Source organism: Paenibacillus sp. SAFN-117 (genome assembly GCF_051966115.1).
Lineage (GTDB): Bacteria > Bacillota > Bacilli > Paenibacillales > NBRC-103111 > Paenibacillus_L > Paenibacillus_L residui.
Map to the genome: position 1 here is coordinate 57672 of NZ_JBQCLK010000024.1, position 40927 is coordinate 98598.

Annotated in this window: 43 protein-coding genes (1 of these 43 running past the window's edge); 2 read left to right on the forward strand and 41 right to left on the reverse strand. The window is 51.0% G+C overall.

What is annotated here, in order from left to right; translation table 11 throughout:
* The 40 genes from ACTHRH_RS16275 to ACTHRH_RS16470 form a co-directional block, all read right to left on the reverse strand.
* Positions 1–341, reverse strand: the 5' portion of a protein-coding gene (locus ACTHRH_RS16275; RefSeq protein ID WP_440416556.1) for a chemotaxis protein CheC. The gene continues 280 nt to the left of window position 1, outside the view; the window shows 341 of its 621 coding nt (coding positions 1–341); its start codon is at positions 339–341; its stop codon lies off the left edge, out of view.
* A gap of 4 nt (positions 342–345) precedes the next feature.
* Positions 346–807, reverse strand: a complete 462-nt coding sequence (locus ACTHRH_RS16280; RefSeq protein WP_144933120.1) for a chemotaxis protein CheW — start codon at positions 805–807, stop codon at positions 346–348.
* Between the two features lie 32 nt (positions 808–839).
* Positions 840–2882: a chemotaxis protein CheW gene (locus ACTHRH_RS16285; RefSeq protein ID WP_379287395.1), complete on the reverse strand. Its 2043-nt coding sequence runs from the start codon at positions 2880–2882 to the stop codon at positions 840–842.
* A gap of 92 nt (positions 2883–2974) precedes the next feature.
* Complete coding sequence (locus ACTHRH_RS16290) at positions 2975–3559, reverse strand: chemotaxis protein CheB (RefSeq protein WP_440416559.1); 585 nt, start codon at positions 3557–3559, stop codon at positions 2975–2977.
* Positions 3560–3602: 43 nt separating this feature from the next.
* The gene (locus ACTHRH_RS16295) at positions 3603–4484 is read right to left on the reverse strand and encodes a MinD/ParA family protein (RefSeq protein ID WP_144933126.1); all 882 of its coding nucleotides are present in this window, start codon (positions 4482–4484) and stop codon (positions 3603–3605) included.
* Positions 4477–5757, reverse strand: coding sequence for a flagellar biosynthesis protein FlhF (gene flhF, locus ACTHRH_RS16300; protein ID WP_440416561.1), 1281 nt, complete (start codon positions 5755–5757; stop codon positions 4477–4479). The genes ACTHRH_RS16295 and flhF overlap by 8 nt, the downstream gene beginning before the upstream one ends.
* On the reverse strand, positions 5754–7787 hold the full coding sequence (gene flhA, locus ACTHRH_RS16305) for a flagellar biosynthesis protein FlhA (RefSeq protein ID WP_144933130.1): 2034 nt from the start codon (positions 7785–7787) through the stop codon (positions 5754–5756). Before flhA ends, flhF begins: the two co-directional genes overlap by 4 nt.
* Before the next feature lie 24 nt (positions 7788–7811).
* Positions 7812–8903, reverse strand: a complete 1092-nt coding sequence (gene flhB, locus ACTHRH_RS16310) for a flagellar biosynthesis protein FlhB (protein WP_144933132.1) — start codon at positions 8901–8903, stop codon at positions 7812–7814.
* A 29-nt stretch (positions 8904–8932) separates the two neighbouring features.
* Positions 8933–9721 carry a flagellar biosynthetic protein FliR gene (fliR, locus tag ACTHRH_RS16315; protein ID WP_144933134.1) on the reverse strand — a complete coding sequence of 263 codons (789 nt, stop codon included), beginning with the start codon at positions 9719–9721 and terminating at the stop codon, positions 8933–8935.
* Between the two features lie 15 nt (positions 9722–9736).
* Positions 9737–10006, reverse strand: a complete 270-nt coding sequence (fliQ, locus tag ACTHRH_RS16320) for a flagellar biosynthesis protein FliQ (protein ID WP_144933136.1) — start codon at positions 10004–10006, stop codon at positions 9737–9739.
* A 29-nt stretch (positions 10007–10035) separates the two neighbouring features.
* The gene (fliP, locus tag ACTHRH_RS16325) at positions 10036–10812 is read right to left on the reverse strand and encodes a flagellar type III secretion system pore protein FliP (RefSeq protein WP_144933138.1); all 777 of its coding nucleotides are present in this window, start codon (positions 10810–10812) and stop codon (positions 10036–10038) included.
* Positions 10809–11411, reverse strand: coding sequence for a flagellar biosynthetic protein FliO (locus tag ACTHRH_RS16330; protein WP_379287402.1), 603 nt, complete (start codon positions 11409–11411; stop codon positions 10809–10811). Before ACTHRH_RS16330 ends, fliP begins: the two co-directional genes overlap by 4 nt.
* Positions 11412–11427: 16 nt before the next feature.
* Positions 11428–11790, reverse strand: a complete 363-nt coding sequence (locus ACTHRH_RS16335; protein WP_144933142.1) for a response regulator — start codon at positions 11788–11790, stop codon at positions 11428–11430.
* Between the two features lie 48 nt (positions 11791–11838).
* On the reverse strand, positions 11839–13047 hold the full coding sequence (fliY, locus tag ACTHRH_RS16340) for a flagellar motor switch phosphatase FliY (protein ID WP_440416565.1): 1209 nt from the start codon (positions 13045–13047) through the stop codon (positions 11839–11841).
* Positions 13037–14035, reverse strand: a complete 999-nt coding sequence (gene fliM / locus ACTHRH_RS16345) for a flagellar motor switch protein FliM (protein ID WP_144933146.1) — start codon at positions 14033–14035, stop codon at positions 13037–13039. The genes fliY and fliM overlap by 11 nt, the downstream gene beginning before the upstream one ends.
* A gap of 33 nt (positions 14036–14068) precedes the next feature.
* Complete coding sequence (locus ACTHRH_RS16350; protein ID WP_144933148.1) at positions 14069–14524, reverse strand: flagellar basal body-associated FliL family protein; 456 nt, start codon at positions 14522–14524, stop codon at positions 14069–14071.
* Positions 14525–14746 (reverse strand): flagellar FlbD family protein, encoded by a 222-nt coding sequence (locus tag ACTHRH_RS16355; protein WP_144933150.1) that lies wholly within the window; start codon positions 14744–14746, stop codon positions 14525–14527. It abuts the gene before it with no gap.
* Positions 14747–14807: 61 nt separating this feature from the next.
* Positions 14808–15623: a flagellar basal body rod protein FlgG gene (gene flgG / locus ACTHRH_RS16360; protein WP_379287411.1), complete on the reverse strand. Its 816-nt coding sequence runs from the start codon at positions 15621–15623 to the stop codon at positions 14808–14810.
* A gap of 102 nt (positions 15624–15725) precedes the next feature.
* On the reverse strand, positions 15726–16115 hold the full coding sequence (locus tag ACTHRH_RS16365; RefSeq protein WP_379287413.1) for a TIGR02530 family flagellar biosynthesis protein: 390 nt from the start codon (positions 16113–16115) through the stop codon (positions 15726–15728).
* Positions 16112–16693, reverse strand: coding sequence for a flagellar hook capping FlgD N-terminal domain-containing protein (locus ACTHRH_RS16370; RefSeq protein WP_379287415.1), 582 nt, complete (start codon positions 16691–16693; stop codon positions 16112–16114). Before ACTHRH_RS16370 ends, ACTHRH_RS16365 begins: the two co-directional genes overlap by 4 nt.
* 31 nt (positions 16694–16724) lie before the next feature.
* Positions 16725–18176, reverse strand: a complete 1452-nt coding sequence (locus ACTHRH_RS16375; protein WP_440416569.1) for a flagellar hook-length control protein FliK — start codon at positions 18174–18176, stop codon at positions 16725–16727.
* A gap of 58 nt (positions 18177–18234) precedes the next feature.
* Positions 18235–19128: a MotE family protein gene (locus ACTHRH_RS16380; RefSeq protein WP_144933160.1), complete on the reverse strand. Its 894-nt coding sequence runs from the start codon at positions 19126–19128 to the stop codon at positions 18235–18237.
* 43 nt (positions 19129–19171) lie between these two features.
* On the reverse strand, positions 19172–19612 hold the full coding sequence (gene fliJ / locus ACTHRH_RS16385; protein WP_144933162.1) for a flagellar export protein FliJ: 441 nt from the start codon (positions 19610–19612) through the stop codon (positions 19172–19174).
* Between the two features lie 7 nt (positions 19613–19619).
* Positions 19620–20945, reverse strand: coding sequence for a flagellar protein export ATPase FliI (fliI, locus tag ACTHRH_RS16390; protein WP_379287420.1), 1326 nt, complete (start codon positions 20943–20945; stop codon positions 19620–19622).
* Complete coding sequence (locus tag ACTHRH_RS16395; RefSeq protein WP_440416572.1) at positions 20935–21786, reverse strand: FliH/SctL family protein; 852 nt, start codon at positions 21784–21786, stop codon at positions 20935–20937. Before ACTHRH_RS16395 ends, fliI begins: the two co-directional genes overlap by 11 nt.
* On the reverse strand, positions 21770–22789 hold the full coding sequence (gene fliG / locus ACTHRH_RS16400) for a flagellar motor switch protein FliG (protein WP_379287424.1): 1020 nt from the start codon (positions 22787–22789) through the stop codon (positions 21770–21772). The genes ACTHRH_RS16395 and fliG overlap by 17 nt, the downstream gene beginning before the upstream one ends.
* A 12-nt stretch (positions 22790–22801) precedes the next feature.
* Positions 22802–24388, reverse strand: coding sequence for a flagellar basal-body MS-ring/collar protein FliF (fliF, locus tag ACTHRH_RS16405; protein ID WP_379287426.1), 1587 nt, complete (start codon positions 24386–24388; stop codon positions 22802–22804).
* A gap of 37 nt (positions 24389–24425) precedes the next feature.
* On the reverse strand, positions 24426–24731 hold the full coding sequence (gene fliE / locus ACTHRH_RS16410) for a flagellar hook-basal body complex protein FliE (RefSeq protein ID WP_150959634.1): 306 nt from the start codon (positions 24729–24731) through the stop codon (positions 24426–24428).
* Between the two features lie 30 nt (positions 24732–24761).
* Positions 24762–25211, reverse strand: a complete 450-nt coding sequence (flgC, locus tag ACTHRH_RS16415; protein ID WP_379287428.1) for a flagellar basal body rod protein FlgC — start codon at positions 25209–25211, stop codon at positions 24762–24764.
* Positions 25208–25615, reverse strand: coding sequence for a flagellar basal body rod protein FlgB (gene flgB / locus ACTHRH_RS16420; RefSeq protein WP_440416575.1), 408 nt, complete (start codon positions 25613–25615; stop codon positions 25208–25210). Before flgB ends, flgC begins: the two co-directional genes overlap by 4 nt.
* Positions 25616–25873: 258 nt before the next feature.
* Positions 25874–26653: a GTP-sensing pleiotropic transcriptional regulator CodY gene (codY, locus tag ACTHRH_RS16425; protein WP_144933178.1), complete on the reverse strand. Its 780-nt coding sequence runs from the start codon at positions 26651–26653 to the stop codon at positions 25874–25876.
* 30 nt (positions 26654–26683) lie between these two features.
* A complete protein-coding gene (gene hslU / locus ACTHRH_RS16430) occupies positions 26684–28078 on the reverse strand; it encodes an ATP-dependent protease ATPase subunit HslU (protein WP_379287431.1) in 1395 nt (464 codons plus the stop codon).
* 38 nt (positions 28079–28116) lie between these two features.
* Positions 28117–28659 carry an ATP-dependent protease subunit HslV gene (gene hslV / locus ACTHRH_RS16435; RefSeq protein WP_144933181.1) on the reverse strand — a complete coding sequence of 181 codons (543 nt, stop codon included), beginning with the start codon at positions 28657–28659 and terminating at the stop codon, positions 28117–28119.
* Positions 28660–28697: 38 nt separating this feature from the next.
* Positions 28698–29591: a tyrosine recombinase XerC gene (xerC, locus tag ACTHRH_RS16440; protein WP_379287433.1), complete on the reverse strand. Its 894-nt coding sequence runs from the start codon at positions 29589–29591 to the stop codon at positions 28698–28700.
* Between the two features lie 68 nt (positions 29592–29659).
* Positions 29660–30988 (reverse strand): FADH(2)-oxidizing methylenetetrahydrofolate--tRNA-(uracil(54)-C(5))-methyltransferase TrmFO, encoded by a 1329-nt coding sequence (gene trmFO, locus ACTHRH_RS16445; RefSeq protein WP_379287435.1) that lies wholly within the window; start codon positions 30986–30988, stop codon positions 29660–29662.
* A 93-nt stretch (positions 30989–31081) separates the two neighbouring features.
* Positions 31082–33160 (reverse strand): type I DNA topoisomerase, encoded by a 2079-nt coding sequence (gene topA / locus ACTHRH_RS16450; RefSeq protein WP_440416579.1) that lies wholly within the window; start codon positions 33158–33160, stop codon positions 31082–31084.
* A 76-nt stretch (positions 33161–33236) separates the two neighbouring features.
* Positions 33237–34334, reverse strand: a complete 1098-nt coding sequence (gene dprA, locus ACTHRH_RS16455; RefSeq protein ID WP_440416581.1) for a DNA-processing protein DprA — start codon at positions 34332–34334, stop codon at positions 33237–33239.
* 103 nt (positions 34335–34437) lie between these two features.
* Positions 34438–35370, reverse strand: a complete 933-nt coding sequence (gene sucD, locus ACTHRH_RS16460; RefSeq protein ID WP_150959631.1) for a succinate--CoA ligase subunit alpha — start codon at positions 35368–35370, stop codon at positions 34438–34440.
* A gap of 52 nt (positions 35371–35422) precedes the next feature.
* Positions 35423–36589 carry an ADP-forming succinate--CoA ligase subunit beta gene (gene sucC / locus ACTHRH_RS16465; protein WP_144933193.1) on the reverse strand — a complete coding sequence of 389 codons (1167 nt, stop codon included), beginning with the start codon at positions 36587–36589 and terminating at the stop codon, positions 35423–35425.
* Between the two features lie 398 nt (positions 36590–36987).
* On the reverse strand, positions 36988–37248 hold the full coding sequence (locus ACTHRH_RS16470) for a hypothetical protein (RefSeq protein WP_379287442.1): 261 nt from the start codon (positions 37246–37248) through the stop codon (positions 36988–36990).
* A gap of 255 nt (positions 37249–37503) precedes the next feature.
* Here ACTHRH_RS16470 and ACTHRH_RS16475 point away from each other — a divergent pair, with 255 nt between their 5' ends.
* Positions 37504–38145: a magnesium chelatase domain-containing protein gene (locus tag ACTHRH_RS16475; protein ID WP_440416584.1), complete on the forward strand. Its 642-nt coding sequence runs from the start codon at positions 37504–37506 to the stop codon at positions 38143–38145.
* 12 nt (positions 38146–38157) lie between these two features.
* Positions 38158–39072 carry a YifB family Mg chelatase-like AAA ATPase gene (locus tag ACTHRH_RS16480; protein ID WP_440416588.1) on the forward strand — a complete coding sequence of 305 codons (915 nt, stop codon included), beginning with the start codon at positions 38158–38160 and terminating at the stop codon, positions 39070–39072.
* Positions 39073–40014: 942 nt separating this feature from the next.
* Here the strand turns inward: ACTHRH_RS16480 and ACTHRH_RS16485 are convergent.
* Positions 40015–40650 carry a hypothetical protein gene (locus tag ACTHRH_RS16485; protein ID WP_440416586.1) on the reverse strand — a complete coding sequence of 212 codons (636 nt, stop codon included), beginning with the start codon at positions 40648–40650 and terminating at the stop codon, positions 40015–40017.
* Positions 40651–40927 lie beyond the last annotated feature (277 nt).

Sequence of the window (40927 nt, forward strand, 5' to 3'; positions counted from 1 at the left end):
AGCGCGGACAGCTCCATTTCGGAGAATTCCCCCTCGCCTTCCATTCCGCCGGCGACGAGCGAGCCAAGAAGCTGCTTGGCCGATCCCTTGCTGAAAATAAAGAACAAATTGCCCGGAACGTCCCCTTCGACCCGCAGGAAGATAGCTATGACGACCTGCTCAGCTCCGCCCACGCTGTCTGAAATTTGTTCGAAAGGGACCATCTTCACCTGGGGGACGCGCATATCTACCGGCCGGCCCAGAAGCTTGGATAAAGCCGTTGCCGCATGGCCCGCCCCAATGTTACCGACCTCTCTCAATACATCCATCTGGAATTCAGCCATTGGCTTCAACGGATTCATCGAACTAAGCCTCGAACTGTTCCAGTTGAATGATCTCTTCCTTGTTCAGCACCTCCCGCAAATTAAGCAGGACCAGCAGTCGGTCCTCACCGATTTTCGCGATGCCGTGCAAATATTTGGCTTTGATGCCGCCCACCACTTCCGGCGGATCATCAACCGAATCGGCGGGCACATCGAGAACATCATTAGCCGAATCGACGATCAGCCCTACCTCGATATCGTTGATGGCGACGACAATTAGCCGGGTCTGATCCGTATATTCGGTTTCCTCAAGCCCGAAGCGGCCTCTAAGATCGATAACCGGCGTTACGACTCCGCGCAAGTTCACAACTCCTCTGACAAACGACGGAGTCTTGGGAACCCGGGTAATCGGCAGCATGCGCTCGATCGTCTGAACTCTTTCTACATCCACGCCGTATTCCTCGCTGCCGAGAGTAAACACGATCACCTTCAAATCTTCTTCCATTCCCACTCACCCTTTCGACATATAGTTAATGGTTATTTAATCAAAGCATTGGTTTCCAGAATGAGGGCAACCTGACCGTCCCCCAAAATTGTGGCTCCGGAAACGGCGAACGGGTTGTCCAAATATTTGCCCAACGATTTCAGAACAATTTCCTGCTGTCCGATAAACTCGTCGACAACCAGAGCGGCCTGTTTGTCTCCTTTCCGGATCACGATAATCTGCAGGGAAGAGCTGACGGCTACCGATTGAACCGGGATATCCAGAAGCTGATCCAGAAAGATGACCGGAATCACACTGCCGCGGAAATCGATCATCGGATTGCCGTGTACCTGACGAATCTCGCTCTTCTCGACTATCGCCGTCTCCGAGATAGAGGACAGCGGGATAGCATATTTCTCCTCGCCTGCTCTTATCAGCATGGCGGTTATGATAGAGAGGGTTAACGGAAGCTGGACCGAAAATTTCGTCCCTAGTCCGGGATTGGACGACACCGAAACTTGTCCGCCCAGGGATTGAATTTTGGTCTTGACGACGTCCAGACCTACCCCGCGGCCGGAAATATCGGAGATTTGATCTGCCGTGCTGAAGCCGGAAGCGAACAGAAGCTGGTAAACCTCCTCGTCGGACAGTTTATCCGCCTGCTCCTGGGTAACCACATTTTTGCGAATCGCCGTTTGCAGCACTTTATCGCGGTTAATTCCTTTGCCGTCATCCTCAATTTCGATGAAGACATGGTTGCCGCTTTGGAACGCTCTAAGTTGAATCGTTCCGGTCTCGGGTTTGCCCGCGGCCACACGGTCGCTAACCGATTCCAGCCCGTGATCCACCGCATTCCTCAATAAATGAACGAGCGGATCTCCGATTTCATCAATGACGGTCCGGTCCAGTTCCGTCTCAGCTCCGGTAATGACGAGGTCCACCTTCTTATCCAGCGATTTGGCGATATCGCGGATCATCCGGGGGAACCGGTTGAATACCGTATCGATCTGCACCATCCTGAGCTTCAGAACAATGTTCTGCAAATCACCGCTTACACGGGTCATATGCTCGACCGTGTCGATCAAATCGCCATTGCGGATCTCGCTTGCCAGCTGCTCCAGGCGGACCCGGTCAATCAGCAGCTCGCTGAGCAGGTTCATCAGAACATCCAGACGCTCGATATCCACACGGATGGTCCGGCTTGCAACAGGTGCCGCGGCCGGTTTGGGCTTCGCTTTGCCGGACGCCTGCTTACCGTCTGACGCAGGCTGTTCCTTGGCTGCTGCTCCGGGATCAGCCGCCGGTTTCTCCGCAACGGCCGTTGCTGCCGCTTCCTGAACACCGGCACGAATCCGCTGCAGCGACTCTTTATCCAGCGGACGCACATCGACCGATTCGATTTCCGAGACCTTCATGATTTCAGCCTGAAGCTCCGCCGCTTCCTTATCGCTGACCAAATAAACGGAGAAGCCCTTGTCAAACTTTTCCTGCTCGATATCTTCTACGGACGGGATGGTTTGGACAACCTCCCCGCTTGCTTCCAGCACACCGAATACCATAAACGAACGTGCGGCCTTCAGCACACAATCGTCCCGAAAAACGACATCGATATGAAAGACCGAGTGGCCGGCTTCCAGGGTTTGCATAATGATAGAATATTGAAATTCATCCAAATCTGTGGAAGAAGCGGTGGATTGAGCGGTTCCTCCCGGAGCATCCCCGTTCACGATAGCTTTCAGGGAAGCTACCAGCTCGGATACGTCGAGGCTGCCTGTTCCACCATTGATAATATCGTTCACCATCGACTCCAGCGCGTCGTTGCCGCTGAATAAACATTCGAAGATCGGCTCGCTCATCGCCAGCTTGTCATTACGCACCAGATCCAGCACATTTTCCATTTCATGGGTTAACGAAGCGATATCCTCGAACCCCATCGTTGCCGACATGCCTTTAAGCGTATGCGCGGATCGAAAGATCGTCTGCACGATCTCGATATCTTCCGGACTCTGCTCCAGAACAAGCAGTTGGTCGTTCATGGCCTGTAAATGCTCTCTCGCCTCATCGATAAAAACCGACAAATATTGATTAATATCCAAAAAGCTGCACCTCCTGTATTTGCATCATGCGGACAGCCTCCGCTTCCTCTCCGGGCAAGCGGAGTGCAAACGCCCCCGAGTGCTTAACCGGCTTAAGTTTCAATAAGCTGAACCAGCTTCCCGCTAATGTGCTGCTGGGGCAATATATGTATGGCCGCTCCCCGTTCGACCGCAGCCCTGGGCATTCCATAGACTACACACGTCTCTTCCGCTTCAGCTATCGTCGTCACGGCCCCCGCCTGCTTCAGGGCAAGCATACCCGCCGCACCGTCACTGCCCATGCCCGTCATGAGTACGGCATGTCTCTTCAGTTCCTTAAAAGGAAGCAGAGATTCGAACAAGACATCCACAGACGGACGATGCCCGGAGCGGGTGCCTTCGGCGGACAGACGAGTGCGGTATTGATCCGCCCCTTCCTGCGTCAAGCTGCTTAACATGACAACCGGAGTCGGATGCTCGGCCATAATTTTCTGCAGTGCCCTAAGCCCATCCATGACCGGCATTTCCACGTCCATCGTCACCACGTCCGGCTTCAGCTGCTTTACTTTCTCAACGGCTTCCGCCCCGTTGACGGCCGTGTCGACGACTTTTAACCGAGGGTTGCCGGACAACAAATCGCTAATGATTTTTCTCATGAATATGGAATCATCGACTACAAGTACCCTATAAGGGATCATCCGGGCTTCCCTCCTCAACGGTCAATTGTTATTTCCGACTTGTTTATTTCACCCGCTTGAACATTCGGTAGAGAAAGCCTTTGATACCTGCATTTGCAGAAGGCTGAGAGGTGGAACCGGATAGAAAGCGGTCGGCAATGTTGGCAATCGATCTGGAAGCACTGCTATGCGGATAAGCTACCGTGAACGGCTTCTGCATTTTGACAGCCTTCGATACGTTGCTGTCATCCAGCACATAGCCGAGAGCGGGAACGTCCGTCTGCAAAAAACGGTGGGCCGCCATGCGGATTTTGTCAGCGGTTTGCGTTCCTTCCCGCAAATCGGTGGCTCGATTGACAACGAGCCGAAAATTCACCTCATGCCCGAGCCCCTTCACCATCTTCATCACAGCATAGGCATCCGTAATGGAGGGCGGCTCCGGTGTCGTCACAATAATCGTCTCATCCGCCGACAGGATAAACCGGAGTGTTTCGTTCGATAATCCGGCCCCGGTATCGAAAATAATAAAATCGACGACGCCATTCAGCCTTTCTATCTCCCGCTTGAAAATATCCAGTTCCTGTTCGGACAGATGGAGCAGCTCGGTAACCCCGGAACCTCCGGCTATAAACTGCAGGCCGCCGTAGCATTCATGGATAATGGCCTGAATCGATTTGTTCTGCTTAAGAAGATGGTACAGGTTATAGCGTGGGGAAACCCCCATAAGCGTGTCGAGATTGGCCAGCCCCATATCCGCATCGAAGATGAGCACCTTGTGTCCGCGCGCCTGAAGAGCAAGGGCAAAGTTAAGCGTGAAATTGGACTTCCCTACTCCCCCTTTACCGCTCGTCACGGTAATGACACGGGTTTGGCCCGATGACGGGTCCGATTCCGAGGACGCTCTCATGCTCATGAGCCTTCGCAAACTTTGTGCCTGGTCATTCATGCACGGCTTCCCCCAAAATGACATTAATGATATGGTCCTCATCTGCTTCCGCAATATCGTCGGGAACATTCTGTCCATTCGTCACATAGGACAATTGGAGCTTAAGCGCATCGACCAAATTCAGCACAGCGCCGAGCGTGCCCGTTTCATCCATTTTTGTGAAAAGCACTTTATCCAGACGAAATTTCATGAAGTTATCGGCGATGACTTTCATATCCTTGTATTTGGTGGTCAGGCTGAGCACCAGGAACGTTTCGCTTGCCCCATGGGTTTGTATCAGGGAATGCAGCTCGGAGACATACATTTCGTTGCGGTAATTTCGCCCTGCGGTATCCATAAAGATGATATCCATGTCCTCCAACCGCGAGAAAGCCCGCTGCATATCCTGGGGCGAGAACACAACCTCTAACGGTGTGTTTAAAATGGTTGCGTATGTTTTCAGCTGCTCCACGGCCGAGATTCGATATGTATCGGAAGTGATCAGCCCTACTTTGCGCTTATGCTTGAGAACCTGCTCGGCGGCCAGCTTGGCGATGGACGTTGTCTTGCCTACTCCGGTCGGTCCGACGATATGCACAATGCGGGTTTGCGGCGAGATCACCTTCGGCCCCTGCCCCGAGAAAATGTCCCGCATCCTCTCCCTTGCCCGGGCTATGATCCGGGCCTTGTCCCATACTTCCGTAGACTCCTGCATTTCTTCGCGGATCGGCAGAAGAATCCGGTCGGTCAAATCCGGCGAAACATCCTGCTCCAGCAGCCTTTCTCTTACTTCCAGCCACGCGGGAGGAGCCTCCTCCTGAGGCTCGGAAGCGGCAGACAGCTTCTGCATCAGCAACTTCATCTGCCTGATCTCCTCAAGAATCGGCTCGTTTCCCTGTTCCTCCTTGGCGGAACGCCCGTTCGTCAAATCGGACTGCTGCTTGAAGCCGGTTCGGCCCGTCAAGTTGTGAGCATTTCTGTCCAGCGGGATGGGAGCATGAATTCCCGGTTTCCCGGTATCGAATACGGAATCCGAATTGGAGTTCAGGGCCGCGGCCACCTCAGACTGGAAGTCCGACCAGCCGGCTGCAGGCGGCGCCGTCGGCCGCTGCGGAACGGACATGCTCTCGTCCGCTGCCGCAATTACCTCTATCTTCTTCTTGCCGAACCAGCCCCACAGCCCTCCTGAGCGGATTTCTTTCGTATTTAAAATGATTGCGTTCTTGCCCAAGTCACTTCGGATCCGGGCAAGCGCGTCGGGCATTGAATCAACTACGTAACGTTTCACCTTCATAGATTGACTACCCCCATGCTTTGAATTTCAACACTCGGCTCCAGCTCGCTGTAAGACAACACCGGAATATCCTGCATCGTTCTTTCCAGCAGCTGACGCAAGTACATTCGAATCGTTGGGGAGGTCAGAATGACCGGCTGCTGTCCCGCTTGAACAACCTTGCCTACTTGCTCGCTCAATCGGTGAAAGATCGTCTGTGTTGAAGCCGGGTCCAGCGCCAGATACGACCCCTGGTCTGTCTGCTGTACCGATTCCGCAATTTTCTTCTCCAATGCCGGACCCACCGTAATAACTTTAAGCGACTCGTCCCCCTGGGCGAACTGCTGGGTAATCTGGCGGGACAGCGCCTGCCGTACATATTCGGTCAATACATCCGGGTCTTTCGTATAAGTTCCGTAATCGGCCAACGTTTCCAGAATGGTCACCATGTCCCGTACGGAAATTTTCTCACGCAGCAGCTTGACGAGAACTTTCTGAATATCGCCGATCGACAGCACATTCGGAATGAGCTCCTCCACCAGGGCCGGATAGCTCTCTCTTACGTTCTCGATCAACGCTTTCGTCTCTTGGCGTCCAAGCAGCTCGAAGGCATGCTTCTTGATCACTTCGGTCAGATGGGTCGCCACTACGGATGGCGGATCGACCACTGTGTAGCCGGACAGCTCCGCCCGGTCCTTCGTCTCCTCGTCGATCCATAGAGCCGGCAGTCCGAATGCCGGTTCCGTCGTTTCAATTCCGATAACGGAGTCGTCCTCCACTCCCGGACTCATCGCCAAGTAATGATTGAGGAGCAGCTCTCCTCTGGCAATCGTATTTCCTTTGATCTTGATCACATACTCGTTCGGCTTGAGCTGGATGTTATCGCGAATTCGGATAACCGGCACGACAATTCCGAGCTCAAGGGCGCACTGTCTGCGGATCAGAATAATCCGGTCCAGCAGATCTCCTCCTTGCTGAGTATCCGCCAGCGGAATCAAGCCATAACCGAATTCAAATTCAATCGGATCCACCTGCAGCAGGCTGATCACACTCTCCGGACTGCGCACCTCTTCGATTTGCTGCTCCTCTTCAAATTGCTGTTCCTCTTCCTGCCTCCGCTCCATATTCTTCTGCATCTTATAGGCCGCGAAGATCAGCAGGCCGCCGATAGGAAGCGTCGCGCCAAGCCCGATTGGCGTGAACATTCCAAGAACCAATATCGTTCCGGCCACGACATATAGCAGTTTCGGGTAGTTAAGCAGCTGGCCGGCAATATCCGAAGCGAAGTTGCCGTCGGAGCTGGCGCGCGTCACAATCAATCCCGCAGATGTCGAAATAAGGAGGGCAGGAATTTGACTGACCAGACCGTCCCCGATCGTCAATCTGGAGAAGGTGGCCGCAGCCTCCGGCAGCGTCATATCGTGATACATCATTCCAATAATCAATCCGCCAAGAAGATTGATTATTAAAATGATAATTCCCGCGATGGCGTCCCCTTTGACAAACTTGCTGGCACCATCCATCGCTCCGTAGAAATCGGCCTCTCGTTCGATCTTGCTCCGGCGTTCTCTCGCCTGGGTCTCGTTAATCAGCCCGGCGTTCAAATCCGCATCGATACTCATCTGCTTACCGGGCATCGCATCGAGGGTGAAGCGCGCGGCCACCTCCGCAACCCGCTCCGAACCTTTCGTTATAACAATAAATTGAACAATAACCAGAATAAGGAATACAACAAATCCTACAACAATGTTGCCGTTCGCAACGAACCCGCCGAAGGTGTCCACCACCTGGCCTGCTTCCGCTTCCGACAGAATGTTTCTTGTGGTTGAAATATTTAACGCCAGCCGATACAGCGTCGTTACGAGCAGCAGCGAAGGGAAGATCGAAAACTGCAGAGCTTCCTTCGTATTCATCGCCACGAGCAGGATCGTTAGAGCCAGTGTAATATTTATAATGAGGAGAACGTCTAGCAAAGGAATGGGAATCGGAACGACCATCATCAGAACGATCCCGATTATTCCGACCAATATGAATAAATCCCGTACTTTCACTGTTTAGTCTCCTCCATTTGCCCATTAATTGACTTTGCCCTTCAGCTTATACACGTAGGCCAGCACCTCAGCGACGGCTTGAAACAGGTCTCCGGGAATGGTTTCATTCAATTCCACCCGTTCATACAGCGCCCTGGCCAATGGTTTGTTCTCCATTATGGCAATCCCGTTCTGTTTGCCGATTTCCCTGATTTTCAAGGCAACCAAATCGACACCCTTCGCGATTACCTTCGGTGCCTCCATCTTCCCGGACTCATACTTTAGCGCTACCGCGAAATGAGTCGGGTTGGTGATGATAACGTCGGCCTTCGGAACCTCCTGCATCATCCGCTGCATGGCCATTCTTCTCTGTCTTTCCTTGATTTTCGACTTGATCAGCGGATCTCCCTCGGTCTTCTTGTACTCGTCCTTAATGTCCTGCTTGGACATTCGCAAGCCTTTCTCATGCTCATATTTCTGATACATATAGTCGAAGATAGCCAGCACGATCAGAACCAGTCCGATTTTCACGCCTAATTCGACCATAACCTGAGCTACATACGACAGAATGGATTCCAGAGGAAGATGGGCCAGTCCCATTAAACTTTCTTTCTTCCCCCACAAAGTGAAGAAGACGATGACTCCGATGACGATTAATTTGAAGACGGTTTTTAAAAATTCTACTAATGACCGCAGTCCGAACATTTTCTTGGCCCCTTCCACCGGATTCAGCTTGTTCAGCTTCATCTTAAGAGGCTCGCCGGTGAACAAAACACCAATCTGTACATAATTGCCTATGACCGCCATGACGATGGCAAAGAGCAGAATGGGAGAAAGCATAATCATCCCGTCGATCATAAGCTTGTTAAATAATGCGGTCGTATTCGGGATCGTGACGTTCATCAGCATATAGTCGTATAGCGTTAATGTGAAGATTTCGAATAAACGCTCCTTCAGAAAGCCGCCGAACAATAAAAAGGCGACGAAGGTAAAGAACAGAACAAGCGCGCCGGGCAGCTCCATGCTTTTGGCTACCTGCCCTTTCTGTCGGGCCTCGCGCTTTTTCTTCGGTGTAGCGGGCTCTGTCTTTTCCTGTGAGAACAACTGCAGGTCCATCCGCCATCGATAAGCGGTCATCGGTCTCCCTCCAAACGCCATTCCATTGGCTAGGACGATCCCGGGACGGCCAATATCTCCAGCATTCTTTGCATATGCTCGAACATGGTCTTGAACAGGTCGGAAAACAGATTGTACATCCCCGGGATAAAAAAGAAGAGAAGAATCAGGCCGACCAGAATTTTCATCGGGATCCCTAACACGAAAATATTGAATTGCGGAGCGGTCTTTGCCAATACACCCAGCCCCACGTCAACCAGAAACAACGATGCAACCAGCGGAGCAGCCATTTGGAAAGCAAGGGCAAAAGCTGTAATAAACGCTTGAACGAGAAATTCGCTAACGTGCCCCCGAGCAATATGGGCGAAGAAATCATTGGACAACGGAACCCACTCATAGCTGTCCACAATGGCCTGGATAAGCAGATGATGACCGTTGAAGGTCAGAAACAGCAGCAGGGCAATGAAGTATTTAAAATTTCCCAGCAGCGGAGTCTGCACTCCCGTCATCGGGTCCATCACATTCGCCATCGCAAATCCGATTTGCACATCAATGAACGCTCCGGCTATCTGCACCGCGGTAAAGATAAAGTTCGCTATTAATCCAAGCAGCAAGCCGATCAAGATTTCTCTGATAATAGAAAGGAAATATTCCCCGTCCATCGGGATCGGCTCGTCCCCGATTGCAGGAATAGCCATTAGTGTAAGAAAAAACGACAATCCAAGCTTGAACTGGGGAGGAACGTTTCTCGCCGTGAACACTGGCGATGCGAGAAAGAAAGATGTTATTCTGCAAAAAATAAGCAGGACGTTAGGAATGAACTGCAAGAAGAACTCCATCGATTTTCCCCAGCCCTAACCGATATACTTATGTAAGTTATTGAACAAATTAAACGTAAAGTCGACCAGCGTGGTCAATATCCACGGTCCAAACAGAAGCACTGTCAACAAGACCGCAACGATTTTCGGAACGAACGCCAGTGTCTGCTCCTGAATTTGGGTGGTCGCCTGAAAGATGCTGATCGCCAAACCTACGGCCAGTGCGACAATCAGCATGGGAGCACTGGCTTTCAAGACGGTATATACCGCTTCGCCCGCCAGCCGTATGACAAAATCTGAAGCCATCGGTTTCCCTCCTGTAAGCTTGTTGACGGTCAGGAATTAAAACTGACCAACAACGATTTGACAACCAGATACCAACCGTCCACGAGAATAAACAGCAGAACCTTGAACGGAAGCGAGATCATGACCGGGGGAAGCATCATCATCCCCATGGACATCAGCGTGCTGGCAATAATCATATCGATCACGAGAAACGGCACGAAGATCATGAAACCCATCTGAAAAGCCGATTTCAGCTCGCTGATCGCAAAAGCGGGAATAAGAGCGGTCAACGGAGTATCCGCGATCCCGGTCGGTCTGTCGGCACGGGAGTAATCCAGAAACAGCTTCAAATCTTTTTCTCGGGTGTGCTTGCCCATAAATTCCTTCAGCGGGAGAGCCGCCCGGCTCAAGGCTTCGTTCTGTGTGATCTCCCCGGCCATATATGGCTGGAAAGCCACTTTGTTGATCTCCGCAAGTGTCGGAGACATGACGAACAGGGTCAAGAACAAGGCCAGACCAATCAGCACCTGATTAGGAGGCATTTGCTGGGTTGACAAAGAAGTTCGGACAAACCCAAGCACAATGACGATCCGTGTGAAGCTGGTCATAAGAACGAGTATGGCCGGAGCCAGACTTAATATTGTAATGAGCAGAACGATCGTGACCGTACTGGCCGTTCCGGCGGGATCACCCGTTCCGCTGCCGATGTCTATATTGATGTTGGGAATAGGAAGCGTGTCTCCCTCTTCGGCAAAGCTCTGGCCCGGGAACAGGAAGGAGCTCAGCAGAATGACACCCAGAACCGCAAGCCTCTTAATTCTTTTCATCGTTCATCCGACCGATCCGTTTTGTTTTCATTATGAATCCATTGCTCGACCTTATCATTGCGGCCGGATAACTGATTCATCTTTTGCTGGAACATCTGTTGGAAAGAAGTCATTGCTTCGTCCTCATTTTTTTTGGGCTCAAACCATTTTCTGATTTGGGAGATTCCCTTCATTTCAGGCTGTCCGGCCGTACTTTGACTGCGGATAAACTCTATTTCTTCCGGGTCGTCTATTTTGTGCAGCAGCCGGATCTCTTCTCCGACTCCCAGCACATACAATGAATGTCCGATTTCCACAATCTGAACCGATTTGTTCTGGCCGAGAGGTACGCCTCCCCATGTTTTAATGGTGCGTCCGGGAAGAAAACCCCGGTTTTTTTGAGCCATCCACTTAATTATGATAAGAAATAAACCGATAATTAGGACTAGATAGACAATCACTTTGACCGCCATGCCGAATCCGTTGTAGGACAGTCCGTCCTCTTCGCCTTCGGCGAAACAGCGGGAACCCCACATCAAGCCAACCATAAGCAGCCCCAGGGTTCCCGGACAGATCTTGCCGGCTAGACTGCTTCCAACCCGACCGCATGTCCCTTTCATATTTATCACTTCTGCACTAACCTAATGTTTTCTTGATCGCTTCGATCACTCGGTCCGCTTGGAAAGGCTTCACGATAAAGTCCTTGGCCCCTGCCTGGATAGCATCGATAACCATCGCCTGCTGCCCCATAGCCGAACACATAATCACCTTCGCGTTCGGATCGAAGGACTTGATCTCCTTAAGCGCCTGGATACCGTCCATTTCCGGCATCGTAATATCCATCGTAATCAGATCCGGCTTAAGCTCCTTGTACTTCTCCACTGCCTGGAAGCCGTCATTGGCTTCACCGCAAACCTCATATCCGTTCTTGGTCAGAATGTCCCGGATCATCATTCTCATGAAAGCTGCATCATCAACTACTAGAATACGGTTGGCCATAACTAACAATCCTCTCTTCACATGATTTATTGATGTAATGCAATGGTATTATTGCAGTTTCTGTATACGGTCCATCGGATTGACGATATCCGTGACACGGACGCCGAAATTCTCGTCAATGACAACTACTTCGCCTTTGGCGATCAGCTTGTTGTTAACCAGAATATCCACCGGCTCGCCGGCCAGCTTATCCAGCTCGATAATGGAGCCCTGGGATAAATCGAGAATATCTTTGATCGCTTTTTGCGTCCTTCCGAGCTCCACCGTCACTTTCAGCGGAATATCCAGCAGCAGGTTCAAATTCGAGTCTTCCGACTGAACAGAGGACATCTGGTCAAAACTGCTGAACTGTACGGGTTGAACATTAACGTTGCGTACAGGCACATTGCCATAATTTGCAGGACCTGCGGCAGGCGGTACGGCAGACTGATGCGGCGGAGCATAAGCCGGATCCGTACCGGTCGATGCGGCGGCGGCCGGAGTCTGCTCCATACGGGGCTGAGCCGCTGCCGACTGGGACTCTACCATAGCCTGTTCCACTGCCGGCTGCGGCTCCTGAACGGCCGGTTCTTCAGGGGATCCCATCAGCATGGCGACCATTTCCTTAGCGAACGCTACAGGCAGAAGCTGCATGATCGTTGAATCGATTAAATCGCTGATCGTCAATCGGAAGGAAACCTTAATGAATACTTGTTCGTCAGGCAGCTTCTCCGTGCCCTCCGGGTCTCTCAAGTCGAGAATATCGATGCCCGGAGGAGAAATATTGACGAACCGGTTGAAGATCGTAGACATGGAGGTCGCGGAAGACCCCATCATTTGGTTCATGGCTTCCTGTACAGCACTGATATGGAATTCGCTTAGTTCCTCCTCCGGTCCCTTACCGTCTCCCCCCATCATCAGGTTAGCAATGATTTGGGCGTCGCGGGTTTTGATGACGAGCAGATTCACTCCGTTGAACCCTTCCACGTAATTGACGTGTACAGCAACGTGGGGCTTCGGGAACTCATCCTTCAGCTTCTTCTTGGAAATCGCGCTCACCTTGGGAGTGGTAATATCCACCTTCTTGCCCAGCAATGTGGACAGTGCCGTCGCTGCGCTGCCGAACGAAATATTGCCGATTTCCCCCAAGGCGTCCTGTTCAATCGTTGTCAGATAATCATCGATGTTCGCTTCAGCTTCATCTTCGGGGCTGTTTACCGATTGGTTTAACAGGGCATCGATTTCTTCCTGAGACAGAAAATCCTTGTTATTCGTCATCCTCTTCCACTCCTTCACTTACAATATCCGTGATCTGAACGGCGGCTTTGCCCTTAACCGTTCCGGGGATTCCAACATACTTCACTTTCTCCCCTACTCTGATCGCCAACCCTTCGCCGACCAGCTTGTTTAACGTAATGACGTCTCCTTGCGCAAGTCCGAGGAATTCGCGAACCGTGATCTGGGAATGACCCAGCTCCGCGATAATCGGAAGCTTGGCCTTACTCACCCTGGATTGCAGGATTTCCGACTCCTCATTCGACTTCGCCTTCTTCTGGGTGACGAACATATGGTGGACGGACAACCGTTGCATGATGGGTTCAATAACGACATGAGGAATACAAATATTGATCATTCCGGAGGTATCGCCGATTTTGGTGCTCAGAGAAATAAGCGCAATCGTATCGTTCGCCGAAGCAATTTGCATAAATTGCGGATTCGTCTCCAATGTCTCCAGACGGGGCTCCAGATCGACCACCGTCTTCCAGGCATCCTTCAATGATTCCAGCGCCCGGCCGAAAATCCGTTCCATGATAATCGACTCGATCTCCGTCAGCGCGTTCACCCTCGAAGGGGATGTCCCCAACCCTCCTAATAGGCGATCAAGCATTGCAAACGCGATATTGGGGTGAACTTCCAGCACCATCCGGCCTTCCAGCGGCTCCGCTTCAAAAATATTCAGAATGGTCATCTTCGGTATGGAACGGATGAATTCGTCATAAGGAAGCTGCTCTACCTGCACTACGTTGATCTGAACGAAGGTCCGGAGCTGGGTGGAAAAGTACGTTGTCAAATACCTGGCGAAATTTTCGTGTATTCGCGTCAAGCTGCGCAAATGATCTTTGGACAATCGGGTAGCTCTTTTAAAATCGTAGGACCGGATTTTTTTCTGGGTATCTTCCTTCTTAAGCTCTTCCGCATCCGCTTCGCCGGACGACAATGCCGCCAGCAGGGCGTCAATTTCATTTTGCGATAGCACATCTACCATTACAGCCACCCCCCTAACCAAAAAACATTAAACCTATGGCAACACCATTTCAGTGATCCATACCTGTTTGATCTTCCCATCGTGCAAGAAAGGATTAATTTTATCCATCAATACGGTCGAAAGGTGGTCCTGACCCTTCTCTCCCGTAATTTGTTCCGGTGTCATTTCGGCAAAAGTCCGATTAATAATTCCTCTTACTTTAAAGTCCAACTGCTCGATTTCTTCTTTGGCTTTCTTCGTAGTCATTTCAAAAGCGAAGCCTGCTTTGACAAAACGGCTGCTCTCTCCCAGATTCGTAAGGATTTCATCCAGGAAGTAGGTCATTTCCTTGATTTGAGCGGCCGGCACTTGCTCTGCCGCTTCCGTTGATTTCACTTCCTTGGAGCTCTTCTGCTCCATCAGGTTCCATATCAAAACGGAAGCGGTGAGAATCAAAGTGACAACGATCAGCATCGCAACGACGATTTGAAAAACTTTGCTTTTTAACACCTAAACTCCCCCCGAATCCGTCCGTAATAGTTGACTGCTTATCAAGCCTATCGACTGCACATATTGTTGAACCCTGCTCACGGTTTCCGGAACGGTCTCGAGTACCATGATTTTCTTGCCGGTGATCAGCGTGATCATCGTATCCGGGGTTTCCTCGATGGTCTCGATCAACAAAGCATTCAACGTAATAGGCTTACCGTTCAAACGGGTTACGGTAATCAAAGCATTCCCTCCGCAGAGAATCAGCAGGGGCGGGGAACCGCCCCCCTATTCTCTAAAAGATTTATCGTTTCAAGTTGACGATTTCCTGAAGCACTTCATCGGAAGTGGTTATGATTCGAGAATTAGCCTGGAAACCGCGCTGCGCTACAATCATCTCCGTAAATTCCGCGGTCAAATCCACATTGGACATCTCGAGCTGACCGGCGATGATCGCTCCGGTGCCTGCTTCGTCATCTCCAGGCTCAACCACTTCAATATCTTCCGCATGGGCATTAGGGGTTGTCCGATAGAGACTGCCGCCGATTTTCTCCAGACCGCCCGGATTGGTAACTTTGACGACCCCGATTTGAAAATCGGTTTCTTCCGGTTCCCCATCACCGTTAATGGCCACGATTCTGCCGTCCTGACCAATGGTGAAGGCAACGATATCTTCATCCAGCTGGATCGGATCGCCGCCGACTCCGCAGACGAACAGCCCGCTCTTGGTTACCAGATTACGGTTCGCATCCAGTGTAAAATCCCCTGCCCGGGTCAAGTAAGGAACCTCCTGATCCTCCGAAACTTTAACGGCGAAAAAGCCGTCTCCGTTGATTCTTAAATCGAGAGGTTCGTTGGTCGTCATGGCACTACCCGGTGTGTGAAGAGTATCGATGGCGGAAATCGCTACTCCCAGACCAATTTGCTTGGCGTTGACTCCTCCCCGCTCGTCTCCGGGAGCCGTAACTCCCGACACGGTTTGGCTGAGGATATCCTGAAACATGACCCGGCTGCCTTTGAAGCCCACCGTATTCACGTTAGCAATGTTGTTTCCAATGACGTCCAGCTTTGTTTGAAAACCGCGCATACCGGAAACACCGGAATACAAGGATCTTAGCATAGCGTTTCTCCTCCTTGAGCTTGTGGAATGATTCCCGGCCCGGCGTTGGCAGGCCGCTTCAATCGGTCTGCGGCCTTAGGCCTCCAGATAAGTAGGGCCGGCCTACGTTGAAAGAACAATCGCGCTGTCAATTTTGGTAAACACGTTGTCCTTCATGGAATGTTCGTCCAACGCCGTTACGACCGTTTTGTTGTTGATGTTTACGATTAAGGCGACATTTTTCATAATAATGAGCGAATCCTTCGCCCCCTTGGAAGCAGCCTTATCAACGGCATTGGCTATCTGCACCATCTGTTCCGGCTGAATTCGGATCCCTCTCTGTTTCAGACGAACCTCCGCGTGATGACTAAACTTGACCAGCTCTTGATCCAGGGCATTCTGAAACGATGCGGCACCCGGTCTTTCAGTAACCGGGGACTTGCCGGAGCTGCGTGGTGCAGCCGGCGGTATCGCATGAGGATATAGCTGGCTTATCGAAAATCGTTCGTTCATACGCCGTTCCCCGGGGAACCGTTCCCCGTTTCTTCAGGTTCGTCGCCGCCTCCCGGAGTGCTTCCGCCCTCATCGGGCTCCTCTACGTCACCAGGAGTCTCTTCCTCGCCGCCTCCGGGGTTTTCCACCTCATCCGGCGGATTCTCCTCCCCCGGCTGACCGATTTGGATGATCTGGTCCATCGAAATGGAATGCTCGCCGACTACTGCGTATTGCACTCCGTCTTTGAAGGTAAGTGCTGTAACCACTCCGCTTTGGGTGACCTTCTCGCCTTTGTCATTCAGTGTTATCCACTGGATTTCCTTGCCGATCAGCGCCGAGGCCATCCCTAACGATTGCCGCAGCAGCCTCATATCCGCCGCCATATTGGTCATCTGCTCCACAGCGGTAAATTGGGCCATCTGCGCGATAAATTCGCGATCCTGCATCGGCTGCATCGGATCCTGATTCGACAGCTGGGTCATTAATATTTTCAGGAACTCATTTTTGCCGAGCGAATCATTTTTTTCAGCAGTATTGAAGGTATTGTTGCTGGAATAATACGGCCATATATTTCTCGTGCTTATAGCATCAGACACGCTTTCACCTCCCGGAAGGTTGTCGTATTCGTCAGGCAGTCACATCAAACCCGTTACTGCCGTATACCGAGGCCCGGACATCAGCCCATTCCGCGGAATCCAAGGACCAATCCTCCTCGTAACGATCAGCGCTCCGCTTGGACTGCTGGTAATAAGGTTGTTGGGAAGGGCGGTCTCTTTGATCCTGGAATAAATGTGAACTGAAGGAATTGGAATGGGTCACTTCCATCCGTTCTACCTGAATTCCCTGAGACTGCAATTGAGCTCTCAGTTGGGACATCTGGGCTTCCAACATTTCTTTGCCAAGCAGTGTGTGAGCGATGAACTGGGCGGTCAACTGGCCGTGCTGCATGGTCAGCTTCACATCGACATGTCCCAGATGCTCGGGATACAGGGACAAACGGGCTTCCGAGAAGCCGTTGGAAGCTCCTGTGGTGAAGCTTCTGAGCACGAAGCGGCTCATCTCACCGGCAAATCGTTCTGCGGGTATCGGCTCCTGAGGCAAGGAAGGGTGCGAAACTGTCCGCGGCGCTTCATTCCTTGGCATGGATTCAGCAGCGACCGCAACAGTGTCGGCGGCCGCAGCCGTAACCGGCTCGGCTCCCTTCGTCATCTCCGAGCCAACCGACATCTGCCGCTCCAGGCTGCCGCTCCGGCCTGCGATCATCTCCAGACGGGAAAGCACATCCGGCTCCGACGGCACCCGGAAAATCAGTTGGCCCATAACAGGCTCTGCCTTCCCCGGATTAACTTGGCTGCCAGACTGTGCCTGGCGTTCTCCTGCGAACGATGGGTCGGCATGGGTCGATGCTGCACGTTCAGGGACTTGCACCTGCGGGTTCTGCTGCACCGTATCATCGGAAGCGGCTTTCGGATCTGCCATGGACGATTCCGGCTTGCGCATCGCCTGGGAAGCCAGAACAAGCTCGCCCAATTTCTCCTTCAACTGCTCGACCAGTCCGCTGTCCGGATGCTGTTGAACCAGCCGGGTGAACGATTCGAGAATCGACTTGAGCTCGGCGGACGTCCATGTCCGAACAGGCATTCCTTCTTCCGTGCTGCTTGCCAAGTCTTGTCGGCCTGCATCAGGTGAGGCCGTTGGTCCTCCCAGAGCCTTAATCAGCTCTTCGGCTTGACGGAACCATTGGCTAAACGCTTCTTCCTTCATCAAGCTTTCCAACTGCTCCGGTTGTTCCAGCCACTGCCCAATCATGGCGATAAGCATCGCCTGCTGTTCCTCGTCCGTTTGCACAGTCCCCGATTCTTCTTCTGCTGTCCACGGTTGGACCCAGGGAAGAACGATTGGTTTCTGGGTCTCTGCCGCTTGGCCCGCCTCTGCTACATTCATGACAAGGCCCAATGTGCCTGCAAAGGATGGGCTTGAGGAGCCGCCACCGGCGTTTCCCGATACAGTAGAGCTTCCTCCTGAGGAAGAAGCACGAGGAGCTGCAGCGTTCTGTACTATTACAGCATTCATTTCCATCTATGTATTCACCTCCTTTCATTAAGGAAGCTAGGGAAAAACACTATTGCGACTTCGCCTAGGGAACGAGCTTGCCCAGAATGGCAGCCGCCAGCTTGCTGTTCTCTTTGGACATTTCGGACATAATCCGCGATCTGGATTCGTTATCTGTCGCATTGAGAATATCCACAACCTTGTCCGGACTTGCCGCATTCATCTCCAGCAGCAGCTTCGCCGCTTGCTTGGCATCCATATTGGCGAAGGTGGATCCGAGATCGCTGCTCGACAATTTCGGAACGGCCGCGGACGACTTTTCTTCCGCTGCTCTGACCCGTTCTTGCAGAGCGGCGATCTGTGTATCCTTGGCCAGGACGGCATCCTTGAGGGCGATGCTCGTTTCCGCTGCAATTTGCGGATTCATCTTCTCCAGAATCCGGGTCCTCTCTTCTGCTTTCATTTCGTTTAAGAAGAGTACTCTTTCCTGATTGGTCAAGTTCTCCATTATTACGGCCGCTTTGCTTGGACTCATCTTGGCGTATACCGAGCTCGTTTGGCGAATCTGCTTCTCATATTCCTCGTCCCCGGCACGCTGCTCTTCCATCTGTTCATTCATCGATGCCAAGGCGGCCTTAAGCTCTTCAATCTGGCGCTCCTTATCGTTGTCCGACGATACGGCCTGCTGCAGCTCTGCCTCTTTCTCGGACAGCTGCTGCTGCAAAGCTTTAATTTGTTCGTCCTTGTCCGTTTCTTCCTCGGCCGGACGATCCGCGGCCCCGTCACTTTCCGACTTTGCAAACCAGCCGCCGATCACAGGTATGCCGGTTGCCGCTCCGTGAATTTTCTGTTTAAACTCATTATCAAAGACGAACATGTAAACCAGCACCAGAATCCCCGTAAAAATGACCGGAATGAGAACCCAATAAAAAATTCGTTCAAATGCGCTTAACTCGGCTTTTTCTAAATCGGTATCCAAGGCTCTCCCCCCTTAAGGGCTTCTCAAGAATTTGCCGTCGGCTTCACAAGGTCCTCAGGTGTCTGACAGACGCCATCTCATCCAAGGCATCCTGTTCCTTCTTAAGCATCTCGAACATAAATCGCTGCTTCGCCTTGTCCCTTGCGTTAAGCCAGATCTTTTCCTCCATCATTTTCAAATTCAGCGTTTCTTTCTTACGGTCGACATTGTTCTGTGCGGCCGTCACAGCTTTATATTTCTCGCTGATTTTATGGTCGATGTGTTCCATATAAGACTGATAGATCATCAGCTGCGAGACGGTCGTTTGAGCTGCCGACTCCGCGGATATCCGGTCCTGCATGCGCTGCTTCTCCAACCGAAGCTGATGCAGACTCTGCTCTTGGCTCCTCAGCTCGCCTACGGCGCTGGACAAGGTCCATTCCGCTTGCGTTTTTTCGCTTGTTTTTAAGTCCACGATTTTTTGAAAGGCAAACTTGAACGGCATTCAATCATCACCCTTTATGAAATTCACCAATCAGTCTTTGGACAGTTTCCTCATAGGAGACCTTCTCGTCGGTCTTTTGCGTTGTAAATTCATGGATTTTTGAAATAAATTGCAAAGAAAGATCAATTTCTGGATTTGTTCCGCTCTGGTACGCCCCCAAATTGATCAGGTCCTCCGAACTTCTATAAACAGATAGCAGTTTTTTCAGAAAATCGGCAGCTTCCTGCTGCTCCGGAGGAACGATTTCCTTCATTACCCGGCTTACACTGGCCAGAACGTCAATAGCGGGATAGTGGCCTTTGTTAGCAAGGTGCCGGTCCAGTACAATATGCCCATCCAGAATCCCGCGGACGGCATCCGCTATCGGCTCGTTCATATCGTCTCCGTCCACCAGGACGGTATAGAAAGCGGTTATCGAGCCTTTGGGCCCTGTGCCTGAACGTTCCAGCAGCTTGGGCAAATTGGCGAAGACCGATGGAGTATAGCCGCGGGTAGCCGGGGGCTCACCAATGGCCAAGCCGACTTCCCGTTGCGCCATGGCGTAGCGGGTGACCGAATCCATCATGAGCATGACATCCAGGCCCTTATCGCGGAAATATTCGGCAATGCTGGTCGCAATTAACGCGCCCTTGATCCGAATGAGCGCCGGCTGATCGGAAGTAGCGACAACGACAACCGATTTGGCCAAGCCTTCCGGACCGAGATCTCTTTCGATAAAGTCCAGGACTTCCCGTCCGCGCTCTCCAACCAGAGCGATGACATTGACATCTGCCGAAGTATTACGGGCGATCATGCCCATCAGGGTGCTCTTGCCGACACCGGATCCCGCGAAGATGCCGACCCGCTGGCCTTTGCCAATCGTGAGCAGACCGTCGATGCACCGGATTCCGACGCTGATGGGATGCAGAACTCGCGGTCTCATCAGCGGATTGCCGGGGCTGTTGTTCGTCGAATATTGACTCATTCGCAGAGGAAGCAGCGAGCCGTCCAGCGGCTGGCCCAGTCCGTCCAGAACCTTGCCGAGTAATTCGTACCCTACCTGAACGCTTAAAGGCTTCCCGGTACTGACGACATCGCAGCCGGGACCAATCGAGTGCAGGTCGCCGAGCGGCATGAGAATGACCTTGTTGCCGCGAAAGCCTACGACCTCCGCTTTAAGCGGTTTATCGGATTTGGGAGGATGGATCAGACAGACATCTCCGATATTCGCATCGGGACCTTCGGCCTCCACCGTAAGACCTATGACTTTAGTCACTTTACCGAAGACCGGGACCGGATCTAATTGTCGAAGGAAGTCGATGTATTTGCCGGCTTGCGGACCGCTAGCCTTCATCGGGAACACCATCCTGGGAAACCGCCGCCTGGAGCAAAGCGTTCTTGATTTCGGTTAACTGGGTTTCAATCCGGGCGTCGATGCTGCCGAATTCCGAACGGACAACACAGCCTTGATCCCTGACGGACGAATCGGGAACGATCACCAGTTCAGCCTGTGAATCGACGACCATTTGCAATTCGTCCTTGGCATCCTGGATATAAGCGAAATGCTCGGGAGCTACGCACAATGTAATGGTGCCTCTCTCCCTTGTACGGGCAAGCATCTGCCGGGTCATCGAAACGATCCATTCCGGGGAGACCGTAAGCTGCTGATGAACGATCTTCTCGGCTATGGCACAGCTTAGCTCGATCAGGAACGGTTCAGCATCGCGAATAATTTGCTTCTTGGTTTCGTAGGCTTGCTCCAGAATCGTTTTCGCTTCAGCCATCTGCTGTTCATACTGTTGGAGAATATCGGCAGTGGCCTGCTGAACGCCGGAATCATAACCCTCCTGGTAGCCTTGCTTCCGGGTAAGCTCCCGTTCCTCCAGATCCAGACGGCGCTGCTCCTGCCACCAGGAGTCGATTTCTTGTCTGGCCTGGGCCTTGATCTGTTCGGCCGCTTCCATCGCTTCGCGAATCCGGGCTTCCGCCAGCTGTTCTGCGTCCTGCAGAATCTGTTCTTTCAGCTGCTTGGCCTGTTGGATTTCCAGCTGCTCCTCTTCCGTATAAGGAGCCTGATCCGTTCTGGAGGCGCCGTTGCCGTACCATTTGCCAAGATCGAACGTCGGATTAATCAATTTGGTGTCGTCAAGCGCTATATATCCTCCGGGTTTGATCAATCTAGACAACGATATCATCTCCTCCACCGCGTGCGATGATGATTTCTCCGGATTCTTCCAGGCGGCGAATCGTTGCCACAATCCGGGTCTGTGCTTCTTCTACATCACGGAGCCGGACAGGACCCATATATTCCATCTCTTCCTTGAACGTTTCGGACATCCGCTTGGACATATTGCTGAAGATCGCGTCTCTGACTTCTTCACTGGCCACTTTCAAAGCCAGCTGCAAATCGCTGTTGTCGATGTCGCGGATAATCCGCTGGATGGAACGGTTATCGAGATTGACAATATCCTCGAAGACGAACATTCTCTTCTTGATTTCCTCAGCCAGCTCTGGATCCTGTACCTCCAGGGAATCGAGAATGGTCCGTTCCGTTCCGCGGTCGACGCCGTTCAAGATTTGGACGATCGATTCGATACCGCCCGCTGACGTGTAGTCTTGGGTCACCGTTGCGGACAGCTTGTTCTCGAGCACCTGCTCCACCTGGGTGAGAACCTCGGGGGATGTGCTGTCCATCAATGCAATTCTCTTGGCCACATCCGCCTGCTTCTCTTGTGGAAGCGCCGACAGGATGATGGAAGACTGCTCCGGCTGCAAATAAGATAGGACCAGAGCGATGGTTTGCGAATTTTCATTCTGGATAAAGTTCAAAATTTGGGCAGGATCTGCTTTCCTTGCAAAATCGAACGGGCGGACTTGAAGCGTTGCCGTTAACCGGTTGATGATGTCGATCGATTTTTGCGGTCCCAGTGCCTTCTCCAATATTTCTTTGGCGTAGGCAATACCGCCTTGCGAAATATATTCCTGTGCCAGGCAAATCTGGTGAAACTCGGCCAAAATCGATTCCTTTTCCAAGGCATCCACTTTACGCACGTTGGCTATCTCCAACGTCAATTGTTCGATTTCATCTTCTCTCAGGTGCTTGAAGATTTGAGCGGATACTTCAGGCCCCAAGCTGATGAGAAGAATGGCCGCCTTTTGCCTGCCTGTCAAACCTTGTTGTGCTGCTGCTTTTGCCAATCGTGCACACCTCTATTCGTCAACCAGCCAGGTTCTTAACAAATTAACAAATTCTTCGGGCTTTTTCTTAGCCAAGGTTTCGAGTTGGTTGCGGATCTGATTCTCGTTGGTCACATTTTCAAGATCGATGGTCGGATATTCAATCGCTGTGCTTTCATAAGCTTCTTCAGCGGCTTCCTCATTCGCTTTGCGTCTGCGGGAGATGAAGTATCCGCCTAGTCCGGCCAATGCCAGCACTGCCGCTGCAATTCCGCCGATCCAATACCAGTTCACGCTGGAAGCGGGATTAACCTCTTGTGGCCCGGCGAAAGTCTGATCGAAGACATGGACCCTGCTCGCCAGCTCTTCCGGAGTGAAGGTCCTTCCGCTGTTTGCAAGCGATGCATTGACAACGCTGATGAGGATTTGTTCAATGGCTTCCCTTGCTTCCGGGGTAAAGGATTCGGGATTATTCCGATCCGGTGGTTCAATGCCGACAGAAATGGTTAAATCCGTTACAGTGAATGGACTGGATTCAATTTGCTGGGTGATCCGGTTAACCTCGTAGTTAACGGTCCTCTGCATTTCTTCGGAATTGGCTGAGCCGGCAGCCGAGCTGCCCGGGTAAGTGGGGATATCGGTCGGGCCGGTTCCCGGCACTCCGCCAGTATCGGCTCCATTGGACGTATATGTTTTTTGCAGTTCCTGAACGCTGATTTCTATCCCTCTCTGCTCCTCCGTATTGACCGGAGTGACCAGATTCTCGACTGTGCTTCTCTTGTCGAAGTTCATCGTGGCGATGACCATCGGAATCACTTTGTCTTTACCGAGAATACCGCCCAGAATTTCTTTGATGTCCTTGCGGAGATCCTGTTCGAATTTCCGTTTGATTTCGAACTGCATCGCCGCCGCGTTTGCGGAAGTGAACTGACTGTCGTTATTTTTGGAGTACGGGAGCAAATCCCCGTTCTGATCTGAAATCGCTATGTTTTCAATCGGCAAATTTTTGACGCTCTTGGATACCAGTTGGTACATCGTGTCGATCTTGTTCTGGTCCAGCCGGTAGCCTGGCTTCAAATTGACAACTACGGATGCAGTCGACTGCTGATCCTGCTCATCGCGGAGAAACACCGTTTCTTCGGGAAGGTTGATTACAACCTTGGAGCTGGCAACTGCCGTATTGGAATTGATGAGCTGCTGTAATTCTCCCTGGATCATGTCCAGCTTCTTGATGCTGAATTCGTTGTCCGTCGTGCCGAAAGCGTTATTTTCCCGGAAAGCTCCATAACCAATGCTGCCGTTCTGGTTAAGCCCCTGGGACTCAACTTCGATTTTCACGGTGGAGACCATATTCCGCGGCACTCCAATCGATTTGCCGTCATCACTAAGGCGGTATGGAATTTTATTATCTTCCAGATGTTTCTTTATGGCCGCTGCATCTGCGGGCTGCAGATCTGTGAAGGCAGTGGCGTATTCTGTTTTGGACAAGCTGTATGTAACTAAAACCAAAGTTAATATCAACAGTGCTATAGTGGCGATGATCGTAATTTTTTGACCTTTGCTAAATCTGCCCCAAAATTCTTTTCCTCGATTGACATACTGGAGAACCGTTTCGTTCACTTACTCACCTCATCCGACGTTTACCGTTTTACTGGAATTAGAGCTGCATCCTCATAACATCCTGATAGGCCTCCACTACTTTATTTCGAACCTGCACCACCAGCTGCAAGCCTAATTCCGCTTTTGCCGAGGCGATCATCAGCCGATGAACGTCATTCATTTCTCCAACTATGAATTGCTCGTTCAATTGGTCCACCTGATGCTGCTGCTGGTTTAGATCGGTGATAGCCCCCTTCAAAAACTGGTCGAACTGCTTCGACAATTCCAGAGCTCCCGTATGGGTCTTGGAACCCGGTATCAGCGAACTAGCGGATTGAGCGTTTAGTACTACCGGATCTATCATCATTGTCCCCCCTTTCAACTATCTGTCGGCCTATCTGCCTATTTCCAGAGCCTTCGTAATCATGGACTTGGAAGCGTTTAACGCTGTTACGTTGGCCTCATAGGATCGGGTGGCCGAGATCATGTCGATCATTTCCTTCAAGATATCGACATTGGGCATATGTACATAACCATTTTCATCCGCATCGGGATGGGTTGGATTGTAAACCAGCTTGGGCGGAGTTGAATCCTCGGTAATTCTCGTTACTTTTACTCCTTCCCCTGCCGCCCCCTCCATAGCAGAGTTCAGAAAATGGGCAAAAGGCTGACTGCTCTTCGGTTCCATAGTGACAATCTTTCGGCTGTACGGGACCCATTTCCCATCCACCAATCTACCGCGGTTGGTCTCCGCATTGGCGATGTTGGACGATATCACATCCATTCTGAGTCTCTGGGCCGTCAATGCAGATGAGCTAATATCGAAAGCTCCTGTCAATTTCATCGGCTGCTCCCTCCTAGTGCTGTTCTGGCCATCTTAATCTCATGGCCGACCTGCTGACTCATGACGTAATACCTTAGAACATTCTTGGCCAGCAAGGACATTTCCGCATCGATGTCGACGTTGTTCATATTGTTATTCATGGCTGTCTCTGAGTCTTTAGTAATTTGCGGAGCGGGATAAGAAGATCGACCTATGACAAAGTGTCTGGGATCGGTCCTGAATCCTTCAATGGAGAATGGTGCCTTCAACTCATTCTGCAGCAGTTCCTCGAATTGAACATCGGAACGCTTGAAGAAGGGCGTGTCCACATTCGCGATATTGTTCGAAATCACCTGCTGGCGCAAGGCCGAAGCATTCAGCGAACGCTCCATCAAGTTAAAAGTTGACGATTTTAATAGTTCCATTTCTCTAACCTCACTCTCCAAGCTAGATAATCTTATTCAACAAATGTTTGTTAACTCCTCTTTTTTTTCGACATCCTTTAAAAAAATTATATACGAATGTGACAAATTTCGATCCATATCAAAACATCTCTAATAATGAATAAAACTGGAATTAATTACAATAAGAAAAAAGTCCCATCTTTCGACAGGACTTTCATCGTAAATAGGGATTTATTACTGTTTCAATGATACTTTAGGCTCGATTTTTCTGACAAATATTTAAACTTTCACTTTTTCAAGACCTAAAATTAATTGATCATTCAGGATTTTTATGTAAGTTCCTTTCATGCCGAGCGACCTGGTTTCGATGACACCCGCACTCTCCAGCTTGCGAAGAGCATTAACAATAACCGAACGGGTGATCCCCGCACGATCGGCAATTTTGCTGGCGACCAATAGTCCTTCGTCCCCATCCAATTCCTCGAAAATATGATCAACCGCTTCAAGCTCGCTATAGGACAAGGAGGCGACAGCCACGTCTACAATGGCTTTGCTGCGGGCATGAACTTCATTCTCCTCGGCCCGCACCTTGAAAATTTCCATTCCGACGACGGTAGCCCCGTATTCCGCCAGTATGTAATCTTCGTCCCCGAAAGCATCCTCTTTACGCGTAAGCACCAGTGAACCCAGACGGTCCCCGCCCCCAACAATGGGAATAACGGTCATCTGACGATGACCGAACATATGTTCGATTTGTTCGATAAAGTAATGATAGATGCTTTCTTCATCGACATTGGAGGTCGTCTCCTCAATTTTCAACAATAATGTGTTAATTTCTTCGGAAAATCTCTGCTTCTGGTGAATCATCTCATTCAGATTCTCCGATTCCATCGTCTCAATCTGGGCAAATCCGAGAATTTTCCCTTTGCGGCTGACCACATAAAGATTGGCCTGTATAGTATCGCGCAGAACCTCTGCCATTTCCATAAAGCTGACAGGTTTGCCTGCCGCTTTCTGCAGCAGGCGGTTCAATCTTCTTGTTTTTATCAATAGCGTCATTACTGAAGCCTCCATAATTTCGGGCCTTGCTTATAGAATATACTGGCTTAAGTCCCTGTTTTTTACAATTTCCCCCAGCTTTTCTCGCACATATTCCGGGGTAATGGAAATCTGCTCCAAGTGGATGTCCGATGCTTCATAGGACAGATCCTCCAGAACCTTCTCCAGAATCGTATGCAATCTTCTGGCACCGATATTGTCGGTATTTTGATTAACTTCCACGGCAATAGCAGCGATTTCGCGAATCGCTCCTTCTGTAAAATCCACCCGGATTCCTTCCGTTTCCAAAAGCGCCGTATACTGCATCGTCAGCGCGTTCTTCGGCTCTGTCAGGATCGACACGAAGTCATCGAGCGTCAAGTTGTTGAGCTCGACCCGTATCGGAAACCGCCCCTGCAATTCAGGGATCAGATCGGATGGTTTCGCTATATGAAATGCCCCGGCGGCAATGAACAAAATGTAATCCGTATGCACAGGGCCGTATTTGGTCATGACGGTGCTGCCTTCCACGATAGGCAGAATATCCCTTTGCACTCCTTCGCGGGATACATCCGGGCCTTGGCCGCGGTTAGGAGTGGCGATTTTGTCTATTTCGTCGATAAAAATAATCCCGGTCTGCTCTGCCCGGCGGACAGCCTCCTGGATTACCTCGTCCATGTCCATAAGCTTCTGGGCTTCATCTTGAATAAGGACTTTGCGCGCTTCCTTGACCGGCAATTTCCTCTTCTTCGTCCGTTTCGGAAGCAGACTGCCGAACATCTCCTGCATATTAAAGCCCATCTGGTCGTTGCCTTGTCCGCCCAGCATATCAAACATCGAAGGAGCATGATCCTCCACTTCGATTTCTATCGTTTCATTCTCCAGTTCGCCGTTCAACAAGCGCTTCTTAACCGCTTCTCTCTCGTTATCCACGGCGGGGTCCCTCGTCTCCTGTTCTTGCTGGCTCTGGTTTTGCTGTCCGAACAGCATTTCCAATGGATTGCGCTGCCCTCTATTCTTGGAGCCGGAAGGAACGAGTATCGATACGATTCTATCATTGGCCAGCGCCTCCGCTCTGTCCTTCAATTTCTCCGTCTTTTCCACTTTGACCATGCGGATCGAGGTTTCCACCAAATCACGGACCATCGATTCCACATCGCGGCCGACGTACCCGACCTCCGTAAATTTGGTCGCTTCCACTTTGACGAACGGCGCCTTGACCAGCTTGGCGATTCTTCTTGCAATTTCCGTCTTGCCGACTCCCGTCGGCCCGATCATCAGTATGTTTTTGGGCACGATTTCGTCCCGGATCGCTTCGTCGAGACGGCTTCTCCGATACCGGTTTCTCAAGGCGACAGCTACTGATTTCTTCGCCTTCTTCTGCCCTATAATATATTTATCGAGTTCCGCTACAATTTGTTTAGGAGTTAGGGAAGATTCGCTCATAAACAACCCTCCTGATTTCTCTCGCATAGTTAACTGCCTTACCCGATTTCTTCGACAATAATATTGTGATTTGTGTAGACACAGATTTCAGCGGCCATCTCGAGAGCCGCCTTCGCGATTTCCGAAGCTTCCATATCGGAAGCGTATCTCTTCAGAGCACGGCCGGCCGCCAGGGCAAAGCTGCCTCCGGAGCCGATGGCCAGAATGCCGTCATCAGGCTCGATAATCTCTCCATTGCCGGAAATAAGTAGCAGCCCCTGATCATCCATCACGATCATCATCGCCTCCAGCTTGCGCAGAACGCGGTCGGATCTCCATTCCTTGGCAAGCTCTACGGCGGCCCGCTGCAGATTTCCATGATGCTCTTCCAGCTTGCCTTCGAATTTCTCGAATAAAGTGATCGCGTCAGCCACCGATCCGGCAAACCCGGCCACGACCTTCCCCCTGTAAAGTCTTCTGACTTTCCTCGCCTTGTTCTTCATGACCATGCTATTGCCGAACGTGACCTGTCCGTCTCCCGCTATGGCCCCTTTGCCTTTATGACGAACGGCAAAAATCGTCGTCGCATGAAATTCGCTCATGCACTCACTCCCTTTAAATAATCCATCATACGCTCCTATCAAGCGCGCGGATGGGCACTGTTATAGATCGATTGCAGATGATCCTTGGTTACATGCGTATAAATCTGGGTCGTCGATAAATTGACGTGCCCCAGAAGCTCCTGCACCGTTCTCAAATCAGCTCCCGCCTCCAACATATGAGTGGCAAAGGAATGGCGGAACATGTGCGGACTTATGCTCTGTACGCCGGCTACCTGGGTAATATATTTATCCAGCATTCTGCGCACACTGCGGTCCGTCAGGCGGCCGCCGGCATAGTTGACGAACAGCGCGTCTTCATCGCCTGCTTTGACCAGCGCTTCCCTGGCCTGTTCCGTATACATCCGGATCGCATCCACCGCCGGCTCTCCGATTGGGACATACCGCTCCTTCGCCCCTTTGCCATAGACAAGGGCGATTCCATTGTCCAGATCGATGGAGGACAGGTCCAGCCGGACCAACTCGCTAACCCGTATTCCGCTAGCATAGAGCAGTTCCATAATCGCCCGGTCTCTGAGTCCGATCGGAGTGTCCGTATCCGGCGCTCCGAGAAGAGCTTCCATCTGCTCCACATAAAGGAACTTCGGCAGCTTCTTGTCCTGCTTGGGAGTTCTTATGTAGCTGAAAGGGCTGGACTCTACAAGCCCCTCCCTCAGCAAATAAGTATAAAATGTCCGCAATGCGGATAATTTGCGGGATACGCTTCGCTTCGCGTACTCCTGTTCATTCAGCTTGGCCAGAAACATCCGCACATTCAAATACGTCACGGTGGCCGGGCTGTCGATTTGCTGCTGCTCCAGAAAAAGCACGAATTGCTGCAAATCTTTGGCATAGTTGTTCAATGTATGCGGGGAAGCGTTCCTCTCCGCCTCCAGATATCGAAGGAAACCGTCCACCCACGCTTGCATTGTCATAACGTCAACCTCCGATATCAGAGCCTTTAAAGATACTAAACAGATACTATCGTATCACAGCTAAGCTTTTACTTACAAGCAACCAGGCCTGTGCTTTGCGAAAAATTCTGAATAGTTCGAATTGCGCGTTCGGCTATTTTTTCATACTTGGCTTTCTTGTTGCGGATTTTCTCATCCAGCGGCGGGAATAATCCGAAATTCACATTCATCGGTTGAAAATGCTTAAAGTCCGCCGTCGTAATATACTTTGCCATGCTGCCCAAGGCCGTCTCCAGAGGGAAAACAAGACAGTCCTCACCCCTGGCCATTCGGCCCGCATTGATTCCCGCAATAAGGCCGGAAGCCGCCGATTCGACATAGCCTTCCACCCCGGTCATCTGCCCGGCGAAGAACAGATTGTCCCGGCGGACAAATTGATAAGTGTTACGCAGCAGCTTCGGTGAATTGATGAAAGTGTTGCGGTGCATAACCCCATATCGGACAAACTCCGCCTGCTCCAGTCCGGGAATGAGCGAGAAGACCTTCTTCTGTTCCCCCCATTTCAAGTGGGTCTGGAACCCGACCAGATTATACAGCGTTCCGGCTGCATTATCCTGCCTCAACTGCACGACCGCATAAGGCTGCTTGCCCGTACGCGGATCGACGAGCCCCACCGGCTTCATCGGACCGAACAAAATCGTCTGCTTGCCCCTGCTAGCCATCACTTCGATAGGCATGCAGCCCTCGAAATAAATTTCCTTCTCAAACTCTTTGATCGGCGCCACTTCCGCCGTAACCAGCGCTTCATAGAAAGCTTCGAATTGCTCTTCATCCATGGGACAATTGATATAGGCGGCTTCCCCTTTGTCATACCGGGAAGCTATGAAGGCTTTATCCATATCGATGGAATCTTTCTCAACAATCGGTGCGGCTGCATCATAAAAGTATAAATATTCCTCTCCCATAAGCGACCGCAGATGCTCCGACAGATCCGGAGAAGTAAGCGGACCTGTGGCGACCACTGTTATTCCTTCCGGCAATGAGCTGATTTCTTCATTAACGACCTCAATCAGCGGATGATTGCGGAGCGTGGAGGTCACCTCTCCCGAAAACCCGTCCCGGTCCACCGCAAGCGCGCCGCCTGCCGGAACCGCATGCTTGTCCGCACTCGCCAGAATAAGCGAATCCAGGTTCCGCATCTCCTCCTTCAGCACGCCCACCGCGTTGGTCAATCCATTAGCCCGCAAAGAGTTGCTGCAGACCAGCTCGGCAAATTTATCGGTGATATGGGCCGGCGTTTTGCGGACCGGCCTCATTTCGTACAGTTTAACCGGAACTCCCTGGCGGGCAATTTGCCATGCGGCCTCGCTGCCCGCTAGTCCTGCTCCGATGACAGTGACTGGTTTATCATTGGACATGATCCCAACCTCCTCCTAATTCCTTACGGTTCGCAGCACCCCGGAAAAGAAGACGAAAAACTAAGCTCCAGAGAACTTAGTTTCGCGCAAGACTTATTCCGGCACTTCCTCTTTAAAATCACATTGCACGCATTGGAGGTGCTGCCCGTTTTTTGTATTTTTTACAACGAGCATCGAGTCGCATTTCGGGCAATCGCGTCCCGCCGGCCGGTCCCAAGAGACGAAATCGCACTCCGGATACCGGTTGCAACCATAAAAAATCCGGCCTTTCTTGCTGCGTCTTTCTACGATGTGGCCTTCCTTGCATTTGGGGCAAACTACCCCGATGTCCTTGACGATCGGCTTCGTATTCCGGCACTCCGGAAATCCGGAGCAGGCGAGAAACTTGCCGAACCGCCCCATTTTGTATACTAGCGGCTTGCCGCATTTTTCACAAATTTCATCCGAGACCTCGTCCTGAATCTCGACTTCCTTCATTTCCTCTTCGGCTACCTCCAGCCGCTTCTCGAAGGATTGGTAAAATTCGTCCAGAACCTTAACCCAATCCTCCTTCCCTTCTTCCACGTGGTCCAGCTCTTCCTCCATATTGGCCGTAAATTCTACATCCAATATTTCCGGGAAAAATTCCTCCATCAATTCAACGACCAATTCTCCCAGTTCTGTCGGAATGAACTTCTTGTCCTCGAGAGCTACATATCCTCTCTTCTGGATCGTTTCCAGTGTGGGGGCATAGGTGCTCGGACGCCCGATTCCCAACTCCTCCAGCGTCCTTACCAGCCGGGCTTCCGTATATCTAGGCGGCGGCTGCGTAAAATGCTGCTTCGGCTCGATTCCGACGCGTTCCACCACATCGTCCTTACGCAAAGGAGGCAGAAGCCGGTCTTCCTCTGTCGTCCCGTCGTCATTTCCTTCTACGTATACTTTCATGAAGCCCGGAAACTTCACTTTGGAGCCTACGGCGCGGAAAACCGCTTCGTTGGCTTGTATGTCCACAGTCATCGTATCCAATACGGCCGAGGTCATCTGGCTGGCGACAAACCGTTCCCAAATTAATTTATATAGGCGGTATTGGTCCCGGCTCAAATAAGACTTGATTTCGTCCGGAGAACGAAGGACGGAGCTTGGACGAATCGCCTCATGCGCGTCCTGGGCGCCGCTGTTTTTCTTAGTATAATTGCGTGGGCTTTCCGGAGCGTAAGCATCGCCGAACTTCCCCTGAATATATTCCTTAGCTTCTTCCTGGGCTACCGGGGATATCCGTGTGGAGTCCGTACGCATATACGTAATCAGACCGACCGTTCCTTCCTTGCCCAGCTCAATCCCTTCATATAGCTGCTGCGCGACGGACATCGTCTTGGCCGCCCGGAAATTCAGCTTGCGGGCCGCTTCCTGCTGGAGTGTACTTGTAATAAAAGGGGCGGAAGGATGGCGCTGACGCTCCCTCTCCTTAACCTCCTTAACAACGAAGCTGGACTCCTCAATCATCTTCAGAATCCGGTTGACCTCTTCTTTGTTGCCAAGCTCCAGCTTTTCTCCGCCTATCCCGTAAAATTTCGCTTCGAAGGACTGCTTGCCGGCTTGCAGCATGGCCGTGATCGACCAATACTCCTCCGGAATGAACTCTCTAATCTCATTCTCCCGGTCATTGATCAGCTTGACGGCTACCGATTGAACCCTGCCGGCCGACAATCCCTTCTTGACCTTCTTCCATAGAAGCGGGCTGATTTTATAACCGACCAGGCGGTCAAGAATTCTTCTCGCTTGCTGGGCATTCACCAGGTCTTTATTGATCGGGCGCGGTGATTTGAAGGCATCTTTAACCGCTTGCTTCGTAATTTCGTTGAACACGACGCGGCACGGCTCGTTATCCGTTAACTCCAGATAATGCGCCAGATGCCAGGCAATCGCTTCCCCTTCCCGGTCAGGGTCCGCCGCCAGATAAATTTTCTTAACCTTCTTGCTGGCGTCCTTCAATTCCTTCAGCACGGAGCCCTTGCCGCGGATCGTTATATATTTCGGTTCAAAATTACGCTTGACTTCTACTCCGATCTGACTTTTGGGAAGATCACGGATATGGCCCATAGATGCTTTGACAATATATTTGCTGCCTAAATATTTACTGATCGTTTTCGCTTTTGCCGGTGATTCGACGATAACTAACGAATCTGCCATGCGCATCTTCCTCCCCTCTGTAAACAGGTTTATTATATGTGCTTTATCTCTTGCAGGCAATCTGATGATCTTGCCGCTATATTAATACATACGCCGAGCCTGCATGCTGTGCAATCTTTTTTTTCATTAGTAAAGATAACAGAATTGTATGCAAATGTCCAAAATTTGTTTCGCTTTGCTCCAAAAGATAGTCAATCGTCGTCGGTTCGAACGAAATGAGCCCAAGGATTCGCCGCTCTTCCTTCGTCAGCTCCGGTTCGGGTTTAGGAGAATCCGCAGGATGCAAAACGTTCTTTATATTGAAAAAGCCCTTATATTCTTCGAGCACATCATTCGCGCAAACGACCATCTTGGCCCGGGTTTGAAGAAGCTCGTTGGTGCCCCGGCTCTTGGGAGAGAAGATCGGACCGGGAACGGCAAACAAATCCCTGGACTCGTCCAAAGCCATATCGGCCGTAATCAACGATCCGCTATTCTGAGCCGCCTCTACTACTAGAGTGCCCAAACTTATGCCGGCAATTACCCGATTGCGCAACGGAAATAATCCGGGATGATGGATGATGCCCGGGAAATACTCGGACAGCACGACCCCCTCTTCCTCTATTCTCTTGAACAATTTAAGATTTTCAGGGGGATAAACCCGGTCAATCGAGGTGCCCAGGATGGCGATCGTCTTAGCCTTGCCTTCCAACGCCCCGAGGTGGGCCGCGCTGTCGATTCCTCTGGCCAGTCCGCTGACAATGCTCAATCCCGCTTCGGACAAATGATAAGCCAACTCGGTTGCTGCCCTTCTACCGTACGCGGTCGGAGTGCGGCTGCCTACAATCGCCAGGGAATGATAATTCTCCAGCAGCTTCAAATTTCCTTTGGCATACAGCACCCAGGGCGGGCGTGAACTGTGCCTCAGCCTGTATGGATAAGCTTCATCATATAATGTCAATACATGTATGTTCTCCTTGCGGTACCACTCCAGTCTGGACGCTAGCCGCTCCTGAGTCAAGCCCCTCCTTATACTCTCTACCCGATCCCTGCGAATTCCGGCCTCCCTCCACTCCATATCTCCCCATTCCAGCAGCTCCACCAAATTTTGGGTTTTAATAATCAGTTTTTCGATCGTTTCCCAACCGATTCCTTTCAGTTCATGAAGCCCTAACAAGATTGATTTATTATCCAATGCCGGTTCCTCCTTGTGCTTAAAAATGAAAAAAAGCAACCCGTCAAATCCATATAGGAAATGAAAGGTTGCTTACCTTCATAATTATTTATTCAGTTAGCTATTATTTTTTGGTGATGCATTTCTCCAGCAGTCCCTTTTCCTCCAGGACGCTCACCAGTGTGGATCCCATCTCCGCAGGAGTAGGAGCCACTTTAATTCCGCAGCTTTCCAGAGTAGCCACTTTCTCGGCGGCCGTTCCCTTGCCTCCGGAAATAATAGCGCCGGCATGACCCATCCGCTTGCCTTCCGGAGCGGTCTTACCGCCGATAAATCCGACAACGGGCTTCGTCATATTCTCTTTGATCCACTCGGCCGCTTCTTCTTCCGCCGTTCCGCCGATCTCACCGATCATGATGACGGCATAAGTGTCCGGATCTTCGTTAAATCTCTTAAGAACGTCGATAAATTCCGAGCCTTTAACCGGATCTCCGCCGATCCCTACTGCAGAGGACTGGCCGATGCCGCGGGTAGTTAACTGATGAACGGCTTCGTAGGTGAGCGTTCCGCTGCGGGAAACGACTCCGACATGGCCTGGAGTATGGATATATCCCGGCATAATGCCGATTTTGCATTCACCCGGAGTAATGACGCCGGGGCAGTTAGGACCGATCAGCACGGTACGCTTGCCTTCCATGTATCTCTTGACTTTAACCATGTCGAGCACGGGAATTCCTTCAGTGATGCAGATAACGAGATCCAGATCCGCGTCGACGGCCTCCATGATCGAATCCGCCGCGAAAGCCGGGGGAACATAAATAACGGATGTATTGGCTCCGGTAGCTTCTACCGCTTCACGCACCGTGTTGAACACGGGGAGCTTGACCGTGCTGCCGTTCTCCAGCTCAAACTCTACTTCCGTACCGCCCTTGCCGGGAGTAGTCCCTCCCACTACTTGAGTTCCGTAGTCAAGCGCGCCTTTGGTATGATATCTACCCTGGGAACCGGTAATCCCTTGAGTAATGACCTTTGTGTTTTTATTAACTAAAATACTCACGTCGCTTCACATCCTTTACTTTTTTCCGTTCATTTTATATAAGGGGTGCTGCTTACAGATTTTTGACTTGCTCTACGATCTTCTGAGCGCCGTCGGCCATCGAGTCTGCAGCGATAATATTCAAGCCGGATTCGTTCAGAAGCTTCTTCCCGAGCTCCACATTGGTTCCTTCCAAGCGCACGACAAGAGGACGGTCCAAACCTACCTGCTTGGCCGCTTCTACAACTCCCTCGGCGATTACATCACAGCGCATAATGCCGCCAAAAATGTTAACGAAGATCCCTTTGACCTTCTCATCGGACAGGATGATCTTGAACGCTTCGGTTACTTTCTCCGTGGTGGCGCCGCCCCCTACATCGAGGAAGTTGGCCGGTTCTCCGCCGTAATATTTGATGATATCCATCGTCGCCATAGCCAGGCCGGCTCCGTTAACCATACATCCGATGTTTCCGTCCAGAGCGATGTAGCTCAGGTCGAATTTGGAGGCTTCGATTTCCTTCGGATCTTCTTCTTCCAAATCGCGAAGCTCCAGGATGTCTTTATGACGATACAATGCGTTGGAGTCGAAGTTCAGCTTGGCATCCAGCGCCATAACGTTTCCGTCTCCGGTTACGACGAGCGGGTTGATTTCCGCAATGGAGCAGTCCTTATCTACAAATGCCGTATACAACGCCATCATGAATTTAACGGCCTTGTTAACCAGTTCGTTCGGAATATTGATCGCGAATGCCAGTCTGCGAGCTTGGAACGGCTGCAATCCGATAACCGGATCGATCACTTCTTTGAAAATTTTCTCCGGGGTTCTGGCGGCCACCTCTTCAATCTCCATGCCGCCTTCTTCCGATGCCATCATGACGACCCGGCCGGTGCCGCGGTCTACAACTACGCCTACGTAGTATTCTTTCTTAATATCGCAACCCTGCTCAATCAGCAGGCGTTTAACCTCTTTACCTTCCGGACCGGTCTGGTGGGTGACGAGAATTTTACCGAGAATTTCGTCAGCATATGTACGTACTTCGTCCAGATTTTTGGCTACCTTGACTCCGCCGGCCTTCCCTCTTCCGCCAGCATGGATTTGGGCTTTGACAACCACAACAGGGGTTCCCAGCTGCTTGGCAGCTTCAACCGCTTCATCCACGGAAAAAGCGACTCTTCCTTCCGGAACGGTCACTCCATATTGTCTCAGGACTTCTTTGCCTTGATACTCATGGATATTCATTCTTACTTCCTCCTATCAGTGTCTTCAATGGCGCTTCGAAACCAAGCTTCGAAACCAATGGATTTCAGCCAACTAAAATAGATATTATCAGAACGAAAAAAATCTATTCAATCGGCAGTATCGCACCGCTCGACAAGCCCTATCTATTGTACCACTTTTTTTCGCTAGTTTCCTCTACTTTTCTTAATTATTTAACATTAATTTCTCATATGCTTCCTGATATTGGTGAAAGGTGGCGATTTTTCTAATTGCTCGGGAAATAGGAATACCGCATGCCGGCGAAGGAAACTGCCCGCAAGCTCCCCTTACGCGAATGGAGCCGCCGAACCGCATGGAAATGGCCCGACGGCGTAACAAAAAGAGCGCCGCTTTCCGGGAAAGCAAGCGCTGGTCCTACATTAACTATAAGTAGGCTGGATGGAGACGGCTGACCTCGGCTCTCTCTCCGCCTGCTTCACGAATCTCATTTCATTCCCCGAGAAATGGCAAACCAGGCATTGAATTTCCGGCTCCTCCGGTTGAAGCGGCGCTTCCTCCGCCATTTCCGTAACTTCCCCGGTAACGGCATCCTTGATAAAGGACTGTGTGTATCTCGTAATCACGCTGAATTTAACCCGGTTCGAGCGGCAATTCGGGCAGAAATACGGTTTGTTTTCCATAGTCCAATCACCTCACGAGTAGTATGACTCATTTTTTCTAAAATTATGAAACAGAGGCAGGATTTTTCCCGCGGATGTAGAATGTTATAATGGTGAAGAGCTTATCAGTGATGACGCGTTATCGGCATGGAAGTCTTATGCGGAATAATATAATTATATATTGGTTATAAGGAAGCACCTTTTTCCAATGGGGGACGACAGCGGATCAAGAACCGGGGACTCCCCTCCCTAATCATGGAAGGAGTGTGCTTATTTATGTTTGGCAAAGTTCGCAGCGCTTGCGTTAACGGCATTGAAGGAAAATTGATTGAAGTGGAAATCGACATCAGCAGCGGATTGCCCCAGGTCAGTCTCGTCGGCCTGCCAGATGCTGCGGTCAAGGAATCCGCCGAGCGGGTCCGCGCCGCGGTTAAAAACTGCGGCTTCAAGTTCCCGATGGAGCGGATTACGATCAATCTCGCCCCCGCCGATCTGCGTAAGGAGGGAGCGTCCTTCGACCTGGCCATCGCCGTCTGCCTGCTGCTGACCAGCGGACAACTGACGGGGGAACCGTGGAGCGAAGCCCTGATTATTGGAGAGCTGGCTTTGGACGGCAGCGTGCGTCCGGTCCCCGGTGTGCTCTCGATGGTTCATCATGCCCGCACCATGGGGATTCCCAAGATCGTCGTCCCTCTGCAAAATGCCAAAGAAGCCATGCTGGTCGAAGGAATGGATGTCTATGCCATCGCCCATTTACGGGACGTAACGCAAATAGGACGGCATTTGATTAATGATGTTAATCATTTATATCATTTACTAAATAAACCGGGCGGAGATTCGCCGTCGACCGAATCTGACTCCGCCGATATAGGGACAGGGCTGGATTATGCCGATGTAACCGGACAACAGCATGTGTAACGAGCTCTCGTCATCGCCGCGGCGGGCATGCATAACATTATGCTGATCGGCCCTCCCGGCACCGGAAAGACGATGCTGGTCCGCAGACTGCCTACCATTATGCCGGATATGGAGGAGAACGAGGCGCTGGAGGTGACGAAAATCTACAGCGTCTCGGGCCTGCTGCGCGGACGGGCTCAATTGATGACGTCCCGCCCCTTCCGTTCTCCCCACCATACGATCTCTGCGGGAGGGATGGCCGGTGGAGGGACGATACCGAAGCCCGGAGAGGTCAGCCTGGCTCATCGCGGCATTTTGTTTCTCGATGAGTTTCCCGAATTTTCCCGAAATGCGCTCGAGGTGCTCAGGCAGCCGCTCGAGGACAATCAGGTGACGATTAGCCGGGCCCGGGCCGTCTACACGTTCCCCGCCAATTTTATGCTGGCGGCATCGATGAACCCATGCCCTTGCGGATTTTTCGGAGCCGAAACCGTCACCTCTCCATGCACCTGTTCACCGCTCAAAATCAATCAGTACCGGTCGCGCATTTCCGGACCGCTGCTGGATCGCATTGACCTGCACGTGGAGGTGCCGCGTATGGAATACCGACTGTTCGGACAGGAGGCTTCATCGTTGTCCTCCGCCGAGATGAAGGAGTCGGTCATCAGGGCCCAGTCGATTCAACAGGCGAGATACCGGGGGACGGGAATCCGCTTTAACGGTGAGCTGGCAGGCAAGCTGCTGCGCCGTCACGCCCGGCTCAAGCCCGAGGCCGATCAGCTCCTTCACAGCACCTTCGATACGCTAGCCTTAAGTGCCCGGGCTTATGACCGGATCCTGAAGCTGGCCCGCACGATTGCGGATTTGGAAGGCTCTCGCGATATCGAGATCGCCCATCTGGCTGAAGCGATTCAATATCGCACCTTGGACCGGAAGACGTTTCAGTAATCGCATATTTCCATTGACCAGCTACAATTCACTTGAATTAGCTACACAAAAGAGGCTGTCGATTAATGGTGTATAACTGAGATCATACCGGAAGGGGCCTTTCGGCAAAGTTACGGACTCAGATTGGCTGTTGATTTTTGGTGTACAACTAAGATCATGTGAGAAATCTGCACGGTTTGGTTATAACGGACCCAAGAGACCTTAATCGCTCCGGAAGGGCCTTTCGGTAACTTTAACGGACTGAGACGACTCTATTCCCAAGAAACGAACGCAAATGTAGGACAATTCTATGAAATAAGCGCATCTATGTCCGTCTCAAAAAACCGCCCTTTTTAACGAAATAGGGTCTCTCAGGTCCGTTACATTTTCGCTGTTATCCATTTCCAGTTTCATTGATGCTACACCAATTCGCTTTTCACTAGTACAATAATCATCCTCGGTCCTATCCCTTCGCCTTTGCTACAATTAATCGACAGCTACCAAAATACAGCCTGCCCCAATGCCGATGACACGGTACTATCTGCGTGCAAGCGAGATTTTTGAAATCCAATCATTGACTTTCGTTAAAAATTATGTTAAGATTATTCCTGTTTGCATTAACCCTCAGAAGTTCCTCAGTTAAATAATTTCCTCCATCCATTTGTTCAAATTCCAATAACCCTGAAGAATTTGTTATGATGTATCGCTAATTCACACTGGCGCGATCAAGGAGTCGCAAGGATGAAAGAGAGGTAGGGCTTTCATTGTTTTAGTAAGTACAGAAATGGTTTCTCTCGTTATTTGCAATTGGAACTTTATTGCTGCCGCTCGGTCTGGATAATTCAGTAGTGGCAAGCGGCAGCATGGGTTATCATTTTGGATAGCTCGCCTATCTTATCTAAATTTCCCACAGATCAGATACCCATGTATGCTCTATATATCTGCTTCGTTTTTTTCGCATACCTATCTTTCGGGATCGTCCGGGCATTCCACACCCAGAAATTCACTGATTCGCATCTCCTGAAACAACTCCAGCAATTCCTGAACCCTATACTCCTCCGGATAGTCACCATCCGCATAGTCCATTCGAAGCTCCGCATCGATCGAAGATGCGCTTAAATATTCCATAAGCCGGCGGCATGCCAAGTAATCTTCCACACGGCTGAGATCGTATTTTAATTCCGTATTTCGCGCCTCGGTTATTATATCGGAGGATGGTGTGTCGGCAGTCTCCGGCCATTCATTACATCGGACGGTTAAAACCGGCCCCTTTTCCAAAAACATTTCGGTCTCGGTGTTTCTGCGTATGCCTTCCCACCTGTCCATTGCATTCCACAGCATATCCTCGCTAATGTCCTCGAACTCTCCTTCCTCGGTCTGCTCCATAAAATCGAGAGATAATCCCAATTTGTTCGCATCCCGGATAAACTGCAGCAGCTTGTCCTTCTCCTCTTCATCGTGAATATCCAGCGTAAGGATGATTTTATAAGACTTCAGCCTTTCTTTGATTTCCGACAGACCAAGAGTAGTGTATCTTCTAACAAATTGGAGTGCCTTTACCGGGCTGTCGTTCAGCCTGACTTTAATCCCAATCAACATTTTCCGCATCTCCTAATCCATTTATATTGTTACTTTACAAAAGACTGTACTGCCGGAAAATTCGCTTCCGCAGATACCGGCTCACTGAAAAGAAAGGATGCTCTTCCGACAGAATTCCGTTACAATAGTAGGTAATCATCCCTTATTATACACATGCTTATCTGCTAGGAGTGGAGAGAATGTCTATTCAAAACGGCCGTTTCCTTAAACTACCACCTGCTCAAAGCAGGTGGATTTAGACATAAATGTCGACGACTAAAGTCGTAGCGTAAGAGTA

Excerpts from the sequence above, each read along its gene's own strand:
- ACTHRH_RS16295 (WP_144933126.1), bottom strand. The coding sequence starts at position 4,484 with ATGAATGACCAGGCACAAAGTTTGCGAAGGCTCATGAGCATGAGAGCG.
- trmFO (WP_379287435.1), bottom strand. The coding sequence starts at position 30,988 with ATGTCCAATGATAAACCAGTCACTGTCATCGGAGCAGGACTAGCGGGC.
- fliM (WP_144933146.1), bottom strand. The coding sequence starts at position 14,035 with ATGGTAGATGTGCTATCGCAAAATGAAATTGACGCCCTGCTGGCGGCA.
- fliQ (WP_144933136.1), bottom strand. The coding sequence starts at position 10,006 with ATGGCTTCAGATTTTGTCATACGGCTGGCGGGCGAAGCGGTATATACC.
- flgC (WP_379287428.1), bottom strand. The coding sequence starts at position 25,211 with ATGAAATTGACAGGAGCTTTCGATATTAGCTCATCTGCATTGACGGCC.
- ACTHRH_RS16395 (WP_440416572.1), bottom strand. The coding sequence starts at position 21,786 with ATGATATCGTTGTCTAGATTGATCAAACCCGGAGGATATATAGCGCTT.
- ACTHRH_RS16330 (WP_379287402.1), bottom strand. The coding sequence starts at position 11,411 with ATGAAAGGGACATGCGGTCGGGTTGGAAGCAGTCTAGCCGGCAAGATC.
- ACTHRH_RS16365 (WP_379287413.1), bottom strand. The coding sequence starts at position 16,115 with ATGAACGAACGATTTTCGATAAGCCAGCTATATCCTCATGCGATACCG.
- topA (WP_440416579.1), bottom strand. The coding sequence starts at position 33,160 with ATGGCAGATTCGTTAGTTATCGTCGAATCACCGGCAAAAGCGAAAACG.
- xerC (WP_379287433.1), bottom strand. The coding sequence starts at position 29,591 with ATGACAATGCAAGCGTGGGTGGACGGTTTCCTTCGATATCTGGAGGCG.
- hslV (WP_144933181.1), bottom strand. The coding sequence starts at position 28,659 with ATGAGCGAATTTCATGCGACGACGATTTTTGCCGTTCGTCATAAAGGC.
- ACTHRH_RS16485 (WP_440416586.1), bottom strand. The coding sequence starts at position 40,650 with ATGTTGATTGGGATTAAAGTCAGGCTGAACGACAGCCCGGTAAAGGCA.
- fliY (WP_440416565.1), bottom strand. The coding sequence starts at position 13,047 with ATGACGAATAACAAGGATTTTCTGTCTCAGGAAGAAATCGATGCCCTG.
- ACTHRH_RS16335 (WP_144933142.1), bottom strand. The coding sequence starts at position 11,790 with ATGGCCAACCGTATTCTAGTAGTTGATGATGCAGCTTTCATGAGAATG.
- ACTHRH_RS16280 (WP_144933120.1), bottom strand. The coding sequence starts at position 807 with ATGGAAGAAGATTTGAAGGTGATCGTGTTTACTCTCGGCAGCGAGGAA.
- fliR (WP_144933134.1), bottom strand. The coding sequence starts at position 9,721 with ATGGAGTTCTTCTTGCAGTTCATTCCTAACGTCCTGCTTATTTTTTGC.
- fliP (WP_144933138.1), bottom strand. The coding sequence starts at position 10,812 with ATGAAAAGAATTAAGAGGCTTGCGGTTCTGGGTGTCATTCTGCTGAGC.
- fliI (WP_379287420.1), bottom strand. The coding sequence starts at position 20,945 with ATGAAGGCTAGCGGTCCGCAAGCCGGCAAATACATCGACTTCCTTCGA.
- hslU (WP_379287431.1), bottom strand. The coding sequence starts at position 28,078 with ATGAGCGAATCTTCCCTAACTCCTAAACAAATTGTAGCGGAACTCGAT.
- ACTHRH_RS16475 (WP_440416584.1), top strand. The coding sequence starts at position 37,504 with ATGTTTGGCAAAGTTCGCAGCGCTTGCGTTAACGGCATTGAAGGAAAA.
- ACTHRH_RS16290 (WP_440416559.1), bottom strand. The coding sequence starts at position 3,559 with ATGATCCCTTATAGGGTACTTGTAGTCGATGATTCCATATTCATGAGA.
- ACTHRH_RS16375 (WP_440416569.1), bottom strand. The coding sequence starts at position 18,176 with ATGGAAATGAATGCTGTAATAGTACAGAACGCTGCAGCTCCTCGTGCT.
- flgB (WP_440416575.1), bottom strand. The coding sequence starts at position 25,615 with ATGGAACTATTAAAATCGTCAACTTTTAACTTGATGGAGCGTTCGCTG.
- codY (WP_144933178.1), bottom strand. The coding sequence starts at position 26,653 with ATGACGCTATTGATAAAAACAAGAAGATTGAACCGCCTGCTGCAGAAA.
- sucC (WP_144933193.1), bottom strand. The coding sequence starts at position 36,589 with ATGAATATCCATGAGTATCAAGGCAAAGAAGTCCTGAGACAATATGGA.
- fliE (WP_150959634.1), bottom strand. The coding sequence starts at position 24,731 with ATGATAGATCCGGTAGTACTAAACGCTCAATCCGCTAGTTCGCTGATA.
- flhB (WP_144933132.1), bottom strand. The coding sequence starts at position 8,903 with ATGACCGCTTATCGATGGCGGATGGACCTGCAGTTGTTCTCACAGGAA.
- flhF (WP_440416561.1), bottom strand. The coding sequence starts at position 5,757 with ATGAAGGTGAAACGTTACGTAGTTGATTCAATGCCCGACGCGCTTGCC.
- ACTHRH_RS16470 (WP_379287442.1), bottom strand. The coding sequence starts at position 37,248 with ATGGAAAACAAACCGTATTTCTGCCCGAATTGCCGCTCGAACCGGGTT.
- flgG (WP_379287411.1), bottom strand. The coding sequence starts at position 15,623 with ATGCTAAGATCCTTGTATTCCGGTGTTTCCGGTATGCGCGGTTTTCAA.
- fliJ (WP_144933162.1), bottom strand. The coding sequence starts at position 19,612 with ATGCCGTTCAAGTTTGCCTTTCAAAAAATCGTGGACTTAAAAACAAGC.